We start from the raw sequence: 57,671 nt of genomic DNA on the forward strand, positions 1-57,671 counted from the left end.
TTTTTTTATGTGCGGATGTAGTTCAATGGTAGAACTTCAGCCTTCCAAGCTGACTACGTGAGTTCGATTCTCATCATCCGCTCCAAAAACATTTGATACGCCTTAACGGGCGTTTTTTTTATTATAGGAAATTTTATTTTCAAGCATCAAAGCACTAATATCTCAATATGAAAAGGAATCTAAAGAATGAAAAGAAAGATGACATTGCGTGAATATGGTATACTATGAGTAACAAAAAACATATATTTAATCATTAAATTCAACCTAAGCATCACCTTGTTTCCTTTGTATCAATCGAATCCCAGGGGATGCTTTTTTGTTCAAGTGGGAAACATCAATGAAGTGTCTGGCTTATTCAAATCGCTACTATAATAAAGAGTTATCAGAAGAGGTTGCGAAGTATAACCCTATGCTGCATACTGCTTATAAGCAACTCTATCTTACTTGTTTTTATGGTGTCAAAGAAACAGTCTCTTTACAGAAACAGTTAAAAACAAGATATGGTATGAATGATGATGACATGATTTCCCGAATTGATTGATGAAGGAAATCATTTTCTTACTCTATTCAATAACAGCGGGTGTTCAGCTCTTCTTTTGCGATTAAAATGAAGAGGAAAGCGACACGTCAATCATTTATAATAAACATACCTAAAGGGAGGAACTACTGATGGAAAAACCATTCAGAATTGAGAAAATGGATAGCTTTCAGGTGATTGGCTATAAAATTGAAACAACAAACCAAAAACAAGAAGGAAGACATGTAATTCCTGAGTTTTGGGAGAATTTTAGAAAGCAGCAGCTTGTTGACAGATTACTGCCTTTAATGAATTCCAAGCCTTATGGCATCATGGGTGTCAACGTATACAATGTTGATACAGACAGCCGCAGATTTGATTATTACATAGCAGCTGCCAGTACACACCCAGTGCCAGAATCAATGGTGGCATATACAATACCAGCCGCAACATGGGCCATATTTCCATGTACCCCTGAGACCATAGCCAAAACAGAGGTACAGGCAATCATGAAATGGCTGCCTAAATTCAAATATAAACCAATAAATTCAGGCTATATAACCGGCAGAATGAAAGCAGGTGCGCCGGATATCGAATATTATGGTGAAGATGATTACGCGGAGGTTTGGGTCGCAGTACGGGAATAAAATATTTTCCGTACTTTTTTTATTTTGATAGAAAAAATTAGGCATTTTCCCCTTTACCGCTTATATATAAGTGGTGATAGGATGAAAAAAGTAATACTTATACTCCTTGTTCTGCTGACGATTGGCCTAAATTATAACTGGCAGCCTATACAGATGGATGACTATGCGGCAGCACAGTTAATGGCCGAAATCAAAGGTGCAGTAGTACAGCCGGGCAGTTATGAAATCACTGAAAAGACAACGATTTCTGATTTGATAGAATTAGCTGGCGGGCCGCTTGAGGAGGCCGATCTATCTTCACTCAACGTCAACAAACAGGTGCTGCATCAGTCAGTAATTGTGATTCCTGTATATAAAGATGACAAGATTTCTTTAAACAGCGCCTCTCTTGAAGAATTAATGAGGTTGAAAGGAATTGGGGAAAACAAAGCGCGGCTGATTCTTGAATATCGTGAAGCCCATCAAGGTTTTAAAACCATTGAAGAGATTATGAATGTAAAGGGGATTGGGGAAAAGACATTTGAGAAAATGAAGGATCAACTGGCTTTATGAATGGCCGTTGGCTTTACCTTGCTTTATCTTTAATGATAATTGTATCAATACCGCATTGGCTTCTTTTTTATGGATTGCTTATTATCTGGCAGCTTAAATATCGGCGTCTGCCGATTACGGCACTCATCGTTTTACTCATTATCGGCTTTATCACTCATCAGCCTAAGCCGAACCTGCTTCCGCAGACAAAAAACGGAGTTGTTGAATCAATCCGTAATGGCTATTTAATAGTAGATTTTGATTCCGTCAAAGCTATTGTCTACACTGATGAGGTGCTGCCCAAGGGTACAATGATCTCGGTGAATGGTGAATTTCAAACATTGGATAATACCGCAAGTCTGTACGCTTTTAATTTTGACTCATGGTGTCGAGCCCGCGGCATCACGGCATCAATTAATGCGAAATCACTGAATATACTTAAACCATCATCATCAATTCAGCGTTTCTTTTTCCAGCGTCTGAACAATTTTGATGAGGAGCTTAGAAATTGGTGCTTTAAGGTATTTTATGGGGTGAGAGAACAAGATGCCTTCTATCTGATTTCCGCTTCAGCACTGCATTTATCCTTCATTATGCAGCTGATTGAAAAAATGACGAAAAGTAAAACGGCGGCAGCAGCATTCCTGATTTTCTATGGCATCTTTATCTATTTTTCTTTCGCAATCTGCCGCTTATTGATTTTTACTGCTGTCCGTCAAGTTTTTCCGGATTCCTCATCCAAAGATCGATTAGGAATTGCCATGATTTTGACTTTACTTCTATTTCCATATGCCGTCTATGAATTATCTTTTATTCTGCCCGTAAGTTTTACGCTGCTCTCTATTTTCAGCTGTCATAAGATATCCAAGCTGCTCTCATCATGGCTTGTTTTAATGCCGGTGCAGCTGCTTAGTTTTTATGAATTTAATCTGCTCTCACCGCTGTTTTTTTTATTTTACCGCGTCTGGTATTCCATCAATCTTCTGCTCACCCTTGTCTGCGTACTCTTTCCGACGCATTGGCTGCTGATCTTTTTACGCATGACAGATCAAGCGGTTCAGCAGCTTCAGCCTACGCTGTTCACACTTTGGGGTAAACCGTCGACATTGGCATTGCTCATTTATTTGATTTGTGTTATCGCATATATCAGCAAGGCGTCCATTAAACATGCGCAATGGCTTTTATGCGGCATGCTGGTGCTTAATTTTTCACCTTATCTTGAACCGTTTACAACTATCACATATATAAATGTCGGTCAGGGTGACAGTATTTTGATTACGCTCCCATTCCATGGCGGGGCTATGATGATTGACGCGGCAGGCAGCCTTTATACGAATATTCCTGAACGGAAAATCCTGCCGGTATTAAAGGCTAAGGGATATAAGACCATTGATCAGCTCATTCTAACTCATGCCGACAAGGATCATGCCGGCGGTTTGCAGGAGCTTGCTGATTTAGTTGTGATCAAACGGGTGATTACAGATAAGCAGGCGGTAATGGATTATAAAAACATCGAGTTTATTTCACTATTGGCAGAGAATGATTTTGGTAATGAAAATGACAACAGCATCGTACTGCTGAGCCGTATCGGCGCGCTTGATTACTTGTTTACAGGGGATGCGTCACAAGCTTTTGAGAATCAGCTGCTGAGTGTTTATCCTAACATTAAATGTGATGTTTTAAAGGTTGGGCATCATGGCAGCAATTCTTCATCATCAGCACTATTCCTGCAAACCTTAAGACCGCGGATCGCTGTCATATCAGCAGGCCGCAACAACCGCTACGGACATCCGCATGATGAAGTGCTTGCCCGTTTGGCAGATTATCAGATTAAATGCTTCAGAACGGATCTTCAGGGTGATATCGAAATAAAAAGTTTTCTAAATTTCAACTTTATCATAACAGGAAGCCGGGAATTTGGTATAATAAACAAGGTGATAAGATGAACTATCTGATTTATGGCGAAGACCGCGGACGGATTCAAAAAGAGATTCAGAAAATCGTAAAGGACAATATGTCAAATGATGTTAAGCCGGATACGATTACATACAATATGGCAACAACATCACTGGAAGAAATTCTGGCCGATGCTCAAACCATTCCTTTTTTTACTGAGCATAAAATCATTGTCGCTCAAAACTGCAGCTTTTTAAGTGCAGCCAATGAGGGCAGTCAAAATACTGAGAGCTTAGAGGCTTATCTCGAGCACCCAATGTTAACGACTACATTGATTTTAAGCGGTAATTTTGAAAAGGTCGATAAACGTAAAAAAATCGTGAAAACGATTCAGAAGACCTGCCGGGTAATCAGCTGTTCAACATTGGATGAGCAGGGGAAAAGAGCTCAGGTCATACAGACGCTGAAAGCCAGTCAGCTTAAGCTCAGTGATGAGGAACTGAATCATCTTGTCAGTCTGCTGCCCTGTGATTCGGCAATCATCGAAAATGAACTGGCTAAGCTGATCGCATATCCCGACACCCTAAACATGCGGGTCATCGATCTGTTAATTACCAGACAGATTGAGGATGATGTATTTGCGCTGGCTGACGCAATCATGAAGGGAAGGGAGAAACAAGTATTTAAGATCTGGAACGATCTGAATGCGTTGAATAAAGAACCCATATTTATGATATCCGTGCTGGCATCGCAGTTTCGCTTTTATTATCAAGTAAAAACCTTGCTGGTGAGCGGTCTGAATGAAAATGACATCACTCAGGAATTGAAGGCGCATCCGTATCGCGTCAAGCTAAGCGTAAAAGCGGTGGGTGCGGTGAGCTGTGATCAGCTGCTGAAAGTTTTGGCGATGCTGGCGGATACTGATCAGAAAATAAAGAGCGGTTTGCTTGATAAACAGTTAGGCTTTGAATTATTTCTCATACATTGTAAAGGAGTATTTGCGTGAAATCATTAAAAGAACTATATCGGATAGGGCCAGGACCTTCATCCTCACATACATTAGGACCGCAGCGGGCGGCAAAATTGTTTCAGGAAGCTTATCCGCAGGCAGTGTCTTATCTTGCTGAACTCTATGGTTCACTTTCATTTACCGGCAAAGGTCATTTGACGGACGCCATCATTATTAAAACCTTCTTACCAAAGAGCTGTGAAGTTTGCTTTATGCAGGAAACCGCGCCTGAACATGCCAACACGATGATTTTAAAAGCCTTAAATGAAACGGGCGCAGTCATTGGCGAGTGGACGGTTTATTCAGTAGGCGGCGGTGCAATTAAGGTTAAGGGCAGCGCTGATCTTGAACCCGAAGAAATTTATCCGCATCATTCCTTTGCGGAAATCATGGCATACTGCAAGCAGCGAAATATTCGTCTGGCACAATATACGGATGAATTTGAGGCATTGGATGATTTCATGAATGAAATATTGGATCAAATGCTGTCCACTGTGGCAACCGGCTGTATTACTACCGGTGTACTGCCCGGCCGTCTGCAGCTTGAACGAGTAGCCAGCGGTTTATACAGCAAAGCAAAGCAAGCGGCTGACCCATCACGTAAGCAGAAGCTTCTGATTATGGCCTATGCTTATGGTGCCAGTGAGCAAAATGCCGGCGGCGGTACAACAGTTACTGCACCGACCTTAGGTGCCAGCGGTGTGCTGCCAGCCGTAATTACTTATTATTATCGTGATTTAAAGATTGATCGCAAAAAAATTATAGACGGCCTGAAAATTGCCGGTATCATCGGCAATCTAATCAAAACCAACGCAACGATTTCCGGAGCCCAGGGCGGCTGTCAGGCAGAAATCGGCGCGGCCTGTGCGATGGCGGCGGCGTTAGTGGCCAGTCTTCATGATATGGATGATGATAAAATTGAATATGCGGCTGAAATTGGAATTGAACATTTCTTGGGCCTGACTTGTGATCCAGTCGGCGGTTATGTTATGATTCCATGCATTGAGCGAAACTCTGTAGCCGCCCTAAGAGCCATTGATGCGGCATTTATGGCTGAGGAATTAGGTTCACTGAAGGATCATCGTGTCAGCTTTGATATGGTTGTTAATACGATGAATTATACTGGCAGAAAGATTGCCATTGAATTAAAGGAAACCAGCCTCGGCGGTCTTGCGACCGTCGTGCCGCTGGCTGATTCAGCACCTAAAAAACACTGTGATTAAGCATTTACACGCTGATCACAGTGTTTTTTATTTGAATAAAAAAACTAGCTCATCTGAACTAGTTTAATTAAGCGATTTTATTGATTGCTGCAGCCAGACGAGCTTTTTGTCTGCTGGCATAATTCTTATGGTGAATTCCGCTAGAGATCGCTTTGTCTAATTTAGAACTTGCATGGTTGTATGCAGCAATGGCAGCCGCTTTATCGTTCGCATCAACAGCAGCAATTACATTTTTGATTGCAGTTTTCAGCTCTGATCTTTGAGCAGCATTAGCCATGTGTTTTTTATCATTAGTTAAGACACGCTTCTTTTGTGACTTGATATTTGGCATTCCGACACCTCCTAATTTTTTTCATTTGCCTTTAGATTATAACAAAAGTTATTATGAAATGCAATAAGACAAATAAAAAAAGACATACTATCGTAGAGGTGAATCGATTGAAAAAAGCAGATTACATGCCAAGAACGGATTTTGCCGATGAGGTAATTACCTCAATTGGTGAATTTGAGCATTACAACCGCATTGAAAAAAAGATGCCGAATATGAAAATGAATTGGGTGAAAGTATTTAATGACGAAAATGAATTTAAGAAGCATAAGGGAGACTATATCACTCTGGAATATAAACAGATGGATGATGCTCTTTTGCGTGACGGTATCAGTGAAGAAGTGGTGAATTGTCTCGATCAGTTAACCAGCGAAATCGTTGTAAATAAGGTACTGGTAGTTGGTTTGGGCAATAAAGAAATGATTTCGGATGCCATTGGGCCTAAGACCGCGGAACAGATTTTGGTAACCGCTCATCTGTTTGAAAATCATCAGGATGTCGGCGATGGTGTCAGCAACTGCGCGGCCATCGCCCCTAAGGTCATGGGACAGACCGGTCTTGAATCAGCCCGTATTGTAAAAGGTGTCGTTGACTTCTATCAGCCTGATTTATTGATTACCGTTGACGCGCTGGCGACCAATACACTTTCCAGAATCAACCGTGTCGTACAGATCAGCAATACCGGCATCGTGCCAGGCAGCGGCGTTGGCAATCATCGTCTGGCAATTAATCATGAAACCATGCAGGTGCCGGTTATCGCAATCGGTGTCGCGACAGTAACGACGATCGGTGCCATCGTCCATGATGTGCTTAATGAGGAATGTGAATTGAAGCATGACCAGCTGGACTGTATCGTAACGCCGAGAAGCATGGACATCGAATGCGATCAGATTGCCAGCATTTTGTCGAAAAGTATCAATTGTTTTATCCATCCGGATTACGAATCGATGTAACTCATAAATGACTGGGCCAATACATAGAATGACAAAGAGGAGGCCGGTCAATGAAAACATCGTTTCAAATCTTTATCAAGCTTTGCGCGCTGGTGCTTTTTTTTGCCTGCACACCGTTTTTGGAAGGGATAAAAACAACGGTAAATGAACAGACGCTGGCCAAACATTTGGTTTATACGAATTTGGATATTGAACCTGTAGATCTTCAGGATTCTTTAAATGTGATCAGTGTACCTAAAACGGAGGATGCTTTGAAAACCGAGAATGTTCCGATTGAAGAAACTGAACCGCCGCTGCCTGATGAAGTGCCGGCTGAACCAATCGAAGAGAAGGAAAATCCGCCGGTAATTGATACCATCCAGCCGCAGCCCATAAAAGATAAATCAATCTATATCTATAATACGCATCAGCAGGAGGCATACATCGGTGAGCTTACCGTCTATAATGCCGCACAGGTTTTGGCAGATAAGCTGCGGACCCTAGGCTATACGGTGATTGTAGAGGATGGCGATTTTGTGAAATACGGTCAGGAAAATGAGATGGATTACAATATGTCCTATCAGATATCACGTAAATTTATCACTGATGCGATTATGAATAACGGCGGCTTTGATTTGATAATCGATTTTCACCGTGATTCCGTGCCGAGAGAAAGCACATATATTACGGTCAATGGCATCGATTATGCGAAAATGATGTGTGTCATCGGTGGCCTTACTGATAACTCCTATGAAATAACCAAGACAGCTTCGACATTGTACGACAGCTGCAACGCTTTGGTCGGTGGTATAATGAAGAACACAATGACCCGAGAGGCTTATTACAATCAGGATATGAGTGACAAGATGCTTCTGATCGAGGTAGGCAGTGATAACAATACATTTGATGAAGTTAAAAATAGTGTTGATATCTTAGCTTTGGGCATTGCACAGATTCTGGGGTGATGCGATGAAACGCTTTTTAGCGGATGGTATGCTGATCTTTATTTTGGTTGGTATCGGTTCAACGCTGATGAAACAACAAGGTGAAGAACAGATTACAATGCAGTACAGAATTGAAGAATTTGAAAAATCAGTCGATGAGCAGCAAATCATTGAGCCGCAGGTTGAAGGTGCTTCGCTCAATAAAATCGAAATGAATAAAGCTGCCAAACTGGCTGAGGGTACAAGTGAGGTTATCGTACAGGTTGTCGATACGACGGTCAGTATGATTACGTCATTGTTTATCAGTGTGATAGAATGAACCTGGACACAGGTTCTTTTCTTTTACCAGCTATCCAGTTTACGCTAACCATTTTCTTGAAGGAAAAGCTGTGGTATAATTAAGCGCGAGGTGAGCAAGATGAGCGAACAAAGAATAATTTTTATGGGAACACCGGTATTCGCATGCGGGATTCTGCAGCGATTGATTGATGAAGGCTGCAATATTGTCGGTGTAGTATCCCAGCCTGATAAAAAAGTTGGCCGCAAGCAGGAACTGCAGCCGACGCCAATCAAGCAGCTGGCTGAAAAATATCGGATACCGGTACTGCAGCCGCAGCGTATCAAAGAGGAGTATGAGCCGATACTGGCATTAAAACCAGATATGATCATTACATGCGCCTATGGGCAAATCGTTCCGCAAATTGTTTTGGATGCGCCGGCATATGGCTGCATCAATGTTCATGCCTCCTTATTGCCGCGTCTGCGCGGCGGGGCGCCGATTCATAAGGCAATCATTTATGGGGAAGCTGAAACCGGCGTATCAATCATGAGGATGGTTAAAAAAATGGATGCCGGTCCAGTCTGTGCCGTCGCTTCGCTTAAAATCAGTGAGACGGATACAACCGGCACGCTGCATGACAAGCTGATGGCCTTAGGGGCTGATTGTCTGGCTGAAGTGTTGCCGAAGCTTTTTGCTGATGAAGCAAAATTTATCGAACAGGACGAGAGCCAAGCGACGTTTGCTTGGAATATTTCCAAGGAGGAAGAGCTGATTGATTTCAATCGGCCAGCCAAAGCGGTCTATAACCATCTGCGCGGATTAATTCCATCACCTGTGGGATATGCGCTGATCAATGGTAAAAAGATGAAGTTTCATCAAGTCTCTTTGAGTTTGGAAAAAAGTGATGCGGCGTGCGGAACTATTTTAGGTTTTGACGCTGATTCAATGAAAGTAGCTGTGGATGGCGGTATCATTCACATTCATCAGCTGCAGCTGGAAGGCAAGGCAAAAACCAGTGCCCGTGAATTTTATAACGGAGCTGGACGCAGTTATATCGGGAAGGAATTTAACAAATGAAATTAAAAGAAATAGTATTTGGGGCTTTTGGCATTGCAGCAATTTTTATTTTAACGGCATTTATCTCGCTGCCGGTAGCGAACTTAGGTTACATTAATATTGGCGATGCGATGATCATGCTGTTTGCATCTGTGTTAGAATCATCACCGCTGGCTTTTCTGATTTCCGGCATTGCCAGCTGTCTGTCGGATATTTATCTGGGTTTTCCTCAGTATGCGATCTTTACATTTATTATCAAAGGTTTGGAAGGTCTGCTGGTTTCCTTGCTGGCGCGCCGTTTTAAAAAGAAGCTGCCGGCTTTTGTCTGCGGAGCCATCATCGTTGTGGCAGGCTATGCGCTGACAGATGTCTTTTTAACAATGCAGTGGGCAAGTGCTTTTGCTTCCATCGGTATGAATTTTGTACAGGTGGCTGTTTCATGTACATTGGCGATGGCATTAAGCAAGCCTTTTGCGAAAATATCGGATAAATTTCTGCAGGTTATCCGCTGATTGCAGTAAGTTGTTTCGGTTTCCTTGCTGATTATTAAAATTAAGCTAAAATAAAATTAGTACCGGGAGGTTCCATGTTTAAAGTTAAATTTTTGGCTGAACAGAAGGCCAGTGTTTTGAAGCAGCTGCATATCGAAGAACAGTCTGATTATCAGATCGTACTCTGCGAGAAGGCTGATGACATTGAAGCTGATAAGATCAACCTTTGTTTTGCTTATGAGCATCTGGATCAGGTAACCAAGCTGATGGCTTTTAAAAATACACCGTTAAGCATTAAAGTGCCGTGCACAACAGAACGCGGCGAAGAAATGGTAGCTTTGCATATGATTGATTTTATCGAATCATTCGGCAATGAGATCAGTGCTTCCGTGAATCAGCGTGTGCTGCGGATCAGCAGTAAGCTTTATAAGCTTGAGGATGAGTGGCGTAAATACGGCTTTGTCAGGATCTCTAAATCACAGATTGTCAATGTAGGTAAAATTGCCGCGATCAAACGGGGCTTTAATGGTAAACTACTCCTTGTACTTGAAAATAATCAGCACCTTGAGGTCAATCGCAGTTTTGTGAAAGATTTTAAGGCATATATGGAAGGGAGGAAACCGTTATGAAATGGGTGATTGCTTTATGTTTGCTGCTGGCAGCCCTGGTTTTAGCGGTTGTTTCGATTCAGGAGGCATCCTTAAACAGTCAATTAGACGCAAGACAGCGTGAATTAGGCTATGCTTCAAAAAAACGCTCGTTTTACTTTGGCAAGCGTTACCTATCCTTGCTGCTTACTGCCGCGGCTTTCCTGGTGGTGCTGCCGATGAATCCCTCTTCGCCTGTTGATGAGCCGGAGTCCAGTCCCATCAGTGTCATGAGCCTTGATCCATCAGCACAAAAATCAAGAGCCCTCGATCAGGATGTTTCACCAGCCATTCAATTGCCGGCGGGCGTTCTGCTTGAAGAAAAGGCTGTTGATGTCACGGATCATCCAATGATCGGCATTTATCATGAGGGTGAATTGACTTATAGCGTTTATATTGTCGATAACGAACTGATCTTTCAGAATCAGGAAGGAAAGACATATGTGAATCAATTAAAATGACAAAAATTAAAAATATGTCATTTTTTTTAGCTCTTTTTTAGGAAAATCTGCGTGTATTTTTGATTTATACTTTTTATAAGCGCTGGATTCCTGTTAATTGTAAAATTAATTCGCTTATCAAAAAGCTTATGTTTGCTAATTATGAAACATTTGTTATAATAAAGAAGATTTTTAGATAGGAGTGGTTCGATGGACCAAAGCAAAATTAGAAATTTCTCAATTATTGCGCATATAGATCACGGCAAGTCAACGCTTGCGGATCGCATTTTAGAAATAACGGACACGATCATGCAGCGTGAAATGAAGGAACAGCTGCTGGATATGATGGATCTGGAACGTGAACGGGGAATCACGATTAAGTTAAATGCTGTTCAGCTGACATATCATGCACTGGATGGTGAGGATTATACATTTCATCTGATTGATACACCGGGGCATGTCGATTTTACCTATGAGGTATCACGTTCGCTGGCTGCCTGTGAAGGGGCTGTGCTGGTTGTAGATGCCGCGCAGGGAATTGAAGCGCAGACGCTGGCCAATGTCTATCTGGCACTGGATAACAATCTGGAAATTCTGCCGGTTATCAATAAAATTGATCTGCCGAGCGCCCAGCCGGAAGTGGTTATGGATGAAATTGAAAATGTCATCGGTCTTGAAGCCCATGACGCACCATGCATTTCCGCAAAAAGCGGTCTGAATGTCCGTGATGTGCTGGAACAGATCGTTAAGCGGGTGCCGGCGCCCTCCGGCAATCCGAATTCACGGCTGAAGGCCTTGGTTTTTGACTCGATTTATGACGCGTATCGCGGGGTTATCGCTTTTGTGCGGGTTAAAGAGGGTACCGTGAAAGTCGGCGATAAGATTCGTTTCATGGCAACCGGTGCTGAATATGAGGTGCTGGAGGTGGGTGTCCGCACACCGAAGGAAGTTAAGAAGGACTGCCTGTCATGCGGAGAAGTAGGCTGGATCGCCGCCAGTATTAAAACGGTTAAGGATGTGCGGGTCGGCGATACGATCACCCATGCGGATCAGCCGGCAATTGAACCGCTGGCGGGTTATCGTGAGATGAATCCGATGGTTTACTGCGGCTTGTATCCAATTGAAACTAACCGCTACAATGATCTTCGTGATGCACTGGAAAAGCTTCAGCTTAATGATGCTTCACTGCATTTTGAAGCTGAAACCTCGCAGGCGCTTGGTTTTGGTTTCCGCTGCGGCTTTTTAGGACTGCTGCATATGGATGTGATTCAGGAGCGGATTGAGCGTGAATATAATGTGGACATTATTGCGACCGCGCCTTCCGTTGTTTATCATGTCAATCTGACGAATAAGGAACAGATAACGATTGATAATCCTTCGATGATGTCGGATGTGCAGACGATTGAATCCATTGAAGAGCCTTATGTCAAGGCAACGATTATGTGTCCAAAGGAATATATTGGACCAATTATGGAGCTTTGTCAGAACAAACGCGGGACTTACCGAGATATGCAGTATCTTGATGAGACGCGGGTATCGATTATTTATGAACTGCCCTTAGGGGAAATAGTTTATGATTTCTTTGATAAGTTAAAATCATGTTCACGCGGTTATGCTTCCTTTGATTATGAGCTGATCGGCTATCAAATCAGTAAGCTGGCTAAGATGGATATCCTGTTAAACGGCGAATGTGTGGATGCCTTATCCAGTATCGTACACCGTGAATTTGCTTATGAACGCGGTAAATCACTTTGTGAACGCCTGCGTAAGCTGATTCCGCGCCAGCAGTTTGAAATTCCGATTCAGGCATCGCTGAATGGCAAGATCATTGCGCGTTCTAATATTTCCGCATTGCGTAAAAATGTTCTTGCGAAATGTTATGGCGGTGACGTATCACGTAAAAAGAAATTGCTTGAAAAACAAAAAGAAGGTAAAAAGCGTATGAAGCAGGTGGGCTCCGTTGAAGTGCCGCAGGAAGCATTCATGGCTATTTTGTCGGTTGATGATGAATAGTGTCTGAAAAGGCACTGTTTTTTCTAGTTTTGTCGCTTTTGACCAATTTTCACCCAAATATGATATGCTGATTAAGGGTGATGCTATGTCATTAGCACAGGAATTTACAGATGATGTATATTTAAGCTTTGAGGAACTTGAAGCACTTCTGAATTATCAAAATACACAGGCGGTATGGCATGAGATCCAAGCGTATCGAAAGCCCTTTGAATGGCAGCTGAAAACTTCAAATCAGTGTTTTACCTTAGTTTTAACACCGCAGCTTTGCGCGCAATGTTACGCGCTGGAACAACAGATACGGTTTTATCAGCTGCTGATGGGTCAGCGTGAATCCAGTGATTATATGCTTCAGGCAGCTCTAAATCCCGAAACTGAGCAAGCCTTTTATTTGAATCATCTGAAAGCTTATTTCAAAATGTTTAGCTGCGATCAGCTGACAGCGCTGACACAGATGCACGTATTTGCACAAATCATGGCAGTTCGCTGTTTTTGCCATGAGGATTGCTTGGCGGCTGCTGCTTTTTGTCTTCAGCGTTATTGCCTGCCATCAGCGGCTGATTTATTGGATCTGTCCTTGCTGGCTTGCAAAGACAGTACGGCAGAAATGATCAAGATGATTCATCAGGCGCATCAAAAGCTGAAAGTAAAGCTGCAGCTGGTAAAGCTGAAGCATTCACCTTTTATGAATGAGGGTGATGTGAAAGAGCTTTGCGCCCGCTATCCGTTTTTAAGTGATGCTCAGGTGCAGTTCTACTGTGCGCATCGTCAAGCGATGCACTATTATACCGTCAATGATTATGCTAAGTGGAATCAATGCAGCCATGAAACAGCACGAACCAGTCTCAATGAACTGGTTAAGCTTGGCTGGTATAAGAAACAGAAGGTAGGAAAGAAATTTGTTTATTTAATATGATATGAAAGGGGAATTATAAAATGAAAAATATTGGGTATGTAAGTCATGACAAGGAGCTCAGGTTGCTCATCGAACAGTTGGAAGAGAGGCTGCCTGAACTGCGTTTCTATGATATCGGCGCTGATTTAAGCATCGTTCATAAAGCCGACATCAGTCATGTTATATTTGATTTTGATAACTTCCGCTCATTAAGCGATTCACTGCTTTATAAGCAAATTGAAAAGCTGCAGGGGATGCGGCTTTTGATTATTGGCAATGAGCTTTCTGAATTGCTGTTTAATCATCCTAAAAGCGGTACGGTCATCGCCCATTTACTAAAACCTGTCAGTCCGGAAAGCTTATATGCGGCGGTTAAGTATTATCTGCTTGATCAGGAACCATCGTTAAATAAGGATGAAGTTAGTGAACGTCTCTTATTTGGCAGCCGCATGTACAGCTGTCTGCTTGGCTACTATTATTTAAATAAAGCTGTTGAATACTGCCGTGATAATAATGTTGACGACAGTGTGAGAATGGCTGTGATTTATGATTATATTGCAGTGAATTATGATACGACCAAAAGTAAGGTTGAAAAATCGATTCGCCGATTAATTTCACGCTTTGAAGGCGGCCGGCATCGGACTAATTCAGAATGGATTCTGTATTTTTATGGACAGCTGCAGTCAAATAGGGTGGAGCTTTAATCATGGTCAAGGCAATGTATGTGCATGTGCCTTTCTGCGATTCAATCTGTGCCTATTGTGATTTCGGCCGCTGTAAGATGCAGCCGCAGCTGGCGGATCGCTGGCTGACAGCAATAGAGAGAGAATTATTAAAGCGCCAGCTGCCAACCGCAATATCGACGCTTTATATCGGCGGCGGCACACCCAGCGCGCTTTCGGTTAAACAGCTGGATACTCTGCTCACTCTGCTTGATGATTATGCTCAGCAAACAGAGGAATACAGTGTTGAAGCAAATCCGGAGAATTTAAGTTTAGAGAAGCTGGCCGTAATGAAGGCACATGGGGTAAACCGCATCTCATTGGGGGTGCAGAGCTTTAATGACCAGCTGATAAAACGCATTGAACGTCATCATGATAAAAAACGAATCGATCAGGCTTTGGATCAGATTCATGAAGCGGGGATTCATAATATATCCATTGATCTGATGTATGGCCTGCCGGATCAGACGATAGCGATGCTAATGGAAGATTTAAACTTAGCGGCCAATGATGAGCGCATTAAGCATATCTCGATATATTCGCTGACGATTGAGGAACACTCCAAATTTGGCCGGCAAAAGATTGCGCCTTGTGATAATGAATTGGAAGGAACGATGTATGAGCTGATTGTTAAGACACTGCCTGAATACGGTTATCAGCATTATGAAATCAGCAATTTTGCGAAACCCGGTTATGAAAGCAAACACAACCAGATGTATTGGCGTTATGAGGATTATGCGGGGATTGGCTGCGGCGCCAGCGGCAAGGAGAACCATATTCGCTATGACCGGCCTTTTCAGCTGCTGAATTATCTGAATGATGAGGAAGTGTTTGAGCGGCTTGAATTGAGTAAGTCTGATGAAATGTTTGAATTTATCATGATGGGCCTGCGGATGAAGCAGGGGATATCACTGAGCCGCTTTGAGGCGCTGTTTCAGTGTTCACTAAGCGATGTCTACGCCTCGGCGATTCATCAAAATATTGCGCGCGGCTGGCTGCTGATAGAGGGTGATTCACTGCGGCCAAGTGAGGCGGGCATGACTTTTTTAAATGATGTTTTAATGGCTTTTATGGATTAAAGGCTTATAATAAGAGTGGAGATGATTATATGGAAAAACAATCCTTCAGTCTAGTTGGCTTTGCCTTTGCTTTATTATCCTTCGCGTTTAATCCCTTAGGCAGTGTTTCGATTTTAGCCATCGTATTTTCATCCATCGGTCTGAAAGAACGGCGGCATTTAGGCAGTCACGGCTTCTGTGTCGGCGGCTTATGCGGCGGAATCGTCAGCTTAGTTCTTAAAATTGTCGAAATCTTCCTATAAATGCTTGTTTTTTTATCTGGCCTGTGGTAGTATATTAAAGATTTGTTACTGTGCTATTCGCTTCCTCGGCGGTATGCTCGGTTACAAATGACTTAACAACAGGAGGAAATTTAAAATGATTTCAAAAGCAAAAAAACAAGAGATTATGAAGGAATACGCACGTTTTGAAGGAGATACAGGTTCTCCGGAAGTACAGGTTGCTGTTTTAACTTATAACATCAACACATTAACTGAACACATGAAGGTTCATAAGCATGACTTCCATTCTCAGCGTGGTTTAATGCAGATGGTTGGTCACCGCCGTAACCTGCTTGCTTACTTAAAGAGCAAGGATTTGAATCGTTACAAAGAACTGATCACTCGTTTAGGAATTCGTAAATAGTTGTTTATCAGGCTTTCTCGAATCGGGAAAGTCTTTTTTCTTATTACTGAAAATGTTTCCAAAATCAGTAAAGTATGCTATTATTATCAAGATAAAACAATGAGGTGAAAAAATGGCTAAGCAAACTTTTAGTTTGGACTTCTGTGGTCGGGTGATCACAGTAGAAACGGGAGAAATTGCCAAGCAGGCCGGTGGCAGCGTATTGGTGCGTTATGAGGATACAGCGGTATTATCATGTGCTACTGCGAGCAAGCAGGCTAAAGAGGGCATTGACTTTTTCCCATTAACAGTAACTTTTGAAGAAAAGTTATATTCTGCAGGTAAGATTCCTGGCGGCTTCTTACGCCGTGAAGGAAGACCGAGCGAACATGCGACATTGACGGCGCGTATGATTGACCGTCCGATTCGTCCGCTTTTTGCGGAGGGCTTCCGCAATGAGGTACAGGTAGTTAATACGGTACTGTCAGTTGATACTGACTGCACACCGGAAATGACTGGTATGTTTGGTGCTTCTTTAGCGCTGGGCTTATCTGATATTCCGTTTAACGGACCGATTGCGGGTGTTTATGTAGGGTATGTCGATGGTGAGTATATCATTAATCCATCAGTTGAAGAATTAAGCAGAAGCCGTATCACACTGGCGGTTGCCGGTACAAAGGATGCCATTAATATGGTTGAATCAAGTGCTACGGAAGTCAATGAAGAGGAAATGCTGGAAGCAATTCTTTTCGGACATGAAAATATCAAGAAATTGTGTGCGTTCCAGGAAGAGATTATCGCAGCCTGCGGTAAGCCGAAACGTGAGATTACACTTTATGAGATTCCTTCTGATTTAAATCAAGAGGTTCGTGATATGGTTCAGGATCGTCTTGTGGAAGCTGTACGCATCCATGAAAAATTGGAACGTTATGGCAAGATTGATGATCTGGAAGATGAGACAGTTGCTGTGTTTGAAGCCAGAGAGTATGAAGATGAAAAGAGTAAGCAGACGACATTGAAGTTTGTTCATGAAATCTGTCACAATATTGTAGTTGAAGAGGTGCGCCGCCTGATTACGGTTGACAAGGTTCGTCCTGACGGCCGTAAGATTGATGAAGTGCGTCCGCTGAATTCACAGGTGGATCTGCTGCCGCGCGTACACGGTTCAGCATTATTTACCCGCGGGGAAACACAGGTGCTCTCAGTTTGTACGCTGGGTGCTTTAAATGACAATCAGATCGTTGATGATTTGACAGACATTGAAAAGAAACGCTTTATGCACCATTACAACTTCCCGCCGTTCTGTGTTGGTGAAGTCGGCCGTATGGGCTCACCGGGCCGCCGAGAAATCGGCCATGGCGCTTTAGGTGAAAAGGCATTAGCTCAAGTATTGCCGAGTGAAGATGAATTCCCATATGCAATCCGTTTGGTTGCTGAGGTTTTGGAATCCAATGGTTCAAGCTCACAGGCTTCTATCTGTGCCGGTACCATGGCATTGATGGCTGCTGGTGTACCAATCAAAGCACCGGTTGCCGGTGTAGCGATGGGTCTTGTCAAGGAAGGCGAGCATTATACGATTTTAACTGATATTCAGGGTATGGAAGATCACTTCGGCGATATGGATTTCAAGGTTGCCGGTACTAAGAACGGCATCACTGCCCTGCAGATGGATATCAAAATTGACGGTATTACCCGTGAAATCCTTCAGGAAGCATTGGAACAGGCTAAGGCTGGCCGTGAAACAATCATGGCTAACATGATGGAAGCTATTTCTGAACCGCGTCCGGAAGTCGGCCGTTATGCTCCGAAGATTGAAAAAATTATGATTTCACCAGATAAGATCAAAGATGTTATCGGACCTGGCGGTAAGATGATCAATCAGATTATTGCGGATTGCGATGATGTGAAGATCGATATCGATGATGACGGAACAGTCTTGATTTATCATCATGATATTGAACCAATCAAGAAGGCAGTAGCGATGATTGAAGCAATTACCAGAGAAGCCAAAGTGAATGAAATCTATGAAGGAAAGGTTGTCAGAATTGAAAAATTCGGTGCCTTTGTGGAACTATTCCCAGGCTGTGACGGTCTTCTGCATGTTTCTAAGATCGCTCATGAACGTGTTGAAAAGGTAGAAGATGTATTAAAATTAGGTGACATTGTGAAGGTTAAAGTCATTGAAATCGATGAGAAGGGCCGCGTCAATGTATCACGCAAAGCATGCCTTGAAAAGCCAAAAGCTGAGAAGCGTGCTGAAACTACAGAATAATGACGAAAGCGACATTTAATTTGTCGCTTTTTTCTTTTGAAGAAGGAGCTATTTGTGATAGAATAATAAGGTGAGGTGAAAACATATGAATTGGAATACAGAAGCAAAAAAATATGAAGCTCAGTTTAAAAAAGATTTAAAGGAATTAGTTGCTATTCCTTCATTAAGAGATGAATCAACAGTGAAAGAAAATGCTCCTTTTGGCGAACAGTGCCGCAAAGCCCTGGATAAGATGATGGAAATCGGCCGTGAGGCAGGTTTTACAGTCAAGGATATTGACGGTTACGCATGTACAATTGAATATGGTGAAGGGGAGGAAAGCGTAGGTATTCTTGCCCATTTAGATATCGTGCCGATCGGTGAAGATTGGACGCATGATCCGCTTGGCTGTGAAGAGGTTGACGGCATCATGTATGGCCGCGGTACCTTGGATGATAAAGGGCCGGCAGTAGCAGGTCTGACCGCTATGCGGATGCTGAAGGATAATAATGTAAAGCTGAATAAGAAGATCATGCTGATCTGCGGCTGTGATGAAGAAAGCGGTATGCAGTGCATGGATTATTATTGCAAGCATGCGGAAGTACCGACGATGTCTTTTACACCGGATGCGGAATTCCCGGTAATCTATGGTGAAAAAGGTCTTTTACAGATCGCGTTAATAGGTCATGCGGAAACACCGATTTTGTCAATGCACTGCGGTGAACGTCCAAATGTCGTGATTGGCAAGGCAAGTGCTTTGGTGAAGGATTTCAGAGAAGAATATGTCGATTTATTTGATTTTTATCTGCGAAGCAATAACCTGCAGGGCAGTGTTGAATATACTGAAGCAGGGTGTGTGCTGAAAATTGATGGTGTCTTTGCTCATGCTTCACTGCCATGGCGCGGTACAAATGCCGCCCTGCATTTGATTAATTTTATTGGTACAACGTATGAGAATGAATTTTTAACCAATACTTATCGAATGCTGTCCGATTGGCGCGGCAGCGGTGTCAGCATTGCTAAGGAAGGCGCTTATATGGGCTTCTTAACAGCCAATGTCGGCATTATTGATCTTGAAAATGATGAGTTTAATATTGTGATTGATATGCGTTATCCTAACGATACAGACAGTGAAACAATCATCAAGGGATATCAGGAAACGTTTAAGACTTATGACTATCCGGCAGAGATCGTGGTGCGCTCTGACAGCAAGCCATTGTTCCTAGACCCTAATTCAGAGATGATTCAAAAATTGATGGCGGTTTATCGTGAATACAGCGGTGATACATTTACACCAGCAATGACGATGGGCGGCGGCACTTATGCCCGTAAGCTGCCGAATTGCGTTGCTTTCGGCCCGGAATATCCGATTGCCCGTCATCAAAGTGAACATGTCATCGGCGGCCCGCATCAGGCGGATGAGGGAATTGTTATTGATGATATGCTGTGTGCAGTTGCAATTTATGCAGGAGCACTTGAAAAACTGGGACAGTAGTCATGAGAATGCGGAAGTTGAAATGGGCGGAGCCTTTTTTGGCCACCCAGTCTGTCATCGTTAGAAATTGTGATGAAATGGCTGGTCAGTGGCGCCGTCTGCTGAATCAAGAGGAACTGCATGTGGAGATTGGTTCAGGCAAGGGTGATTATTGGATCAAAATGTCAGAACTGTATCCCAATGCCGGCTGGATCGGTATCGAAAAGAATGTTAATGTCGCGGCGATCGCTTTGAAAAAGGTTGAAAACTGCGAACATTTAAACCGCCGGTTTATCGTCGATGACGCGCAGGCTATTGATTCATGGTTTGCGAAGGATGAGGTGGATGTCATCCATCTGAATTTTTCGGACCCATGGCCTAAAAAAAGAGCCAGCAAGCACCGTTTATCGCATGCTTCATTTTTGAAGCGGTATGAACAGATCTTAAAACCTGAGGGTAAATTGATCATGAAAACGGATAATGTGAAGCTGTTCGAATTTTCAATATTGGAATTTCAGAATAATGGCTGGCTGCTTGATGAATTCAGTGTCGATTATCGGCGTGATGAGCATCCTGAGGATGTGATTACTGAATATGAGCACCGGTTCATGGAACTGAATCAGCCAATTTATCGCGCGGTATGGCATAAAGCTTAGAAGGGAGGGTTTTGATGAAGAAAGTAGTGTTGCTCATGCTTTCGTTATTTCTGCTTGGCGGCTGTGCCTCAGAAGCAGATCTGTCAAATCAGGTACTGACCTTATTGCAGGAAAAATCAATGCTTGAACCTTTTAATGATACGAATATGTCGAAGAAGTATTTCAGTTATTATTTACCCCGGGATGTCGGCCGCGGCACTGGCAATTCGCTGAGCGGTGTTTATCTTAAGGACGGTTATAAATTTGTAATGAATCTGGATGCTTCTCAGATTATTATTGATGAATATTATACAGAAGCGCCGGCAGAGCCTGTTTCAGAGGTGCAGATGGAAACTTCGCCGGCAGGGATGGTCTATCAGGGCAGCTACATAAATACTGCCGAAGAAACTAAGAATTATACGCTGCGGCTAGAAAAATTGACAGACGGCTATTACTATATTGATCTTGCGGCCAGTGAGCTTCGCTTTTACAGCATTGTTCCTTATACAGAGATCAAGTCACTGCTGAATTGTATGTTAACGATCATGCAGTCAGTAAAAGTAGAGCGGCAGCTGATCCTGAATGATTTTTCACTGAAAAGTGCAACGGCTCAGCAGCAGCAAAATCTGGATTATCTTAATGAAGAAGTGCCGGTAGACGGTTATATCAAAGATTTAGTTGAAAAATAGGAGGATTTGATTAATGAAAGACTATATGAAGCAGCTGACATCGATGGAGATGTTTGAGGCAGCATGGAATTCTGATCAGGTGAGTGTGTTTGTATTCTCCGCCGATTGGTGTCCTGACTGTATGTTTATTAAGCCATTTATGCCGAAATTGGTAGAGAAATACAAGCATTATGAGTTTATTTATGTGGATCGTGACGCGTGGCTGCCAATTTGTCAGCGTCTGAATATTTTAGGTATTCCTTCTTTTGTAGCGGTTAAAAACGGACAGGAATTGAATCGTTTTGTCAGCAAGCTGAGAAAAAGTGAAGCTGAAATTGATTACTTTCTTGGAGGTCTGCAATGAGCTGTTCAGCAAGATTGTTTATCAACCGCAAGGCCTTCAGCGGCGTCGGCATGATCGTTTTGAAAGATGCTGCACCGGCGGCTTCTGAAACTATCGGTGAGGTATGTGCAATCTACGATCTTAAACATGAAATTATCGGCTATAATCTCATCAGCCCTTATTTTGAAAATTTGAATGACGGCTATCAGCCATGGAATGATGAGACTTTGGCATTTGTTAATGAAAAGCTGATCAAAGCTGGTTTTGCGGCCATTGAAATCGATCCCACGCCAAGGCTTGTGGTTGGCTATGTGAAAACGTGTGAAACGCATCCGGATTCTGACCATCTGCATGTCTGTCAGGTGGATGTTGGTCAGGAATGCGTGCAGATTGTCTGCGGAGCGGCCAATATAGCGGCTAATCAAAAGGTTGTAGCGGCGCTGCCGGGGGCTGTATTGCCAGATGGCAGGCTGATTGAAGCTTCAGCGCTGCGCGGTGTTGATTCTGCTGGCATGCTTTGTTCAGAATGGGAGCTGCGTCTGATTGATGAACCCAAGCGCGGTATCTTGATTCTTGATGATCAGGCAGAGATTGGTTCACCATTTTTTGGGAGGTAGAGAAGATGTTTAAAAAAATCCTTTCATTTTTATTTGAAGAAGATGATGAAGTCGTCGTTGATGACGATTTAGAAAAGGTTGATTTCAGCCGCGTTCAAAACGAGGAATTTTCATCTATTGTCAACAGTGAGAAACGGGTCGATCAGCTGCGCCCGCAGCCGCGTCCGCAAACACAGCCACTCAGCCGGCCAATTGAAGTGGAAAGTGAACCAGTTACACGGACACAGACCATTGATATTAAGCTGGAGCCTGAAAAAAAAGAACCGGTGCGCCCGCAGCGTGAGGTGCAAAAAACGGTGAAGAAGGAGTTTGAATTTTCACCTGTAATCTCACCGATGTTTGGTTCCAGCGAAGTGAAAAAGCCAAAACGTCCGGCGCCCATCGTGGAAACAGGCCCTGCTAAGAAGCGCAATGCTTTAGGTACCGTTATTTCTCCGATGTATGGGCAGAGTGAATTGGATCGTTTCGAAAGTGAAGCGCAGATTGAGCTGCAGGAAAAAGAAAAGCGTCAGGAAAGCGCGCCGATCATTGAAGAAGTTGAAGAAGGCTTGTCACTGGATGATCTGATTGTCAATGAAAGTGAAAACAGTCTTGATGACTGTGTGCAGTTTTCATTATTTGGCGATGAGACGCCGTTAAGTAATATCGAGTTAGAAAATGCCGATAAAAAAGAAGAAAAAGAAGCTTAGGGAGATGAAAGCATGGTTCACTTTATAGGTATTAAAGGTTCAGGAATGGCATCCCTGGCATGTATTCTAAATGATTTAGGTGAAACAGTAACCGGATCCGATATTGAAAAATATATCTTTACTCAACAGCCGTTAGAGGCGAGAAAGATTAAAATCACACCCTTTGACGCGGATAATATTCAGCCGGGGATGAATGTCATTATCGGCAATGCGTTTGATGAAAGTAATTGTGAAGTTGCTAAGGCACTGCATACCGAGGGTGTCAAAAGCTATTATTATCATGAATATTTGGGTCAGCTGGTTGAACGTTATACGACCATCAGCGTAGCGGGTACACATGGCAAAACGACGACGACCGGTATGCTTTCACACATGATGTCAGCGTTAAATAAAACCGGCTATCTGATTGGTGACGGTACTGGTGAAATGCCGAAAGACAGTCATTATTTCGCCTTGGAATCGTGTGAATACCAGCGGCATTTTATGGCTTATCATCCTGATTATGCGATTATTACCAATATTGATTTGGATCATATCGATTATTATAAAGATTTAGAAGATTATAAGAGCGCTTTTGAGGCTTTTGCCAATCAGGTAAAGAAGGCTGTGGTAGTCTGCGGCGATGATGAGAATATTCGATCATTGTCAATTAAGACACCGATCCTGACTTATGGCTTTAATGATTGTGACGATGTTCAGGCTGTGAATTTCCAAGAGGATGAACGCGGCATGCGCTTTGATTTATATTATCATCATAAGTTCTTCCATCATTTTGAATTGCCTTATGTAGGCAGACATTTGCTTTTGAACTCATTGGCAGTGATCGCCATCGCGCTTCTTGAGGGAGCTGACGGTGATTTGATTCAATCTCAGATGAGCAGCTTCGGCGGTGTGAAGCGCAGGTTTAATATCGAAGAAAACGGGCAGTATGTTTATGTTGATGACTACGCGCATCATCCAACAGCGATTAAAGCAACGATTGAAGCGGCCCGCGTTCGCTTTCCCGGCAAAAAGATCATTGCCATCTTTAAACCGGATCGTTATTCACGCATTTATGCCTTTATGGATGATTTTGCGAAAAGCTTAAGCAGTGCTGATGAAGTAGTTCTTTGTCCGTTCCCGGAAAATGCCAAGCATGAAGAGGGCATTGATATCACGATTGAGGATCTTCAGAAGCTGATTCCAAATGCCGAGGTAATGGTTGAGAATGAAGCAAACGCGAAGCGTTTAGCGGCTTATGGCGAAGCCGTGTATCTTTTTATGAGTTCAAAAGATATCTATAAATTTAAAAATATTGTAAAGAGTTTTCATTAATCTTGAAATAGGTTTCAAAGTGTTGTACACTTAATATGAGGTGTTACTATGACTACAGATCAGTTTATTGAATTTTTTAGTGAATTGTGTTCAAAGCTTTTGCCGATCATCGGGGTAATTGTTTTGATCTATGTGATTCTTCTGCTGAGAAAAATCATACAATTCTTTGTGAGCATGCAGAAGACAATGATTACTGTTGATTCAACGGTAAGTGTTGTCGAGGAACAGATCAGAAAGCTGGATGCACCGCTGAATACGGTCACCGAATTTTCTCAGACCTTGGATAATCTGCATGAAATGAGTCAGAATGCTGTTAAATCCGCATTGCTGGCATTGATATCAAATCTGAATGTAATTCGTGACTGGCTGTTGAATCATGGCGGGGTTGACGAATCAGAAAATACGGCTGCAGAACCAGCACCAGCTGCTGAAGAAAGTCAGGACTAAAGGAGGTCAAACTTATGGAAGAGCCTAATGCAAAGCTGAATAATGAAGAAGTTGCTGAAGAAGCAAAGGAAATTGAAAAGGAAGTAAAGTATAAAATCATCACTTTGCAGGATGAAGAAGAAAAAGGAAATACAAATCCATTTATTGATCAGGTAATTAAGGAATTGGAACGAATTTCTGAAGAATTCAAAAAATGGTGCAGAGAAAATGATGATCCTGAAAAACGGGCTGAGGTAAAGGCTAAGATTCAGCTTGAAATCGACCGCCTAATCAGTTTTTCAAAGGAAAAGGTAGATTCATTAAAAGAGAATGAAGATTTGATGCATAAGCTTGAGACCGGTAAGGAAACGGTAAAGAAAACAGCTGAAACTGTAATTTCTGCCATTGATACCAGTGTTCAGGATATTCTGAATAATCCGGCGGTGGCATCTACTATTGATACGGTTTCCGATAAAATCGTTGAAGTAATACAGGATGAGCATGTACAGGATGGTATTGATAAGGTACGCCGTTCAACGCTGAAGGTTGCAGAAAGTGCGCTGGAAGGCTTGAAAAAGGTATTAAAGGCGGATGAGCTTAAAGAGAAGGATGAAGCCAAAGCTGCACAATGCTGCCTTGAAACATCTGAAAAAGCTGATGAAGAAGAACAAGGTTAGGTGAAGATATGAAAAGAATTACTATTTATGATGTTGCGAAGGAAGCCGATGTATCGCTGGCTACCGTATCAAGGGTTATCAACGGCAGTGAAGTAGTCCGTGAGGATACTCGTGTTAAGGTACAGGAAGCGATTGAAAAGCTGGGCTACAAACCAAATGCGATTGCTCAGGGGCTGGCTTTGCAGAAAACAACGACGATTGCGCTGATCGTTCCGGAGGCGAGTTTCTTCTATACCGGACAGATTATCAATGGTCTGATCGATGTTGCTAAAATTTATAAATACAACATCGTTTTACATACGGCTACTGAGGGTATCATTGAAATGAATGATATCATTGAAACAATTATTAAGTCACGGGTTGACGGCGTAGTGATTTTTAATGACAAATTGTCTAAAAATGAACTGAATACGCTGACACGGTATCAAGTACCAATCGTTGTCATCGGCAATAAAATGTCTGATGATACCATTGGCTCTGTCTATGTTGACTACTCTAAGCTGGTTTATGATTTTACTACGAAGTATCTCAATAAAGGCATTACCGATATTGCCTTAGTTGAAGACCGTAAGAATCCGGCGATGATCAAGCAGTTGTTTGACGGCATTTCCCGTGCTTTTGCGGATGCCGGCAAGAGCTTTGACAACTACATTGAAATTCCTAAGGACTATCGTTCATCTTATTTATTCCTGCAGGAGTATTTTAAGAGCCATAAACATGAATTAGTTATTACATATCGTGATTCACAGGCAATGGCGGTGCTGAATACGGCTGCTGAAAATAATATCCGTATTCCTGAGGATATGGAAGTTGTCTGCATCCTTGACAGCAAGTACAATGCGATGGCAAGACCGCAGATCTCCGGCTTTAAGATTCCGGATTATGATTTAGGTGCCGTAGCGATGCGTGTGATGACAAAAATGCTTCATGATGAAGATGAGGTTATTGATAAGGAAATTGAATTGAGTTATATTTATTCACCGCGTAAATCTACGAAATAAGTTGACAAATCGTTTTGAATCAATATACTGTTTAATATAAGCGTTGAAAAGAAAAGAGCTATTGGTATTATGCAAAGAGATGTGATGGTTGGTGAGAATCACAGATAAGCTGATAGAAATACACCTTGGAGCTGTCTATTGCAAAGATAGACCGGTTGATTCCGTTATCTGATTGAGGGCATGTGTTTTTCACATGAACTAAGGTGGTACCACGCTAAGCGTCCTTGGATTAGGGCGCTTTTTTTATTTGATGGAGGAAAAGGAAAATGAAATTATTTGAAGAATTAAAATGGCGGGGGTTGATTGAAAGTGTCACTTCGCCGGAGCTTGAAGAAAAAATCAATAATGGCGGCATGACGTTTTATATTGGTACTGACCCTACGGCAGACAGTCTGCATATCGGACATTTTTCTTCGATGTTAACAGCTAAACGATTAGCAGATCATGGGCATCATCCAATTATTCTGGTTGGCGGCGGTACTGGCCTGATTGGTGATCCGCGTTCGACTTCGGAGCGTGATGTTATTTCTAAGGATGTGCTGAATAAGAATTTTGAAGCTTTAAGCAAGCAAATTACGACGATTTTTGATTGTGAGTTAGTAAATAACTATGACTGGTATAAAGATTTGAACTTTATTGATTACCTGCGAGATTACGGCAAGCTGTTTAATGTGAATTATATGTTAAGCAAGGAAACCGTAAAAAGCCGTCTGGAATCAGGTATTTCATATACTGAATTCTCCTATATGATTCTTCAGTCGATTGACTTCCTGCATCTTTATGAAACCAAAAACTGTGTCATGCAGATCGGCGGTCAGGATCAATGGGGCAATATCACTTCAGGATTAGAATTGATCCGCAAAAAACATGGTACGAATACTGAATGCTATGGCTTTACGATGCCGCTGATTACCAAGGCAGATGGTACGAAGTTTGGTAAGAGTGAAAGCGGTTCTGTCTGGCTGGATAAGAATAAGACTTCTTCCTATGAGATGTATCAATTTTTAGTAAATTCTGAAGATGAAAAGGTTATCGACTACTTGAAAAAGCTGACCTTTATGGGTAAGGAAGAGATTGAGGCTTATGAGGAGAAGGTAAAAACTGAACCGCATCTGCGTGAGGCTCAAAAGGCACTGGCTCAGTCAGTTGTGACCTTCCTCCATGGTGAAGAAGAATATCAGAAAGCATTAAAAATTACGAATGTATTATTCAAAGGCAATATCCGCGAGCTTGATGAAAGTGAATTAAAAGATGCTTTCCATGGCTTTGAAAAACGTGAAGTTGCGAATACACTGCCTTTGGTTGACGCACTTGTTGAGGGCGGTATTGCCAGCAGCAAGCGTGAAGCCCGCGAATGGATCAAACAAGGTTCAATTCAGGTAAACGGTGATAAGGTTACCGATCTTGAAGCGGTGCTGACACCAGAAAACGCATTGCTGGCGAATCTGACTTTAATTAAAAAGGGTAAACGCAATTATTATTTGCTTGAACATAAATAATTAGAAAACTCGACCTGCCTTGCGTATATAGAGGTAGGAGGGAACTAATTATGAATACAATAGGTTTACCTGCATATGCGATCGTTTCAGCGACGGCTTATGTAATTTATCGGTATTTAAATGCAAAAAAAGGCAAATAGCCTTTTTTTCATTTTGCATCTTCAAGCATCTGCCAGTAATAAAAGTATGTGGTAAGCTAGGCAGGTAAAAAGAGAGACATTAAAATATAGCAGGAACTGTTATCTTTGATGGTATGATTCCTGAAGGTTTGCAGGAAATCATTTACTTGCGTACTGAGAGGTACGGATTTCTCGTGCACAATGGAAAAGTTATGCTATAATATTGAAAGAAATGTTAGAGGGTTTGGCAATGATAAAAAAAACAGTTTCTGAAATCCGGCAGATGTTAGGATTAAAGAATGAAAATACGATGGTTGATGAGGTTGCTGTCAAGGGAGTCTGTATTGATTCAAGGCAGGTTGAAGCTGGGAATTTATTTATTCCGCTTGTTGGTGAGCGGGTGAATGGTCACGCCTATGCAGACATGGCTTTAGCCAATGGTGCAGCTGCCATGCTTTGGAATGTGAATGAGCCCAATCCGCCTAAGGATGCGGCAGTAATCTTGGTTGAAGATACAGCAGCAGCGCTTTGGCGGCTGGCGGGTGCGTATCGGCTGCTTTGTCATTATAAGACGGTGGGAATTACGGGCAGTAATGGCAAGACCTCCACGAAGGATATGGTAGCCGGCGTGTTGTCTGAGCGTTATCGGGTCATGAAAACACAGGGAAACCACAACAATGAGATTGGTGTACCGCTGACACTGCTTTCCTTTGATGAGGATATCGATGTGGCGGTTGTGGAAATGGGAATGGAAAATCGCCATGAAATTGAAGCCTTATGTGAAATTGTGAAACCGGATATTGGTATTATTACTAATGTTGGTGTAGCGCATCTTGAGAATTTAGGCAGCATGGCGAATATTGCCAAAGCTAAATGCGAATTGATTGAAGGGTTACATAACGGTAGTGCTTTCTTTTATAATGGCGATGATCCTTATCTCGGTCAGGAAATTCCATCTCATGATCTGCGTCAGCTAAGGGTGCAAACCTTTGGCGAGGGTGAGCATAATGACTGCAGGCTTACATCGTTTTCTCAGCATCATGAAGGCATCACATTTACGCTTTCATTAACTGATCAAACATTCAGCTGTAATATTCTTGGCCGTCATCAGGCGATGAATGGCTGCGCGGCTTATTTGGCAGGTCATGAATTGGGAATGAGCGATGATGAAATACAGCGCGGTTTTCAGCGTGTGGAAACAACCAGTATGCGCAACGAATTAAGCTCAGTGGGGAAATGGCTGGTGCTGAATGATGCGTATAAGTCCAATCCGCAGAGTGCTTTGGCTGCTTTGGCTACCTTCGATCAGATAAAGGGCGGCAACCGTATAGCGGTGCTTGGCGATATGCTTGATTTAGGGGAGACGAGTCCTATGCTTCATGAGCAGCTAGGCCGTGACTGTGCGAAATTTAAGCTGGATAAGGTTTTCTGCCTGGGCCCGTTGGCTGAATATATTGCCAAGGGTGCGAAAGCGGCTGGTATCAGCGATGTCCGGCATTTTATTGAACGTGATGAACTGCTTGCTGCCTTACTTGCGGAAACAGATCATGAAGCAACCGTATTATTTAAAGGCTCACGGGGAATGAAGCTCGATGAGATATTCGATCAGATAAAGGAAAAGGTTAAATAAATGGAAAAAATTAAATTGGCTGTCATTTTTGGCGGTAAATCAAGTGAATATAGTGTATCTTTACATTCAGCAGAGAGTCTTTTGGCACATTGTGACCAGAATAAATATGAGCTGATCCTGATCGGTATTACCGAAGCAGGCAAATGGCTCCATTATCCTAAGCTGGATTTTGAGGCTGTCGCTCACGATACATGGCATTTGGATGCTGACTGCCGCGAGGTTGTGCTGAGTCCAAGCAGCTCAAGAGGCTTGCTTGAAATTGATGAAACAGGTTTTAAAAAGCTGCCCGTAGATGTGATTTTTCCATGTCTGCATGGGCCAAACGGTGAGGATGGAACGATTCAGGGACTTTTTGAACTGGCGTCAATTCCTTATGTGGGCTGCGGGCCATTAGCTTCTGCTTGTGGAATGGATAAGGAGTTTACTCATATTCTATGTGAGAATGCCGGCATTGCTTGTGCCCCTTATCTTTGTGTTTATAAGGATAACGCGTTGGATCTGAAAGCTATCTATAATCAGGCGTTCAATAAACTTGGTCTGCCGATGTTTATTAAACCGGCGAATGCGGGTTCATCCTATGGTATTTCTAAAATAAACAGTGAGGAAGAATTTATCAAGGGTATGGAATTTGCTTTTAACTATGACTGCAAGGTATTAGTTGAAGCGGCGATTGACGGTTTTGAAATCGGCTGTGCGGTTTTGGGCAATCATGAACTGATTGTTGGTGAATGCGATGAAATCGATACGAAGAATTCATTCTTTGATTTTGCGGCTAAATACGCCCTGGAAAACACTCAGATTCATTGTCCGGCGCGCATCTCAAAAGCGCTGAGTGATGAAGCGAAACAGATAGCGAAAAAGGCATACCGCACATTAAACTGCAGCGGCATGTGCCGTGTCGATATGTTTATCAACAGCCGGCAAAAGATTATTTTCAATGAAGTGAATACCATTCCGGGCTTTACCGCTACCAGCCGTTATCCGTCTATGATGAAGGCTGCCGGTATTGGGTTTGGTGAATTGATTGATCGTCTTGTACAGCTCGCATTAGAAAAATAAAAAGAATGGAGGGATAGCATGCTGCAATCTAAATCAAGAGCATGGCTGCAGGTTGATGGCGATGCAGTCCGGCATAATCTGAAGGAAATTAAAAACCTGATCCCTGAGACAACGGAAATCATGGCTGTGGTGAAAGCTAATTGTTATGGTCACGGCGACCGGCAGTTATCGATGCTGATGCAGCAGGAGGGAATTAAAACCTTCGCGGTAAGCAGCGTTGATGAGGCATTAAATCTGCGGGAGGCAGGGATTAGCGGCGAAATTTTAATTCTGGGGTATACGCCTAAGGAGCATTTTCACTATCTGCATGAAAAACAGCTGCTGCAGAATTTCTTATCTCTTGATTACGCGTCTCAATTAGATGAATACGCGTCTTTGCATCATGTTGTGATCCGCGGTCACATCAAAATCGATACGGGTATGGCACGCTTAGGTATCCGTTGTCTTGATGATGATTATAATATTCAAGAGGTTTTTGAAATTTACAAGCTACAGCATTTATCGGTGGAGGGCTTGTTTTCTCATTTCAGTGTAGCGGACAGCTTAGATATTGAAGATGATCGCGCTTATACGATTCATCAGCGCGAGCTTTTTGATCAAGTTATCGCTGATGTTTTACAGGCTGGATTAAATCCAGGAAAGCTGCATCTGCAAAACAGCTATGGGGTGCTGAACTATCCCGAACTTTGTTACGATTATGTCAGACCTGGCATCCTTATGCTTGGTTTTACCAGCGATGATTCGATCTCGATTAATACATCGCCTGAATTTATCCCAGCCATGTCCTTGTATGCGGAAGTATCTCGTGTACGCTTAGTGAAAAAGGGCTGCAGTGTTGGTTATGGCCGGCATTATAAGGCAAAGGAGGATCGCTTGATAGCAACCGTATCCATCGGTTATGCGGATGGTATTCCTAGAGCCGCCAGCAATCAGGGCATGCAGGTGCTGCTTCATTCTCAGCGTGCTGAGATTGTCGGCAATATCTGTATGGATCAGCTGATGATTGATGTAACAGGCATCGAGCATGTTAAGAGCGGTGATATCGTTACTTTAATCGGACAGGATGGCAATGAGCGTGTCACCATTGATGAATGGAGCCGCTGTGTTCATACCATCAATAATGATTTGGTATGTCAGATTTCGGCTAGAGTACCGCGGTTTTATGAGCATTTTTAAAGTGTATAAGAATGATTTAGGAGCAGGGGATGCTTAACGATAACTTATATATTGCAAGCCTATATATCCAATGAAATCACATTGGAATATGGATGGAGTTAAATTATCAAAGAAATAAGGATTTGTGTGCTTCTGCTCTGCATTTAGGAAACATTACTTTTTAGCTAAGATAGAATCTTTAGATTACTGGTATGAATTGATCATTATGAATTAAGCACTCTGCGGAGTGTTTTTCTTTGTCAAATTCTGTTAGTGAGTCTAAATTTGTGGTAGAATAATATGGAAGTTTGTTTTATGTGCAGGAGGTATTATTTATGAAAAAATGTTTATTGATTGATGGCAATGCGATGCTCTTTCGAGCATATTACGCAACCCTATATGGCCGTATGATGACTACATCTAACGGTATTCCTACCAATGCTGTCTATGGCTTTATCACAATGATAAACAAGGCGCTGGATTTAATTAAGCCGGATCATTTGCTGGTAGCTTTTGACAGCGGCAAGCCAACCTTTCGCCATGAGACATTTAAAGAGTATAAGGGAACCCGCAGGCAGCTGGATCAGGAGCTGATCGTACAATTTCCTATTGCCAGAGAATATCTGGAAGCTAAGGGCATTCCATGGTATGAATGTGAGGGCATTGAGGCTGATGACATCATCGGCAGCGCCGCTAAAACCTATCCTGATTATCAGACGGTAATCTTGACATCAGATCGTGATTTGCTGCAGCTGATTGATGAGACAACCAATGTGCTGCTGATGAAAAAAGGCATTACGGAAATGGAATTGGTCGATGTACAGGGATTAAAGGATAACTTTCATGTCACACCTTCTCAAATCATTGAATTAAAGGGTCTGATGGGTGATACAGCGGATAACATCCCTGGTGTTCCAGGCGTCGGTGAAAAAACAGCGCTGAAGCTTTTGGATCAATATGAAACGGTTCATAATCTGTATGAGCATATTGATGAGATTAAGGGCAAGCTGAAAGAAAAGTTAGAAATGAATAAGGATAAAGCTGAGCTTTCTTTATTTTTAGCTACCATCGTTACCGACGCGAAGCTGCCTTTTGATTTGGAATCCTGTGTTTTTCATGAAGATGTGGAAAGAAGCAACAGTTTCTATAAAAAATATGAAATGCTCTCATTTGTCAAACAGGTTGAGGATAAGACCGTCTATGCGGATACAGAGATAAAAAAGGTAGAACAAATCAGTGAATCACTGCTTAAAAACGGTGTGCTGTTATATCCAGACTGCAACAATGAAGCCTATGAGGATGCTGAATTCTTTGGTTTGGCATGGGTTAATGAGGGCGGCTGTGAATATATTGAAATTGATGATTTGCGCAGGGATGCGCGTGCTCAGGCATTCTTAGCCAGTCAGGATAGCAAGGCGGGCTTTGATGTCAAGCATCTGATGCATTTGTTTGAACATGTGCAGATTCCGGTTAATGGCTTAGATTTTGATTGCTGGATCGCGGCTTTTCTAAGTGACGGCACGATTACCAGCTATGATGCGTTTGCTGAAAAATTCAAGATTGACCGCAAGCTTACAAGTGATGATGTTTACGGCAAAAAAGGCCGTCCGCAGCTGAGTGATGAATTATCACGTATCGAATATGTTAAGATTCAGGCGCATGGCTGTTATGCGGCGATTGAACAGCTGAAGAAGGAATTAGCTGAAAAGGAACTAAACAGCTTGTTTTATGATATCGAGATGCCGGTTACAAAGGTTTTATTTGAAATGGAAAACAACGGCATCTGCACCGATCTGAATGTGTTGAATGAAATCGCCGAAAATACGAATCAGAAAGTATTGGCTTTGACCAAACAAATCTATGAGGCTGCCGGCCATGAATTTAATATCAATTCACCAAAGCAGCTGGCTGTTGTTTTATTTGATGAGCTGGGACTAAAAGCTGGCAAAAAGCGTTCGACGGCAGTCGATGTATTGGAAAAACTGATGAATGCGCATCCGATCATTCCGCTGCTGATGGAGCATCGTAAATTCCAGAAGGTTTACAGCACTTATGCGATTGGTCTTGCCAAGCATGTAAAGGCTGACGGAAAGATACATACATTGTTTAACCAATGTCTGACTACCACTGGTCGATTATCATCTTCTGAACCGAATCTGCAGAATATTTCAGTGCGCGATGAAGAAGGCAAGGAAATCCGCAAGGCTTTTGTAGCCAGTCCAAACCATGTGCTGCTGTCAGCGGACTACTCTCAGATTGAATTGCGCATGCTGGCGCATATGGCGGATGTGAAGGAAATGATCAATGCCTTCAACAGTGGTATTGATATTCATACACAAACGGCCATGTCAGTGTTTGGTGTTGCTCATGATGATGTTACAAGCAATATGCGCCGTCAGGCTAAGGCGGTTAATTTTGGGATTGTTTACGGGATCAGTGAGTTTGGCTTAAGCGAACAGCTTGGCATCAGCCGCAATGAGGCAAAGGATTTCATTGAACGTTATTTTGCATCGTATCCGGAAATCAAGCAGTTTATGGATGAGACCGTCGCTTTCTGTGAAGCCAATGGTTATGTGAAGACACTGTTTAACCGCCGCCGTGAAATTAATGAAATTCATGATAAAAACTACATGGTTCGTGAGTTTGGCAAGCGGGCGGCAATGAATGCCCCGATACAGGGATCCAGCGCCGATTTGATCAAGGTGGCGATGGTTAATGTATACAATGCAATGGTGAAGCAGCAGTGCAAATCAAAAATAATTCTTCAGATTCACGATGAATTGATCTTTGATGTTTGTGAGGATGAAATTGAATTGATGAAGACTTTAGTTAAGAATGCTATGGAACAGGCAATGGCCTTGAAAGTACCTTTGATTGCGGACGCAAATATCGGCAAATCATGGTATGATGCCAAATAGGTAAGCGTATGCCTGAGCTACCTGAAGTAGAAACCGTCAGAGCGACGCTTGAAGTACAGCTGGGACATCCCAAAATCGTCGGAGTTGATGTCTATTGGGAGAATATTCTGCCGCAGGGCAGTGATTTTTTCAAACAGAAGATTATCGGTCAGTCGATTCAGGCGTATAAACGCCGCGGCAAGTATTTGATGTTTGTTCTTGATGAGGATATGCTGATTGCCCATCTGCGCATGGAAGGTAAATTTTATATTTATGATCAGCCAACGATGCGTAATAAGCATACTCATGTGGTATTTCATTTGGATGATGGCCGTGAGCTGCATTATAATGATACCCGCAAGTTTGGCCGCATGGAGATTTATCCGCTGGCTGAAGATGAGAATTATCCAATGCTTAAAAATACCGGTCTGGATGCATTTGATGAACGGCTTGACGCATTGGCATTATATAAAAAGTGGCATCCTAAAAAAATGCCGCTGAAAGCGATGCTGCTGGATCAAACCTTTTTGGCAGGTATCGGCAATATCTATGCTGATGAAATCTGTTTTGCCTGTGGTTTGCATCCGAAAACCCCAGTCAGTCATTGTTCAAAGAAGGATTTTGAAAATATTTTATTTCATACCCGCAGGATTTTAGCCGGGGCGGTTAAGGCAGGCGGCACAACGATTCGCTCTTATACCTCATCATTAGGGGTTACCGGCTTGTTTCAGCTGAAACTGAAGGTACATGCCAGAGAAAATCAGCCGTGTTTGATCTGCCAGACACCCATTAAAAAAATTAAAGTGATAGGAAGGGGGACTTGTCTGTGTCCAAAATGCCAGAAAAGAAAGTAATCGCCATTACCGGTATTATCGGCAGCGGCAAGTCAACACTTTCTAAAGCGCTGCGCGAACGCGGCTATTTGGTAATTGATTGTGATCAGGGATCGCGGCTGTGCTGTGATAAAGGCACCTTGGGTTACCAGCAGATGATTGATGCATTCTCAGCGTGTATTTTGGATGCGGCTGGTAATATTGACCGCCAAAAACTCGCATCTCTTGTGTTCGCCGATCCAGACAAAAGGAAACTGCTGGAAGCCATTCAGCATCCGCTGATTTTGGCATGGGTTAAGGAGCAGTGTGCAGCCAGCACGGACGCTCTGATTTTTGTGGAAGTACCGCTGTTGTTTGAAAGCGGCTGGGAAAAATATTTCGATGAAAGCTGGGTCGTTGTTGCTGATGAAGCGGTTGTCATAAAACGTTTGAAACAAAACCGCGGTATGGATGATGAAGCGATTAAAGCGCGTTTAAAGACGCAGATGAAGAGTGAAATGAAGATAAAAAAAGCTGATCATGTCATTGTGAATAATGCTTCTCTTGAAGAATTACAGTCACAGATTGACAGTTTGCTGCATGGAGTGGATAAGCGCGATGGTAAAAGATGAACAGTTAAAAATAGAACGGATTGAAAGCATCAGCGATGAAGAGAGAGCATCGCTTTTCGTGCTTTACGGGCCTTTGATCGGTTCCCGTGCGCTTCACCTTTACAGCCTGCTGGAAGCCTTATGCACGATGAATCAGAATACTTGTTCAACAATTCTGCTTTGTCAAAGTCTCCAGCTATCACCTGCGGAACTGACTAAAAGCCGCAAAATCCTTGAACAGTTTATGCTGATTAAAACCTATGCCGGCGCCGATCATATGCTGATTCAGCTCAAGGTGCCTAAAAAGGGCTTAGATTTTTTGCGGCATGATGTGTTTGGCCGTTTATACTTAAAACAGCAAGGCCGTCAGATGTATGAGATGATGCAGGTAAGCTTTGCGAAGGGACAGATCGCTGAGGGATATGAAGAAATCAGCGAACCGTTTCGGATGGCCGATTGGTTTGAATGGGAAGAAGAAGAGGAAAAGAAATTCCATGAGGTTAAGCCTGAAAAGAAAAACACGATGCGAATTACTTTTAATACCGAATTATTCTTAACCCAATGTTCAAAGCTGGCTTTTCCGGCAGCCGCGAGAACGAAGGAAAATATAGAAACTATTGAGCAGCTTGGCTCTTATTATGGTGTGAATGAAGAAGAAATGATCAAGCTGGTGGCCCGCAGCATTAATTTGAAAACCCAAACGCTGAGTGTCAGCCGGCTGAAAAATGCAATTACAAAGAAATATCAGGTGGTTGAAGCCGATGCTAATCCATATCGTTTGCCGGTAATTAAATTCCTGCAGATGAAGCAAAATGGCGTACCGGTTACTAACACCGATAAGCGTTTGCTTGCTTATCTTGAAGATGAGTTAAAGCTGCCTAAGGAAGTCGTCAATGTGCTTGTCGAATATGTGCTGAATACGCTGAATCAAAATCTCAGCAAGGCTTATGTCGAAAAGATTGCCGGATCATGGGTGAGGTTGAATATTGATACGATGGAAAAAGCGCTGGATCAGGTTCAGAAAATTAAAGAACCAAAACCGAAACGCAAGCCATCGGCTAAACTTAAAACAACAGAGAAACAGCTGCCGGATTGGTATACCGGCAATCAGCAAGAGGAAGATGAAGAATTAAAGCCTGAGGATATTGAAAAGCTGAAGGCTGAATTAGCGAAAATGCGGGGTGAGTAAATGGAGAAGATTGAGGTGCATTTTGAACTGAATGAAGAGCAGCGGCGGTTAAAGGAAGAACGTCTGCGCTTACTGAAGGCCGATCCGGAAGTGAAGCGCTGGCTGCATCAATACCAGCTCGATGAAAGCTTTCTTGAAAAGCATACGACTAAAATTCACGAATGGCTGATGAGTCTGAAAAAATGTCAGTCATGTTCAGGGCTTGATAAATGTGTTCAGCCAAGTCAAGGCCAATTGCTGAATTTGGTTTATGACGGTCTGCTTAATTATCAGCTGACAGATTGCCGCTATCAGCGTGTACGCCGTGATGAATTGACGCATGTTAAAAATTATATTCTTCACCACCTCAGTGATGATCTGCTGAAAGTGGCGGTTGAAAACATTGATTTAAGCAATGAGAAGCCGGCTTATGTGAGTGCGGTTTCGGAAGTGGTCAGGAATCTTAAAGAGCCAGTCAAGGGCTTGTATTTGCATGGCGCGCCGGGTGTAGGCAAGACTTATCTGGGAGCATGTATTACCAATTACTTTGCGAAGCATAATAAGAAAGTAGCCTTTGTCAATGTACCGGAGCTGATCATGGCGTTGAAATTAAACATGAGTGAAAATAGTATTATGGAGAATATGATTCGTTCATTAAAAAGGGCAGATGTTGTTTTATTTGATGATATCGGCGGTGAAAGTGTAACGGCATGGAGCCGTGATGAAATCCTGCTGCCGATTCTGAATGAACGGATGGAAAAGCATCGTTTAACTTACTTTACGAGTAATTATACGATTAAAGAACTGGAAGGGCATTTCGCAATGGATAGCCGCGGCAACAGCGATCCGATTAAGGCAAATCGGCTGATTGAAAGAATTAAAGCACTTACATTTGAAAAAAATGTAAAAGGTTGTAACAGACGTACTTAAAATACTAGTCAAAAGTTTGTAAAAATGCTATCATAATAGGGCATGAACGGAGGAATCAGATATGGTGAAACGTATAGGTATTCTCACTTCCGGAGGTGACGCTCCAGGAATGAATGCAGCCATCCGTGCTGTAACCCGTGTCGCTTTGAAGAGCGGCGTTGAAGTCTATGGCATCTACGATGGTTATCGTGGTTTAGTTGAAGGCTATATTGAACCACTGACAAGAAATGATGTTGGTGATATTATTGACCGCGGCGGAACGATCTTAGGATCGGCACGTTTGCCTGAATTTAAAGATCCTGCGGTGCAGGAGAAGGGCATCATGCAGTTAAGAAAGCGTGAAATTGACGCGCTTGTCGTGATTGGCGGCGACGGCTCCTATCGGGGGGCGCTCGCATTGACAAATCAGGGCATCAACTGTATCGGCTTGCCGGGTACTATCGATAATGATATCACATGTACAGATTCAACAATCGGATTTGATACTGCTCTGTCAACAGTAGTAGAGGCCGTAGATAAATTAAGAGATACTTCAAGCTCTCATCACCGCTGTTCGGTGGTAGAGGTTATGGGCAACCACTGCGGAGATCTGGCTTTATGGTCAGGAATCGCCTGCGGTGCAGAAATCGTAATCACTGCTCAGACCGGTTTTGAGGAAACTGAGGTTCTCGAACGCCTTAAAGAATTTGATGTTGTGAAGAAGAAACGTCATGCAATTGTTGTAATCAGCGAGAAAATTACCGATGTTGACGCATTTGCGAAAAAGGTAAGTCTCAATACTGGCTTTTCGGGCCGTGCTACGGTATTAGGTCACGTGCAGCGCGGTGGTTCACCGACGCCGATCGACCGTGTATTGGCATCGCGGATGGGTGAAAAAGCTGTGGATCTGCTGCTGGCTGGTATCGGCGGACAATGTGTGGGTATCAAGGATAACCAGATTATTGCCGTACCGATTGAAGAAGCTTTGGATATGCCGCGCGCTTCCAGGAAGCGATTGCAGGATTTGTTTGATCGTTTAGTTTAAGGTTTAAAAACAAGGAGATATTAAAAAAATGGAAAGAAAGACTAAAATTATTTGCACCATTGGTCCAGCTACTGAAAGTGAAGAAATGTTAGTTAAAATGGCTGAAGCCGGAATGAACGTTTGCCGTTTAAACTTTTCTCATGAAACACATGATGCACATCTTGAGAGAATTGAGAGAATCAGAAAAGTAGCCAAGGAATCCGGTAAGAAGTTTGCAATTCTGCTGGATACTAAGGGACCTGAAATTCGCTGCGGCGTTTTCAAAAACGGTCAGGAAACATATGCGAAAGGTGATATCGTTACTTTGGTTCGTGAAGAAATCGAAGGAACTAAAGAACGCTTTCACATTCAATGTCCGGAAATGTTTGACGATGTTTCAGTTGGCGGTACAATTTTGATCGACGACGGTAAAGTGCGTCTGACAATTCTTGAAAAACGTGACGGTGAGCTTGACTGCCGTATTGAAAATCCGGGTGTGATCAAGAACCGTAAGGGATGCAACGTGCCTAATGTTAAATTAAGTATGCCATTCATTTCACCAAAAGATGAAAGCGATATTCGTTTTGCGGCAAGAAATCATTTAGATTACATTGCAGCGTCTTTTACTAGAAGAAAAGAAGATGTGCTGGCAATCCGCCGTATTCTTGAAGAAGAAGGCGATAATCATATTCAGATCATCGCAAAGATTGAAAACCAGGAAGGTTATGACAATCTTGATGAAATCCTGAACGTTGTTGACGGCATCATGGTTGCCCGCGGTGACTTAGGTGTTGACGTATCTGTTGAATTAGTACCAATTTATCAAAAGCAAATGATCAAACGTGCTAACGCGTTTGGTAAACCGGTTATCACAGCAACTCATATGCTTGAATCAATGCAGGCAAATCCAAGACCGACACGTGCTGAAGCAAGCGACGTTGCCAATGCGGTTTTAGATGGTACTGACGGCATCATGCTTTCAGGTGAATCAGCAGTCGGTGCTTATCCGATTGAAGCGGTTCAGACAATGGATAAGATTTCTAAAGCAATGGAAACTATTCTGCCTTACCGTGAACGTCTTGATAAAGCAATCGCTACTTCAAGAAAAACAAAGGAAGATGCTATCGGTATGTCAGCGGCTGACACTGCGATGTCTTTAGATGTTGCCGGTATTATCTGCTTCACTTCAAGCGGTAATTCAGCAAGAAGAATCGCTAAATTCCGTCCAAAGGCACCAATCATCGCTGTATGCTTTGATGAAGAGGTTGAACGTTCATTGGCTGTTAACTGGGGCGTATCCACATACCTCAGCAAGACCGTGAATACTCAGCTGAATGAATGTGAATTAGCAAGAGAAATTGCCAAAGAACACGGCATTGCTGTGGGTGAGACAATTATCTTGGTTGCTGGATATCCAACTGGTTCTGGCGCAACCAACACAATGAAGATTATTGATGTTAAATAAAGAATGTGACTGAGGCTGAGAAGCCTCGGTTTTCTTTTGACAGAATTTATAAAGTTCACAAATAAAATTGTTCATTTTATAGAGAATAAACAATAATCAACATTATTTTATGTTCTTTATTGATAGTTTAAAGTCTGCGGGCTATGATTTCACTTCACTCTTTGATATAATAAAATCATCAACAAGGAGGGTATTTTATGAAAGTAATCGTAGTAGAAAATTATGCAGAAGTAAGTGCTGAAGCATTCAAAGTAATGCATGAATTAGTGGCGTCTAAACCCAATGCGGTATTAGGTTTGGCAACTGGCTCAAGCCCGATCGGCTTATATGAAAATATGATCAAAGACCATAAGGAAAACGGTACAAGCTATGCTGAATGTCAAAGCTTTAATCTTGATGAATATGTAGGTATCGACCGTAATCATGAACAGTCTTATTATACATTTATGCATGAAAATCTGTTTAACGGCATCGATATTAAAGAAGAAAATGTACATCTGCCATATGGCAATACAAAAGAAGACTGTGAAGCTTATGAACGTTCAATGGATAATGTAACTGTTGATATTCAAGTATTAGGTATCGGCAGCAATGGTCATATCGGTTTCAATGAACCAGGTACTTCTTTTGATGAAGAAACACATATCGTTACTTTAAAGGAAGGCACACGTAAGGATAATGCGCGTTTCTTCGAAAACGACATCAATAAGGTTCCTACTCATGCGATCACGATGGGTATCGCTACCATCATGAAAGCTAAAAAGATTCTTTTAGTTGCTACCGGCGCTAATAAAGCGGATGCTGTCAGTGCAATGGTTGATGGTCCGGTAAGTGTTGACTGCCCGGCATCTGTTCTGCAGAATCATCCGGATGTAGTGGTTATCGTTGACAAAGCGGCAGCCAGCAAGTTAAAATAAGGAAGACGAAACAGTCGCAAGGCTGTTTTTCTTTTGGAGGGTAGTTATGGCCATAAAAATGATTGTTATGGATATGGATGGTACGCTTTACCGCAATGATAAATCGATTGATCCATCTACCATTGAAATACTGAAGCAATGTCAGCAGCAGGGAATCGTGCTTGTTTTGGCATCCGGCAGAAACTGCAGCGATCTGCTGAAGGTAACGGATATCTTGGATATGCGTGAAACCGGCTATATCGTAGGCATTAATGGTCTTGAAATCATGTGCTTAAAGGATGGCAGTCATGAGGTTGAGGGACAGCTTGACAGCAAGGATGCGAGCTATGTTTTCAAGCTTGCTCATCGTTATGATTTAAAGGGTATCGCTTTTACCTTTGAACGCTTTTATTTTTATGTAAAACCTTATCATCGCTGGTGGAATCGCATACTGTCATTCTTTGAAGGTAAACTGAAGGAAATCGGCTTTGAAGGTGAAATGGTGAATAACTGCTATTTGAAGCATCCGGATGATTTGATTGAACCAGCGATTAATAAGCTGATTCTTCAGGATGATAAAATTGTTCAGTTAAAGCCGAAGCTGATGAGTGCGTTGGCTGACTATGATGTGATGATTGTTGGCCCGCGCTGGCTCGAAATCATGAAAAAAGGCATCAGCAAGGGAAAAGGTGTTTTGAAAGTAGCCCAGCGGCTGGGTATCAGCCATGATGAAATCATGTGCTTTGGTGATGCGGAGAATGATCTTTCTATGATTGAATGTGTTAAATATGGCATCGCGATGGGGAATGCAATGGAGAATGTTAAGGCGGCGGCTTATTATGTGACCGATACTAATATGCAGCAGGGAATCACTAAGGCGATTGAGCATTTTAAGGATGAGCTTTATGAGCGATAGCATGGTAACGCAAAGCGGTGAAAGAGTCACTCCGCTGGCTTGTGATGAAAAGCAAATTCATATTGAGGATATTGCCCATGCCCTGTCACAGCTGTGCCGGGCGAATGGACATACGAAATATTTTTATTCAGTAGGTCAGCACTGCATTAATTGTGCTTTGGAAGCTAAGGCGCGCGGCTTTGGCAAGCAGCTGCAGCTGACAGCCCTGCTGCATGATGCCTCTGAGGCCTATATGGCGGATCTGATACGGCCAATCAAACAGCAGATGCCAAAGTATTGTGAGGCTGAGGATCAGCTGCTGGCAGTCATTTTGAAGAAGTATGGCCTTGATCCTGAATTGCCGGCTTCCATTAAAATGATTGATGATGCAATGCTGGCTGCGGAATTTAAGGATTTGGTAGGACCTGAATTGATTGAGTATCAAGCTGAGCTGATTACTGAACCTGACTTAAAGGAAAAAACTTGTTCAGAAATCAAACAGACTTATTTGAAGCTGTTTCAAGAATTGACGCAATAAGCGTCTTTTTTTTGTTGTTTTTGTTTATGTGTTGTATACTAAGGGTAAAGAGGGGTGGTTTGATGAAGAAACTTAGCTTATGTGTACTTGCGCTTTTGCTTTGCGCCTGTCAGCCCGCAATGCCTAATGAATTGCCGAATGAGGGAGACAGCGGCGATGTCAGTACCGAAACGGATTTAAAGCCAGTCATCATCATGCCGGAAATCGAATCTTTTACAAAGGATCTTGGGGTTATGAAGCTGAATGGTGATGCTGTTTCTAATAATCAAAAGGCGGCAGTCATTGAATGGCTGAAATCTTTAGAATTAACGCCGACTCATGATTATGACGAGCAGTTGATAATCAGTGAAAATGATGTTTCAACAAGTTCAGACAAAACATTAAAAACGCTTATTGATGTAGAATATGGTGATCAAGGATTTGCTGTCTACGATGCCTTTTTGTCATCAAACATTTATTTTCTAAAATTTAAAGGTTCTGTGAATATCTATCCGGTAGATTATTTTAAGCTGCGGGAGCATCCTGCATTTATTCGTGATAAGAGCTTGGATATTTCATCACTAGGCACAGCCTATCAGCCAGATTTCACTATTCCAGCTGATGCAAGAGTCTCTAAGCAGTTCTTAGCAGAAAATCGCTCAGAGATAACCATTGATCTGCCTTACTTATCATTAGGAATATGGGAAAGTGTTTCCTTTAGTAAGGAGCAGGCAGAGCGAAATATCCAGCAGCTGATGCTTGCTTTCTATGCGGATCAGCAGGGCTTCTTCGAGAAGATGCAATATGTATTCACCCTTGTTGAACCTATTGCTGTGGGACGCTATGCTATGGATGACATCGATGAAATCGTCATTGACGGCCAGCTCATAAAACTGGAAACACCGATTCCTGATTACAGTGAATTCTATAAGGGCGAAGCTGTCCGGCAAAAATATGAAGAATTATATGGCGTGCCGTTAGGAATGATTGAGAATGATAACAGTCCATGGCTCGGCTACACCTATGAGGCTGAATATGATTTGTTCACTTATCATGAGTATCGTGACGGAGCTGTCGGCGGTTACACGTATGATACACCCTATGCCTATGATGTTAAGCTTTCAGGTAATGAAATGATCCTTCAGGTAGCATCTATCAACACAAGCTTTGATTATGACAAAGAAACTGTTCATTGTTATAAAAATTCAGGCTTGCCAATCGCTGACCGCCATTTCTCAGCGGCAGCTAAAGCTGATGGTATTCTAAGTATTAAGGAATTAATTAATGAGCAGGGTGATTATTTCGATAAGTTTGAAATCCATGGCAAGCTCAATTCATGGGGAAGCTATTCATTAAGTAAGGTTGAAGATAAAACATTAATTACAATGCCTGAAAAGGATGTTATTTTCTATAATAACTTTGAGCGTATTGATCATAATACTATCTTCATGCCTTTGTTTGACTGTAATTTAGCCCGCAGTGCGAACACTACGATGCTTTATGATATGAATCGTGATTTAAAGACCTGCAACCGCTATACATTTTATGAGGATGAACGCTATGCGGTTGTTTACACAGCGACTAAGAATAAGGATGAATTACTGGTTTATCTTTTGGATAAGCAAAATAAAACCTTTAATCAGCCAATGAGTCAAAGTGAAGCTGACTTCTATTATCAGCAGTTAAAGGACGCAAATCCTCATTTAAAACCAGATACCGAAATGATTCTTTATGAAGAAAACGGTCAGTCTCTGCTTTATTTAAAGGGAACGGATACGACTCTTGATATGGTGATTAAGCTAAAGAAAAGCATAAATTAACCTAAAAGATTAATTTATGCTTTAACTAGATCCGCTGTTTCTGCATGAATGAGCTGAATCAGTTCATGCGGGTTCATTTCAATCTGAAAACCGATTTTACCGCCGCTGAATATGATTGTATCTAATGTTTGACAGCTTTCATGCAGGACAGTTTTATACAGCTTTTTCATACCGATAGGCGAACAGCCGCCGCGGATATAGCCGCTGACTTTGTTGATTTCACTGACCGGAATCATATCGACGCTCTTTTCATTAACCGCTTTTGCACATTTCTTTAAATCTAGTTCATGTTCAACAGGAATGACAAATACAAAATAATTTTTGCTGCTGCCGCGCGTAAGCAGGGTTTTAAATACTTTTTGCGGAGCCTGTGAGCATTTCTTAGCGACTGATACGCCATCAATAGCACCATCATCAGCATCATAGGTATATGTCTGATAACTGATTTTGGCTTTATCGAGAATCCGCATCGCATTTGTTTTTTCTAATTTCATAAAATCACCGCTGATATTATAATCCTAAATTACAAAAAGTGAAAGAAAAAGGTTGAACTTTAGGTTTTTGTCCATTATAATAATGAAGTATTTCCATTAGGGGAGTAGTCTGCGCTGTGAGCGTCATTAAATCAACATCATGTTTCATTGCTGAAACTGGTTTAATTATAAAAGACAAGACCTATGTTACGCTATGTAGCATAGGCTTTTTTTTGGGAGGAAGCATCATGCTGGATTTTTTGTTATTAATTGTAGGTTTTGCATTTTTAGTAAAGGGCGCTGATTTCTTTGTGGATGGGGCCAGCTCAATCGCTGATCATTTAAAGGTACCGGCGATTGTTATCGGGTTAACCATTGTAGCCTTTGGCACCAGTGCTCCGGAAGCAGCGGTCAGTATTACTGCTGGTATATCAGGTTCCAATGCGATTGCGGTAGGCAATGTTGTCGGCTCTAATATTTTCAATCTTTTGATTGTACTCGGCGCGTCGGCAGCTTTAAAAACCGTAAAGGTACAAAAGCGAATCATTGACTTTGATTTGCCGGTCATGATTGTCGGCGGCTTGCTGCTTTGTCTGTTTTGTTATACCGGCAATGTAGTCAGCCGTATTGAGGGGGCAATTTTGTTCGTATTGATCCTTGCTTATGTTGGCTATACGGTAATTACTTCATTAAAAAGCCGTCACAGTATTGAAGTGAATGAGCCTAAATTCAATGTACCGATGAGTGTAGCAGTATCAATTATCGGTTTAGCACTGATTATTTTTGGCGGTCAATGGGTGGTTGATTCAGCAACCAGTATCGCCCGCAGCTTTGGCTTGAGTGAGACGCTGATCGGTTTAACAATCATTTCCGTGGGTACCTCACTGCCTGAGCTTGTTACCTCGGTGGTAGCTGCCCGCAAAGGACAAAGTGATATTGCCTTAGGTAATGTTATCGGCTCTAATATTTTTAATATCCTGTTTATTATTGGTTTGTCATCAATGGTGAATCCAATTGAAATCGCACCGGTTATCTTTACCGATTTGATCTTTATGATGGTGATTTTCATTCAGACGCTGGTAATATCAATGAAACAGAAATGCTTTAATAAAAAGGCGGGGATTACGATGCTGGTACTCTTCGCAATTTATCTAACTTATATCATTATCAGAAATTAGCCGCAAGGCTTTTTTTCTTTTTGTGACATAAATCGTGTCAGGTTTAAAGGTATACTACCCCTGAGGTGATAAAATGAAAAGTTTTATTGATTATTTATGTTTGATCAAGAGGTATAATAAGGATGCCTTTGAACAAGATCCGATGTATCGCTGTAAAATTATCAATCAGTATTTATTTCGTTATATTAATGAATGTAAAAGACAGGGTTATATGCCGGAAGATGCCGCGATTTATCAGCGGGAAAAGGAAGCCTATGAGCAAAAGATCCGTCATTTGCGTTTTTAAATCCTTTGTGTGATTAAGTTTACTTGCCGCTGATGCATTGATATGCTATCCTTAATCTAAGGACAAGGGTATACATATGAAAAATATTCTCATTCATGGTTTAGGTCAAAACAGTGAAAGCTGGCAGGCTGTCCGGCAGTATTTAAATGGAACGGGCATAGACGCTGATTGTCCTGATTTATTTAAGTCATATCCGCAGGCCATAACGTATGATGCGCTGGCAAAGGCTTTTGCTGAAGACTGCCAAGGGTATAATGAAAAGGTGAGTTTATGCGGGCTTTCACTGGGTGGGATTTTAGCGCTTGATTATGTCAAAGCATATCCGGAAAAGGTAAATTCAGTTATTTTAATTGGTACACCTTATGAAATACCTAAACGGCTGTTTAAGCTGCAAGGATTCATATTTAAACTAATGCCTGAATCAACGTTTAGAAAAATGGGATCTAATAAACATGACTTTATCAGTCTGGTTAATTCAATGGGCAGCTTGGATATAAGAAAAGATTTAAACAAGATTAGCTGTCCTGTGTTGATCTTATGCGGTGAGAAAGATTCAGCAAACCGTAAGAGTGCGCTTAAACTGCATGAGCAGATTAAAGACAGTCAATTCAAATTAATTCAAAATGCTGGTCATGAAGTAAATACAGATAATCCTGAAGAACTGGCAAAAGCAATAATTCCTTTCTGGAAGTAAATTGATTCTTCAGTCTTCCTGTTATCCGCATGCTGCTGCTTTTTAAATTTATTCTGAATTAAATGAAAGGAGGGAATCAATGCCTGAATTATTGAAAGACAGATATTATAATTTTAATTCAATTCATGAATTAGCCTTCCGTATTAAGGTGATATATCCTTCCTTTCGGGATAGTGATTTTATAAGTGATATTATGGATGAAACATGGGAGGCGCTTTCACTAAAAGGCCGTATGCGCCATATTACGATAAATCTTGGAAAATATTTGCCCTCTGAGTATGAACAGGCATTGGCCGTCCTTGATCAGGTGATTGCGAGTTATCCAGCCCATCATAATGATCTTGCATTCATTTACTTCCCGGATTTTGTAGAAGTTTATGGACAGGCTGAGTGTAATTGGGATCTGTCAATGGCTGCCTTAGAGAGATATACTCAATGTTCAACTGCTGAATTTGCTGTGCGGGAGTTTATTATAAAGCATGAGGAACGCATGATGGCACAAATGTCCATATGGGCAAAACACAGCAATGAGCACGTTCGGCGGCTTGCCAGTGAGGGATGCCGGCCTGCACTGCCGTGGGGACAAGCATTGGCTAGGTTTAAAAAAGATCCAACCTTAGTGCTTGCTGTTTTAGGGCAATTAAAAGCTGATCCTTCACTCTATGTTCGTAAAAGTGTGGCCAATAATCTGAATGACATATCCAAAACACATCCTGAGCTTGTTGTGCAAATAGCAAGCGAATGGTATGGCCAAAATGAGTATACGGACTGGATCGTAAAACATGGCTGCCGGACACTTTTAAAAAGGGGTGACAAAAGGGTGCTTGCTATTTTTGGTGTTGCCGATGCAAGGCATATCACTGTTAGCGATTTTTCCATGCGAGCCAAATCTGTTTCCATTGGCGAGGAGATTACATTTTCTTTTAAAGTCAAGGCGAAAAAAGCAGCCAAGGTACGGCTGGAATATGGTATTCATTATGTGAAAGCGAACGGTACGCGAAATCTTAAAATATTTAAAATAGCTGAAACTTCATTTGCGGCAAAGCAAGAAAAGACGTATATAAAAAAACATTCTTTCGCAGATTTGAGTACAAGAAAACATTACCCTGGAATGCATTCGCTAACACTTATTGTTAATGGCACAGAGCAAGGTAAACTGAATTTTGAAGTAGCGGCTGCTGATTTGTTTTTGAAGTTAAATAATTTAAAATAAAGCTAAGGAGGCGTAATTTAATTATGATCATAGAAAACATGAAAGGGGACATGTCTGCACTTGCGGATAAACCCATTATCATCACCGGCGGCGGTGGCGGAATTGCATTGGAAGCCGGGCTTGCTCTGGCTTATATGGGAGCAAAAGTAATTATTGGTGAGGTGGATGAGGAAAAGGGAAGAAAGGCAGAAAGCTTGATTGCGGCCAAGTTCCCTGGTCGTGTTCAATTTATTCCTCTTGATCTTGAGAAGCCTGAGGCTATACAAGCCTTTTGTGAGAAAGTAACGGCAGAATATGGAACTCCCTATGCCATCATCAATAATGCCGCGATAACCCCTTTTGATTCCATTGAACGGCTTCCGCTTTCAGACTGGGACAGAAGCTATCATGTCCATTTGCGCGGGCCGCTGCAAATGATACAATTTTTCCTGCCTAAAATGTTGGAGAAAAATCAGGGTGTTCTTGTATTCACTCCATCCTCCGGTGCAGTAGCCTATATGGGAGGCTATGAGGTGTTTAAGACATCGCAGGTCGAATTGGCAAATACATTGGCGGCAGAACTGGAAGATACCGGACTGTCGGTTTATAGTATTGGCCCTGGCCTTGTGAAGACGCAGACAGCTATGCAGGGAATTGAGAAAGTAGCGCCTCTTATGGGGATTTCCACCGAGGACTTCTATCATATGAATCGCGAAAACATTGTTTCCGCTCAGGAGGCTGGAACCGCATTCGCCGTGTCATTGCTCTTTGCGAAAAAATATCATGGTCAAGAGATTGGCGGTATACAGGCGCTGATAGACGCAGGAATTCATAAAAATAATGATGAAAAAATATCGGCATCATTGAGCGAAGAAGGACAAACGCTGCTGATCGCAATCGTCAAAACATTTGATGAACAGAATGAGGGTTGGAAAAAAAGAAATATATTTGAAAAGCAATGGATGCTGCGTGATTTCAAAAAATATGCGGGCCATTCTGCCGATGAGATGGCAGCCGCATTACATCAATATCAGATTGCCTATAACAAAAAAGACGTTGAGAAGCTGAATGGATTGTCTGCACTGTTAACAAATCTTTCTAATTATTATCGGCATCAGCTGGAAATGATGCAGGGCTACATCAAAGACTCAGAGAAAAGGCAGGAATACGACACCTATATTAAAGGGTGGCTCAAGGACATTGAAACAATGAAGGGTATGCTGTAACTGTCATGCTGAATTGGCGATGCTGAGACGCTGTTTCGTATTATCGATATTTTTAGGGATGAGATTGATAAGTAACACTAGGTGAAAAAGTGAATAATTTAAAATTACACCAAATCTAAAAAATGAAACAAAAAAGCCCTTAAATGGGCTTTAGTTTTTATATGGTGCCGACTAGAGGAATCGAACCTCCGACCTACTCATTACGAATGAGTTGCTCTACCGACTGAGCTAAGTCGGCGTACTTGAAATTACGCCCTTATATTATAGCGCGATTTTGTTAATTTTCAAGTATATTTTTTAAAAAGCTGAATCACATCAAAAAGTCTTTATTTTTCACTCTTAATGATACGCACTAGGGTAATCAGGTTTATAATCACTGCCAGCAACCCTAATAGTTTCGTCAGCATACCAAGCAGGGAGGTTCCGCTCGTAAAGATTGCCAGCAGGGCAACTACATTGGTTATATTGATGACTAATTTGCGTTGTTTGTTTGACATGGACTCAGCTCCTTTCTATTTTATAGCTTTGAGTATTAAAGTCTACCATAACTCTGGTACCATCTGCGAACAGCGTTTCTTGCTGTTTCCAATCGTTATTAATAAAATGATGAGATACCATTTCTTCTTTTGCAACCTTTTCCTGAAGCTCAAGCACCTGTTTGCAGCGCTGCCAAGCGGTTGCTAAATCTTTTGGCTGATCGGTATCAAACACACCATCGGTATTCGGATAAGCGCCCTCTTTTTCAAGATAAGCACCGCCGCCGTTCAGCAGTGCATAAAGCATATAATCTTCCTGATCTGGGTGCTGATCCATCGGCCATGGCAAAAGCATACAGTCATGATAGACTAGATTAAACAGGGGAACCGGATAGCCATTGCGCGGTGTATCTGGTGCTTTCAGCATGAAGTCATAAGGGCCATAATGCGCAAATACTAATTCACGCATTGCCCAATCGCCGCATTCCTCGGAGCTAGGCAAGATTTTCATACTATTCAGCATTGAAAAGCATTCCCTGCGATATTCAAAGCATTCCTTGCGGTTCATCATATGTTCTGGATTGAAACACTCATCACCTTCATTGCAGGTAAATACGTCCAGATAGCTGGCTTCAAGGTGAATGCCGTGTTTTAATAATTCAGTGAAATTGCGTTTTACATACATGGCTGCCTGAGAAGCGCATAAGAGGCTCTGACGGCCGCCTGCCCAGCGGGCCATATCAAAGATCGAGCCATCCTCATTCATGCAGGCATTCGCAGGATCAAAGCTCTTCGCGTTAAAATAATAATCGCGATATTGATCATGAAGACCCAGCATATAATTATATGTCTGCATCGTATCAGAAAGCTTTTTTAATCCATCCCAGCCGCCGGCCTGAATGCAAGGAGGCAGAATATCGGGATGCTGATTGTCATAACCGGGTTCAGCCCAGCCATCAAGATGCAGATAAAGCTTTTTAATGCCCATTTCATGATATTGTTTTATTTCTTCTGTTCTGGTATCAAAAGATGTCAGATGATCGTTATGTTCAGGGTTATCAGAATCATAAAACAGTGAATCTGGCTCAATATGTGATTTGATTCCTTTATGCACAAAGGCAGAACCAATTAATTGATCAACGAGCGGATTGCGGGCAGCTTTTTCACGAAGACTTGTAAATAGACCGCTTTCCTTTACATGCTGACGATAAAGCTTGCATAAATCATTATAGTCACAGTTGGCCCGTAAAGAATAACGCATCCGGCGGCGGTATCGCATTTTGCCTAAAGTTGGAAGCCAGCGAATGCTGATGCTGGTATAAGGTCCATTCGCAGGATGATCAATCTGATAGGCGGCATCGGCAGGATCTAAACATTCCGCAAGATAACCAGCCTGTTGATTTACCTGTGCAAACCAAGGCATATAAGCCGCGCTGCTGCCTAACTGACCATCAAAATGCAATTGATTCACAGCATGCGGCCAATTGTTAGGAATCAGCGTTCCCTGCATCTGATTAATTAATGTATAGCTTTCAGCATTCCCATCATCAAAACGAATCGGCATCGGCCAATAAACAGCACTTGGTTTAAGCTTATCTTCAATTAACGGCAGCCATTCAAAATAAATATCCTGAGTGCTTTCTTCAACCCAAACAAGGACTTCACATGCGTCTTCACCGTCATTAAACCCCTTATAAATGGTTTTAAACCCTGAACCTAAACCATTATTAAATTCAGTCGTTGTAATTTCCTGTGCCTTGCTGAACCAAAACTTTTGCTCATTGCACAGATAATAACCATCATTCATCATTTCAAACCAAAGAACATTGTCATTGTATAAACGAATTGTTTGATCTGCTTTTATTTTTATCTTCATAAGTACCTCTATCTTGTTAAACAGCTCTATTTTATCATAGCTAATTCACACATGAAAGTTGAAATGTTCATGAATTAAGTTATAATGGTTCTGAGGTACACATATGATAAAATGGATCGTTATGGATATGGATGGCACATTGCTGAATGATGAAAACAGAATCGATGAGCAAACCAGACAAATATTAATTAAACAAGAAGAAAAAGGTGTGCGTCTGCTGCTTGCCAGCGGCCGCAATTACCGCAAGCTGATGGATTATGCCATTCAGCTGAAAATGGATGTTTATCACGGAATGCTGATAGAAGCCAATGGTTTGGCGGTTTATGACTGCATGACACATGCAAGGCAGAAGAAAGCAGAATTGAATAAGCAGGATATCGAACGGGTCTTCAAGCTTGCCCAGACATATGATTTAGAACTGATCGCTTCTTTGGATGATGGCTTATATGATTACTTTTCTGAAAATATCCGTCAATCTAAAATAGCTTATCGCATTGAAAACAACTTTCCTGAGGACTTTCCTTTGACCGGCGGTCATCGTGATTGGATCAGTGATAATCGGGGCGGCTATCCCAATCAGTTTTTTGCTGAGCGGCTTGAAGCTTTTCCGGATGCCTGCAACAAACTGTGCCTGACCCATTTTCCAACCCGGATCAGTGAAGTTTTTGAGGCCTTAAAAAAAGCCTTGAATGATGAATATGAAATTGTGCGGACATCACCAAGATGGGTTGAAATATCGCCCAAGGGAATCAGCAAGGGAAATGCACTGACAGCGTTAATGAGTGCCAATCAAATCAAAAAGGATGAAGTTTTAGTATTTGGTGACGGGGAAAATGACTGTTCAATGTTTGCCAGTGCCGGTATTGCCATTGCGATGGGCAATGCGATGGATATAGTCAAACAGGCAGCCAATGGTGTTACCTTAGATAACAATCATAATGGAATTGCCTATGCCATCGAAAATTTAGAGCAAATTACGAGTAAGCATGAATAATAGATGGTATAATACAAACAACAAACAGGAGGTATTTACTTATGAAAATTACAAACACAGCAGAATTCGATGCAATCAAAGACAATGGCGTAGTATTAGTTGATTTCTATGCAGACTGGTGCGGCCCATGCAAAATGATTTCTCCAATTCTTGAAGAATTAGCTAAAGAATATGAAGGAAAGGTTACAATCGTAAAGGTCAATGTTGATGAAAATGGCGATATTGCCGGCCGTTACGGTGTAATGTCAATCCCTAATCTGGTATTATTTAAAAATGGCGATGTAGTCAAACAAGTAGTTGGCTTCCAGCCTAAGAATCAGCTTCAGGCATTATTAAATTCTGCTATCTAACATCCAATTGAGGATGTTTTTTTTATTTTCCAATAATTTAAAATTGTTCTGTTTTAAAACAATTATCGAAAATCTGTTATTTTGTGTAAGAAATTTTTAAGATTAATGTGACAGAAATGGCATTTTCCCTTCATTAAATTATGATATAATGGGTTTGCATATAGAGTAAAAAAGGAGAGAAAGCCAATGTCTTTGATAGAGGTAAGGGATCTCCGTAAAGTTTACCATGTAGATACGGAGCGAATTGTTGCTTTAAACCGTATCAATCTCAAAATTGAAAAGGGAGAAATATGTTGTGTGCTGGGAACTTCTGGTTCCGGTAAATCAACACTGTTGAATATTATGGCAGGTCTGGAAAAACCGTCATTAGGAAGTGTTTTTATTGACGGCGTTGATATTTGCCAGTTAAGTGAGAAAAAACTGGCTGCTTTCCGGCAGAAAAATATCGGCTTTGTATTTCAGTCATACAATCTGATGTCAACACAAACAGCGATTGAAAATGTCGCAATGCCCTTGATGTTTAGAGGCATGAGTAAAAAGAAACGGAATCACTATGCGATAGAGATGCTGAAAGCGGTAAAACTGGATGGACGTATGGGGCATAAGCCTTCACAGATGTCCGGCGGTCAGCAGCAGCGTGTAGGTATAGCCAGAGCATTCGTTGCCCGGCCTAAAATTGTTTATGCGGATGAACCAACAGGAAATCTGGATAGTCATACAACCATAGAGGTTATGGAAATCATGATTGATATGGCAAGGCGATATAAGGAAACCTTGATTATTGTTACCCATGATCAGGAAATTGCGTCTTATGCAGATCGAATTATTTATTTACTTGATGGAAATATAAAATCAGATAAACCTAATGAATCGATTATGAAGACTAAAAGAGAGAAAGATTCTGAAACTGCAAAACAGGTTAAGGATCAGAAAAAGAATGAAGAGGGAAAAAGCAATGAGGAAAAATAAAATTCTATTAAAGAGTGCTGCGGCGATGCTGTCATTGATGATGATGGGCAGCATGATGCCGGGGATGAATGTGAAGGCGGCTATGTCTGAGGATGATGCTAAAAAATATTGTGAAGACAGAGGGTTGGCTTTTGGTTCATTTGATCAAGATACAGGGGCTGTTATATGTGTAAAAAGAGAAACAGTAGAAGTGCCTTCTGATCCTGAGCCCGACACGCCAATTTACGGCAACATTTTTAAATTATATCCGGGTTATGACACACCGACGATCAATGCCGGCGAATCCAAGGTGATTGAATTTCCGATTGTCTACGCAACTAAAAAGACAGCAACCAGTTATGAACAGGCACAAATTACCTTGCCGGATGGCTTGTATTTCTACGAAGCTAATGACATTCAGTCATTTGATGTGAAAACTCAAAAGGATGACAAACGTTTTGAGGGCAAGGTCGCTATCTTAAAGGCCAGCATTTCAGCAAGCTCCGATGCGAAGAGCGGTACGGTGACAGTGCCGATTAAAATTACTTATAAATATTCTGGCAATTCTAATCCGATAACTGAAACAGTTAATGCCTATATCAAAATCAACGGCACTGACAGCAATCCTGCTAATCGTTTGAAAATCACCAATTACAGTTTTGACCGTCAGAATATCAAAGCCGGCGAAGCCTTTAATTTAACTGTAGAATTAAATAATCCATCAAACGGCGCGGTTAAGAATGTCAATGTAAATATCGGCAATTTAACCACGGAAACGATTATGATGAACAATGCAATCGATACGATGTATCTGCCTGAATTACCTGCTAATTCAACAAAGACATTAACCTTCCCGATGATTGCCAGCAAGAATATCGATAAGAATTCTCAAATGCTGGAATTATCTGTGACAGCGGATGGCATTGATTCACCGCTTACATCAAAGATTTTCGCTTTTATTTCTAAATCAGCCGATGGCTCTGAAGCGGCTCTCAACGGTAAACCTAAAATTGTTATTGACAGCTATGACTATGGCGGTACAGCGGTAACTGGCGGTCAGCCTTTTGATTTATCGATGGTATTCAGAAATACAAGCAGCAATATTACGATTGAGAATTTAAAAATGACAATTCAAAGTGTTGCTGATGAGAAAACCGGCGGTGCGTTTACACCGACTAGCTCCAGTAACTCATTCTTTGTGAAGAGTATTGCGCCAAATGGTTCAATTGGACAAAGTATCAATTTAATGCCAAAGGCAGATGCTGACCCTAAATCTTATGGCTTGGAAATTCGTTTTGAATTTGAATATGTCATTAAGGGTGAACTGCAGGAAGGCAGCTCCACAGAACAGATTTCTATTCCATTAAAGCAATCCGATCGCTTTGAAGTAGGTGAAGTCGATATGTGGGGGCCGATATATGTCGGTATGGAAAGTCAGATCAATGTTTCTTATGTAAATAAGGGTAAATCTACAATTAATAACCTTGAGATTTCTGTTGAGGGAGAAAATATGACCGCGATGGAATCAAGATCCTATGTAGGAAATGTTGAATCAGGCAACTCTGATTATTACTCTGTAAATATCACTGCTAATCAGGAAGGTCCGGTTAAGGGTAAGATTAAATTCTCTTATGAGGATGCGAACGGACAGACAGTAGTTGTTGAAAAGGAATTCAGCAGTGACGCGATTTCGATGAATTTTGAACCTGATCCAGGCATGGATATTCCTGAACCAACGCAGCCGGAAGGGATGCCGATGTGGGGCAAAATCTTGATTGGCGTAGTTGTTGTTGGCGGTATCGCGGCAGTGGCTTATGTAGTGATTAAAAAGAAAAAGGCTAAGTCTAAATTGCAAGAAGCTGAATCTTATGATGATTTCCCAGAAGATGGTGAATAATTATGAGTATTAAGGATAAGATTATCATGTGTTTTTCTAACCTTTATAAAAGAAAGGTTAGAACGCTGCTGACAACCGTGGGTGTTGTTGTCGGAACATGTGCAATCATTATCACCGTTTCATTGGGCGTAGGCATGCAGCAGGCTCAGGAAGAAGCATTGTCACAAATGGGTGATTTAACAATCATCAATGTGAATTCATATGGCATTTCACCGGATATAGATCCGCTGGATGATGCCATGCTGGAAAAGTTTCGCGAGCTGGATCATGTAGTAGCTTTAACTCCTGCTTATCAATTGAGCAATTGGGGATCAATCAGTATTACCAGCGGTAAATATATGTATGACAGTATGATTTACGGTGTTTCACTGAATGATCTTGAGGCTTTAGGTTATAAGCTTACAGAGGGTTCGTGGCCTGGTGAAGAGGGTGTAAAGGAAAATACGGTTTATTTCAGTTCTTCGGCGGTTTATGATTTCTATAATACGAAAAAACGTTCTAATAACCGAGTTTATGAAGGATCAGGCAAAGATCCTTTCGTTGATCCAAACAAGGATAAAATGAAGTTTGTCGTAAGTTCACAGAAAGAAAATAAAAAGCCTAAAGAATTTGATTTAGTTTATGGCGGTACGATGGAACAGGATTGGAGTAAGAGTCCGTCCAGCGGCTGGGGTGTCTTTGTGAGTGTCGATTATTTGAAAAAGTTAGAGAATGAATATAACAAATTAAATAATATTACTGTTAACAAGGATGCAAAAAAGAGCTATGACAGTGTGACGGTTAAAGTCGATGATATGAACAATGTCGCGGCGGTGGAAGAGGTTATTCAGGGAATGGGCTATACAACCAATTCCATGGAAACGATTCGTAAGCCGATGCAGGAGAAGGCTCAGAAAGATCAGCTGATGCTTGGTTCATTGGGTGCTATTTCATTGTTGGTTGCGGCTTTAGGTATCATGAATACAATGATGATGTCAATTTATGAACGTACACGTGAAATTGGTGTTATGAAGGTACTGGGCTGCTTTATCAGTGATATCCGTACAGTGTTCTTAATGGAAGCCGGAACGATAGGTTTCTTGGGCGGTGTGCTTGGCGTTGGTGTCAGCTATGGCGTTTCCTATCTGATTAATACGTTTGGCGGCGGCGGCAGTCAGGACATCTATGGTGCCCTGCAGGGCGGCATCGGTTCTACATCAGTGATTCCTTGGTGGCTGGTGGTGGGAGCATTGCTGTTCTCAACACTGGTAGGACTGTTGT

The 57,671-nt window shown here is 42.0% G+C and carries 59 protein-coding genes, 2 tRNA genes and 1 other annotated feature (1 of these 62 running past the window's edge); of the genes, 56 read left to right on the forward strand and 5 right to left on the reverse strand.

Annotated elements, in window-relative coordinates; all coding sequences use genetic code 11:
* Positions 1-11 precede the first annotated feature (11 nt).
* From DAHG_RS07080 to DAHG_RS07110, 7 genes are all read left to right on the forward strand, one after another.
* Positions 12-85, forward strand: a tRNA-Gly gene (locus DAHG_RS07080).
* A 231-nt stretch (positions 86-316) separates the two neighbouring features.
* Positions 317-541 carry a hypothetical protein gene (locus tag DAHG_RS07085; RefSeq protein WP_146211916.1) on the forward strand — a complete coding sequence of 75 codons (225 nt, stop codon included), beginning with the start codon at positions 317-319 and terminating at the stop codon, positions 539-541.
* 128 nt (positions 542-669) lie between these two features.
* Positions 670-1,164, forward strand: a complete 495-nt coding sequence (locus tag DAHG_RS07090; RefSeq protein ID WP_022937646.1) for a GyrI-like domain-containing protein — start codon at positions 670-672, stop codon at positions 1,162-1,164.
* Between the two features lie 81 nt (positions 1,165-1,245).
* Entirely contained in the window at positions 1,246-1,716 is a 471-nt protein-coding gene (locus tag DAHG_RS07095) for a ComEA family DNA-binding protein (protein WP_022937647.1), read from the forward strand.
* Entirely contained in the window at positions 1,713-3,641 is a 1,929-nt protein-coding gene (locus DAHG_RS07100; RefSeq protein ID WP_022937648.1) for a ComEC/Rec2 family competence protein, read from the forward strand. Before DAHG_RS07095 ends, DAHG_RS07100 begins: the two co-directional genes overlap by 4 nt.
* The gene (holA, locus tag DAHG_RS07105) at positions 3,638-4,597 is read left to right on the forward strand and encodes a DNA polymerase III subunit delta (RefSeq protein WP_022937649.1); all 960 of its coding nucleotides are present in this window, start codon (positions 3,638-3,640) and stop codon (positions 4,595-4,597) included. The genes DAHG_RS07100 and holA overlap by 4 nt, the downstream gene beginning before the upstream one ends.
* A complete protein-coding gene (locus tag DAHG_RS07110) occupies positions 4,594-5,823 on the forward strand; it encodes an L-serine ammonia-lyase, iron-sulfur-dependent, subunit alpha (protein WP_022937650.1) in 1,230 nt (409 codons plus the stop codon). Before holA ends, DAHG_RS07110 begins: the two co-directional genes overlap by 4 nt.
* A gap of 67 nt (positions 5,824-5,890) precedes the next feature.
* Here the strand turns inward: DAHG_RS07110 and rpsT are convergent, their stop codons facing one another.
* Complete coding sequence (rpsT, locus tag DAHG_RS07115) at positions 5,891-6,154, reverse strand: 30S ribosomal protein S20 (RefSeq protein WP_022937651.1); 264 nt, start codon at positions 6,152-6,154, stop codon at positions 5,891-5,893.
* 107 nt (positions 6,155-6,261) lie between these two features.
* Here rpsT and gpr point away from each other — a divergent pair, with 107 nt between their 5' ends.
* The 39 genes from gpr to DAHG_RS07315 all read left to right on the forward strand — a co-directional run bounded on the left by gpr (position 6,262) and on the right by DAHG_RS07315 (position 44,821).
* Positions 6,262-7,104: a GPR endopeptidase gene (gene gpr / locus DAHG_RS07120; RefSeq protein ID WP_022937652.1), complete on the forward strand. Its 843-nt coding sequence runs from the start codon at positions 6,262-6,264 to the stop codon at positions 7,102-7,104.
* A 50-nt stretch (positions 7,105-7,154) separates the two neighbouring features.
* Positions 7,155-8,048 (forward strand): stage II sporulation protein P, encoded by an 894-nt coding sequence (gene spoIIP / locus DAHG_RS07125; protein ID WP_022937653.1) that lies wholly within the window; start codon positions 7,155-7,157, stop codon positions 8,046-8,048.
* A gap of 4 nt (positions 8,049-8,052) precedes the next feature.
* Positions 8,053-8,346, forward strand: a complete 294-nt coding sequence (locus DAHG_RS07130; RefSeq protein WP_022937654.1) for a hypothetical protein — start codon at positions 8,053-8,055, stop codon at positions 8,344-8,346.
* Between the two features lie 99 nt (positions 8,347-8,445).
* Positions 8,446-9,384: a methionyl-tRNA formyltransferase gene (gene fmt / locus DAHG_RS07135; RefSeq protein WP_022937655.1), complete on the forward strand. Its 939-nt coding sequence runs from the start codon at positions 8,446-8,448 to the stop codon at positions 9,382-9,384.
* The gene (locus DAHG_RS19015) at positions 9,381-9,875 is read left to right on the forward strand and encodes an ECF transporter S component (protein WP_022937656.1); all 495 of its coding nucleotides are present in this window, start codon (positions 9,381-9,383) and stop codon (positions 9,873-9,875) included. The genes fmt and DAHG_RS19015 overlap by 4 nt, the downstream gene beginning before the upstream one ends.
* 74 nt (positions 9,876-9,949) lie before the next feature.
* Positions 9,950-10,483: a LytTR family DNA-binding domain-containing protein gene (locus DAHG_RS20490; protein WP_022937657.1), complete on the forward strand. Its 534-nt coding sequence runs from the start codon at positions 9,950-9,952 to the stop codon at positions 10,481-10,483.
* Positions 10,480-10,962, forward strand: a complete 483-nt coding sequence (locus tag DAHG_RS07150) for a hypothetical protein (protein ID WP_022937658.1) — start codon at positions 10,480-10,482, stop codon at positions 10,960-10,962. The genes DAHG_RS20490 and DAHG_RS07150 overlap by 4 nt, the downstream gene beginning before the upstream one ends.
* 189 nt (positions 10,963-11,151) lie before the next feature.
* On the forward strand, positions 11,152-12,954 hold the full coding sequence (lepA, locus tag DAHG_RS07155) for a translation elongation factor 4 (RefSeq protein ID WP_022937659.1): 1,803 nt from the start codon (positions 11,152-11,154) through the stop codon (positions 12,952-12,954).
* Positions 12,955-13,039: 85 nt separating this feature from the next.
* Positions 13,040-13,867 carry a hypothetical protein gene (locus tag DAHG_RS07160; RefSeq protein WP_022937660.1) on the forward strand — a complete coding sequence of 276 codons (828 nt, stop codon included), beginning with the start codon at positions 13,040-13,042 and terminating at the stop codon, positions 13,865-13,867.
* Positions 13,868-13,887: 20 nt separating this feature from the next.
* Complete coding sequence (locus tag DAHG_RS07165; RefSeq protein WP_022937661.1) at positions 13,888-14,550, forward strand: sporulation initiation factor Spo0A C-terminal domain-containing protein; 663 nt, start codon at positions 13,888-13,890, stop codon at positions 14,548-14,550.
* A 2-nt stretch (positions 14,551-14,552) separates the two neighbouring features.
* Positions 14,553-15,647, forward strand: a complete 1,095-nt coding sequence (hemW, locus tag DAHG_RS07170; protein ID WP_022937662.1) for a radical SAM family heme chaperone HemW — start codon at positions 14,553-14,555, stop codon at positions 15,645-15,647.
* Positions 15,648-15,676: 29 nt separating this feature from the next.
* Positions 15,677-15,889: a hypothetical protein gene (locus tag DAHG_RS19025; RefSeq protein WP_022937663.1), complete on the forward strand. Its 213-nt coding sequence runs from the start codon at positions 15,677-15,679 to the stop codon at positions 15,887-15,889.
* Positions 15,890-16,004: 115 nt separating this feature from the next.
* Entirely contained in the window at positions 16,005-16,271 is a 267-nt protein-coding gene (gene rpsO, locus DAHG_RS07180; protein ID WP_022937664.1) for a 30S ribosomal protein S15, read from the forward strand.
* Between the two features lie 112 nt (positions 16,272-16,383).
* Positions 16,384-18,522 carry a polyribonucleotide nucleotidyltransferase gene (gene pnp / locus DAHG_RS07185; protein ID WP_022937665.1) on the forward strand — a complete coding sequence of 713 codons (2,139 nt, stop codon included), beginning with the start codon at positions 16,384-16,386 and terminating at the stop codon, positions 18,520-18,522.
* Positions 18,523-18,607: 85 nt separating this feature from the next.
* A complete protein-coding gene (locus DAHG_RS07190) occupies positions 18,608-19,996 on the forward strand; it encodes a Sapep family Mn(2+)-dependent dipeptidase (RefSeq protein WP_022937666.1) in 1,389 nt (462 codons plus the stop codon).
* 8 nt (positions 19,997-20,004) lie between these two features.
* Complete coding sequence (gene trmB, locus DAHG_RS07195) at positions 20,005-20,631, forward strand: tRNA (guanosine(46)-N7)-methyltransferase TrmB (RefSeq protein ID WP_022937667.1); 627 nt, start codon at positions 20,005-20,007, stop codon at positions 20,629-20,631.
* Positions 20,632-20,645: 14 nt separating this feature from the next.
* Entirely contained in the window at positions 20,646-21,299 is a 654-nt protein-coding gene (locus DAHG_RS07200) for a hypothetical protein (protein WP_022937668.1), read from the forward strand.
* Positions 21,300-21,312: 13 nt separating this feature from the next.
* The gene (locus DAHG_RS07205) at positions 21,313-21,642 is read left to right on the forward strand and encodes a thioredoxin family protein (protein WP_022937669.1); all 330 of its coding nucleotides are present in this window, start codon (positions 21,313-21,315) and stop codon (positions 21,640-21,642) included.
* The gene (ytpR, locus tag DAHG_RS07210; RefSeq protein WP_022937670.1) at positions 21,639-22,238 is read left to right on the forward strand and encodes a YtpR family tRNA-binding protein; all 600 of its coding nucleotides are present in this window, start codon (positions 21,639-21,641) and stop codon (positions 22,236-22,238) included. The genes DAHG_RS07205 and ytpR overlap by 4 nt, the downstream gene beginning before the upstream one ends.
* A 5-nt stretch (positions 22,239-22,243) precedes the next feature.
* Positions 22,244-22,927 carry a hypothetical protein gene (locus tag DAHG_RS07215; protein ID WP_022937671.1) on the forward strand — a complete coding sequence of 228 codons (684 nt, stop codon included), beginning with the start codon at positions 22,244-22,246 and terminating at the stop codon, positions 22,925-22,927.
* A gap of 12 nt (positions 22,928-22,939) precedes the next feature.
* Positions 22,940-24,241, forward strand: coding sequence for a UDP-N-acetylmuramate--L-alanine ligase (murC, locus tag DAHG_RS07220; protein ID WP_022937672.1), 1,302 nt, complete (start codon positions 22,940-22,942; stop codon positions 24,239-24,241).
* 48 nt (positions 24,242-24,289) lie between these two features.
* The gene (locus DAHG_RS07225; RefSeq protein ID WP_022937673.1) at positions 24,290-24,688 is read left to right on the forward strand and encodes a hypothetical protein; all 399 of its coding nucleotides are present in this window, start codon (positions 24,290-24,292) and stop codon (positions 24,686-24,688) included.
* A 14-nt stretch (positions 24,689-24,702) separates the two neighbouring features.
* The gene (locus DAHG_RS07230) at positions 24,703-25,344 is read left to right on the forward strand and encodes a hypothetical protein (RefSeq protein ID WP_022937674.1); all 642 of its coding nucleotides are present in this window, start codon (positions 24,703-24,705) and stop codon (positions 25,342-25,344) included.
* Positions 25,345-25,352: 8 nt separating this feature from the next.
* A complete protein-coding gene (locus DAHG_RS07235) occupies positions 25,353-26,345 on the forward strand; it encodes a LacI family DNA-binding transcriptional regulator (protein WP_022937675.1) in 993 nt (330 codons plus the stop codon).
* Between the two features lie 34 nt (positions 26,346-26,379).
* Positions 26,380-26,574: a binding site (T-box leader), on the forward strand.
* Between the two features lie 37 nt (positions 26,575-26,611).
* Positions 26,612-27,844, forward strand: a complete 1,233-nt coding sequence (gene tyrS, locus DAHG_RS07240; protein ID WP_022937676.1) for a tyrosine--tRNA ligase — start codon at positions 26,612-26,614, stop codon at positions 27,842-27,844.
* Positions 27,845-28,213: 369 nt separating this feature from the next.
* Positions 28,214-29,593, forward strand: a complete 1,380-nt coding sequence (locus tag DAHG_RS07250) for a UDP-N-acetylmuramoyl-tripeptide--D-alanyl-D-alanine ligase (protein ID WP_022937678.1) — start codon at positions 28,214-28,216, stop codon at positions 29,591-29,593.
* Positions 29,594-30,652, forward strand: a complete 1,059-nt coding sequence (locus DAHG_RS07255; RefSeq protein ID WP_022937679.1) for a D-alanine--D-alanine ligase family protein — start codon at positions 29,594-29,596, stop codon at positions 30,650-30,652.
* Between the two features lie 18 nt (positions 30,653-30,670).
* Positions 30,671-31,828: an alanine racemase gene (gene alr / locus DAHG_RS07260; RefSeq protein ID WP_022937680.1), complete on the forward strand. Its 1,158-nt coding sequence runs from the start codon at positions 30,671-30,673 to the stop codon at positions 31,826-31,828.
* Between the two features lie 314 nt (positions 31,829-32,142).
* The gene (gene polA, locus DAHG_RS07265) at positions 32,143-34,725 is read left to right on the forward strand and encodes a DNA polymerase I (protein WP_022937681.1); all 2,583 of its coding nucleotides are present in this window, start codon (positions 32,143-32,145) and stop codon (positions 34,723-34,725) included.
* Positions 34,726-34,733: 8 nt separating this feature from the next.
* Complete coding sequence (gene mutM, locus DAHG_RS07270; protein WP_022937682.1) at positions 34,734-35,558, forward strand: bifunctional DNA-formamidopyrimidine glycosylase/DNA-(apurinic or apyrimidinic site) lyase; 825 nt, start codon at positions 34,734-34,736, stop codon at positions 35,556-35,558.
* Positions 35,540-36,148 (forward strand): dephospho-CoA kinase, encoded by a 609-nt coding sequence (gene coaE, locus DAHG_RS07275; RefSeq protein ID WP_026880867.1) that lies wholly within the window; start codon positions 35,540-35,542, stop codon positions 36,146-36,148. The genes mutM and coaE overlap by 19 nt, the downstream gene beginning before the upstream one ends.
* Positions 36,135-37,316, forward strand: coding sequence for a DnaD domain protein (locus DAHG_RS07280; protein WP_022937684.1), 1,182 nt, complete (start codon positions 36,135-36,137; stop codon positions 37,314-37,316). Before coaE ends, DAHG_RS07280 begins: the two co-directional genes overlap by 14 nt.
* Positions 37,317-38,225, forward strand: coding sequence for an ATP-binding protein (locus DAHG_RS07285; RefSeq protein WP_022937685.1), 909 nt, complete (start codon positions 37,317-37,319; stop codon positions 38,223-38,225).
* 61 nt (positions 38,226-38,286) lie between these two features.
* Positions 38,287-39,249, forward strand: a complete 963-nt coding sequence (pfkA, locus tag DAHG_RS07290; RefSeq protein ID WP_022937686.1) for a 6-phosphofructokinase — start codon at positions 38,287-38,289, stop codon at positions 39,247-39,249.
* Between the two features lie 28 nt (positions 39,250-39,277).
* Complete coding sequence (gene pyk / locus DAHG_RS07295; protein WP_022937687.1) at positions 39,278-40,693, forward strand: pyruvate kinase; 1,416 nt, start codon at positions 39,278-39,280, stop codon at positions 40,691-40,693.
* Positions 40,694-40,890: 197 nt separating this feature from the next.
* Complete coding sequence (gene nagB / locus DAHG_RS07300; protein ID WP_022937688.1) at positions 40,891-41,610, forward strand: glucosamine-6-phosphate deaminase; 720 nt, start codon at positions 40,891-40,893, stop codon at positions 41,608-41,610.
* Positions 41,611-41,656: 46 nt separating this feature from the next.
* Positions 41,657-42,505, forward strand: a complete 849-nt coding sequence (locus tag DAHG_RS20495) for a Cof-type HAD-IIB family hydrolase (RefSeq protein ID WP_022937689.1) — start codon at positions 41,657-41,659, stop codon at positions 42,503-42,505.
* The gene (locus tag DAHG_RS07310) at positions 42,495-43,022 is read left to right on the forward strand and encodes an HD domain-containing protein (protein ID WP_022937690.1); all 528 of its coding nucleotides are present in this window, start codon (positions 42,495-42,497) and stop codon (positions 43,020-43,022) included. Before DAHG_RS20495 ends, DAHG_RS07310 begins: the two co-directional genes overlap by 11 nt.
* Positions 43,023-43,084: 62 nt before the next feature.
* Positions 43,085-44,821, forward strand: a complete 1,737-nt coding sequence (locus tag DAHG_RS07315; RefSeq protein WP_022937691.1) for a hypothetical protein — start codon at positions 43,085-43,087, stop codon at positions 44,819-44,821.
* Positions 44,822-44,835: 14 nt separating this feature from the next.
* Here DAHG_RS07315 and ybaK read toward each other — a convergent pair whose 3' ends face one another.
* On the reverse strand, positions 44,836-45,315 hold the full coding sequence (gene ybaK / locus DAHG_RS07320) for a Cys-tRNA(Pro) deacylase (protein WP_022937692.1): 480 nt from the start codon (positions 45,313-45,315) through the stop codon (positions 44,836-44,838).
* Positions 45,316-45,542: 227 nt separating this feature from the next.
* On the opposite strand from ybaK, the gene DAHG_RS07325 reads away from it, so the two are divergent.
* The 5 genes from DAHG_RS07325 to DAHG_RS07345 all read left to right on the forward strand — a co-directional run bounded on the left by DAHG_RS07325 (position 45,543) and on the right by DAHG_RS07345 (position 49,870).
* On the forward strand, positions 45,543-46,472 hold the full coding sequence (locus DAHG_RS07325) for a calcium/sodium antiporter (protein WP_022937693.1): 930 nt from the start codon (positions 45,543-45,545) through the stop codon (positions 46,470-46,472).
* A gap of 73 nt (positions 46,473-46,545) precedes the next feature.
* On the forward strand, positions 46,546-46,758 hold the full coding sequence (locus DAHG_RS07330; protein WP_022937694.1) for a hypothetical protein: 213 nt from the start codon (positions 46,546-46,548) through the stop codon (positions 46,756-46,758).
* Between the two features lie 76 nt (positions 46,759-46,834).
* Positions 46,835-47,452, forward strand: a complete 618-nt coding sequence (locus DAHG_RS07335) for an alpha/beta fold hydrolase (RefSeq protein ID WP_022937695.1) — start codon at positions 46,835-46,837, stop codon at positions 47,450-47,452.
* Positions 47,453-47,645: 193 nt separating this feature from the next.
* Positions 47,646-48,665 carry a DNA alkylation repair protein gene (locus DAHG_RS07340; RefSeq protein WP_235696032.1) on the forward strand — a complete coding sequence of 340 codons (1,020 nt, stop codon included), beginning with the start codon at positions 47,646-47,648 and terminating at the stop codon, positions 48,663-48,665.
* 23 nt (positions 48,666-48,688) lie between these two features.
* A complete protein-coding gene (locus DAHG_RS07345; protein WP_022937697.1) occupies positions 48,689-49,870 on the forward strand; it encodes an SDR family NAD(P)-dependent oxidoreductase in 1,182 nt (393 codons plus the stop codon).
* Between the two features lie 162 nt (positions 49,871-50,032).
* Here the strand turns inward: DAHG_RS07345 and DAHG_RS07350 are convergent.
* From DAHG_RS07350 to DAHG_RS19035, 3 genes are all read right to left on the reverse strand, one after another.
* Positions 50,033-50,108: transfer RNA gene (locus DAHG_RS07350), tRNA-Thr, on the reverse strand.
* Between the two features lie 88 nt (positions 50,109-50,196).
* Positions 50,197-50,367, reverse strand: coding sequence for a hypothetical protein (locus DAHG_RS21120; RefSeq protein ID WP_022937698.1), 171 nt, complete (start codon positions 50,365-50,367; stop codon positions 50,197-50,199).
* 4 nt (positions 50,368-50,371) lie between these two features.
* Positions 50,372-52,222: a DUF5696 domain-containing protein gene (locus tag DAHG_RS19035; RefSeq protein ID WP_022937699.1), complete on the reverse strand. Its 1,851-nt coding sequence runs from the start codon at positions 52,220-52,222 to the stop codon at positions 50,372-50,374.
* A 103-nt stretch (positions 52,223-52,325) separates the two neighbouring features.
* Between DAHG_RS19035 and DAHG_RS07365 the strand changes: the two genes are divergently transcribed.
* The 5 genes from DAHG_RS07365 to DAHG_RS07385 all read left to right on the forward strand — a co-directional run.
* Positions 52,326-53,216, forward strand: a complete 891-nt coding sequence (locus DAHG_RS07365) for a Cof-type HAD-IIB family hydrolase (protein WP_022937700.1) — start codon at positions 52,326-52,328, stop codon at positions 53,214-53,216.
* A gap of 41 nt (positions 53,217-53,257) precedes the next feature.
* Positions 53,258-53,566, forward strand: coding sequence for a thioredoxin (gene trxA, locus DAHG_RS07370; RefSeq protein WP_022937701.1), 309 nt, complete (start codon positions 53,258-53,260; stop codon positions 53,564-53,566).
* A 186-nt stretch (positions 53,567-53,752) separates the two neighbouring features.
* The gene (locus DAHG_RS19040) at positions 53,753-54,535 is read left to right on the forward strand and encodes an ABC transporter ATP-binding protein (RefSeq protein ID WP_022937702.1); all 783 of its coding nucleotides are present in this window, start codon (positions 53,753-53,755) and stop codon (positions 54,533-54,535) included.
* The gene (locus DAHG_RS07380) at positions 54,522-56,411 is read left to right on the forward strand and encodes a COG1361 S-layer family protein (protein WP_022937703.1); all 1,890 of its coding nucleotides are present in this window, start codon (positions 54,522-54,524) and stop codon (positions 56,409-56,411) included. Before DAHG_RS19040 ends, DAHG_RS07380 begins: the two co-directional genes overlap by 14 nt.
* Before the next feature lie 2 nt (positions 56,412-56,413).
* Positions 56,414-57,671, forward strand: partial view of an ABC transporter permease gene (locus tag DAHG_RS07385; RefSeq protein ID WP_022937704.1) — the 5' portion only. It continues 65 nt past the right edge of the window; 1,258 of the gene's 1,323 nt are visible here — the first part of the coding sequence; the start codon lies at positions 56,414-56,416; its stop codon lies off the right edge, out of view.

Origin of the sequence: Dielma fastidiosa, assembly GCF_000313565.1 — a bacterium.
In the GTDB taxonomy this organism is placed as follows: Bacteria; Bacillota_I; Bacilli_A; order Erysipelotrichales; family Erysipelotrichaceae; genus Dielma; species Dielma fastidiosa.

Coding starts and splice junctions, on each gene's coding strand:
- DAHG_RS07090 (WP_022937646.1), top strand. CDS start 670: ATGGAAAAACCATTCAGAATTGAGAAAATGGATAGCTTTCAGGTGATT.
- DAHG_RS07095 (WP_022937647.1), top strand. CDS start 1,246: ATGAAAAAAGTAATACTTATACTCCTTGTTCTGCTGACGATTGGCCTA.
- DAHG_RS07100 (WP_022937648.1), top strand. CDS start 1,713: ATGAATGGCCGTTGGCTTTACCTTGCTTTATCTTTAATGATAATTGTA.
- holA (WP_022937649.1), top strand. CDS start 3,638: ATGAACTATCTGATTTATGGCGAAGACCGCGGACGGATTCAAAAAGAG.
- rpsT (WP_022937651.1), bottom strand. CDS start 6,154: ATGCCAAATATCAAGTCACAAAAGAAGCGTGTCTTAACTAATGATAAA.
- spoIIP (WP_022937653.1), top strand. CDS start 7,155: ATGAAAACATCGTTTCAAATCTTTATCAAGCTTTGCGCGCTGGTGCTT.
- DAHG_RS07130 (WP_022937654.1), top strand. CDS start 8,053: ATGAAACGCTTTTTAGCGGATGGTATGCTGATCTTTATTTTGGTTGGT.
- fmt (WP_022937655.1), top strand. CDS start 8,446: ATGAGCGAACAAAGAATAATTTTTATGGGAACACCGGTATTCGCATGC.
- DAHG_RS19015 (WP_022937656.1), top strand. CDS start 9,381: ATGAAATTAAAAGAAATAGTATTTGGGGCTTTTGGCATTGCAGCAATT.
- DAHG_RS20490 (WP_022937657.1), top strand. CDS start 9,950: ATGTTTAAAGTTAAATTTTTGGCTGAACAGAAGGCCAGTGTTTTGAAG.
- DAHG_RS07150 (WP_022937658.1), top strand. CDS start 10,480: ATGAAATGGGTGATTGCTTTATGTTTGCTGCTGGCAGCCCTGGTTTTA.
- lepA (WP_022937659.1), top strand. CDS start 11,152: ATGGACCAAAGCAAAATTAGAAATTTCTCAATTATTGCGCATATAGAT.
- DAHG_RS07160 (WP_022937660.1), top strand. CDS start 13,040: ATGTCATTAGCACAGGAATTTACAGATGATGTATATTTAAGCTTTGAG.
- DAHG_RS07165 (WP_022937661.1), top strand. CDS start 13,888: ATGAAAAATATTGGGTATGTAAGTCATGACAAGGAGCTCAGGTTGCTC.
- hemW (WP_022937662.1), top strand. CDS start 14,553: ATGGTCAAGGCAATGTATGTGCATGTGCCTTTCTGCGATTCAATCTGT.
- DAHG_RS19025 (WP_022937663.1), top strand. CDS start 15,677: ATGGAAAAACAATCCTTCAGTCTAGTTGGCTTTGCCTTTGCTTTATTA.
- rpsO (WP_022937664.1), top strand. CDS start 16,005: ATGATTTCAAAAGCAAAAAAACAAGAGATTATGAAGGAATACGCACGT.
- pnp (WP_022937665.1), top strand. CDS start 16,384: ATGGCTAAGCAAACTTTTAGTTTGGACTTCTGTGGTCGGGTGATCACA.
- DAHG_RS07190 (WP_022937666.1), top strand. CDS start 18,608: ATGAATTGGAATACAGAAGCAAAAAAATATGAAGCTCAGTTTAAAAAA.
- trmB (WP_022937667.1), top strand. CDS start 20,005: ATGCGGAAGTTGAAATGGGCGGAGCCTTTTTTGGCCACCCAGTCTGTC.
- DAHG_RS07200 (WP_022937668.1), top strand. CDS start 20,646: ATGAAGAAAGTAGTGTTGCTCATGCTTTCGTTATTTCTGCTTGGCGGC.
- DAHG_RS07205 (WP_022937669.1), top strand. CDS start 21,313: ATGAAAGACTATATGAAGCAGCTGACATCGATGGAGATGTTTGAGGCA.
- ytpR (WP_022937670.1), top strand. CDS start 21,639: ATGAGCTGTTCAGCAAGATTGTTTATCAACCGCAAGGCCTTCAGCGGC.
- DAHG_RS07215 (WP_022937671.1), top strand. CDS start 22,244: ATGTTTAAAAAAATCCTTTCATTTTTATTTGAAGAAGATGATGAAGTC.
- murC (WP_022937672.1), top strand. CDS start 22,940: ATGGTTCACTTTATAGGTATTAAAGGTTCAGGAATGGCATCCCTGGCA.
- DAHG_RS07225 (WP_022937673.1), top strand. CDS start 24,290: ATGACTACAGATCAGTTTATTGAATTTTTTAGTGAATTGTGTTCAAAG.
- DAHG_RS07230 (WP_022937674.1), top strand. CDS start 24,703: ATGGAAGAGCCTAATGCAAAGCTGAATAATGAAGAAGTTGCTGAAGAA.
- DAHG_RS07235 (WP_022937675.1), top strand. CDS start 25,353: ATGAAAAGAATTACTATTTATGATGTTGCGAAGGAAGCCGATGTATCG.
- tyrS (WP_022937676.1), top strand. CDS start 26,612: ATGAAATTATTTGAAGAATTAAAATGGCGGGGGTTGATTGAAAGTGTC.
- DAHG_RS07250 (WP_022937678.1), top strand. CDS start 28,214: ATGATAAAAAAAACAGTTTCTGAAATCCGGCAGATGTTAGGATTAAAG.
- DAHG_RS07255 (WP_022937679.1), top strand. CDS start 29,594: ATGGAAAAAATTAAATTGGCTGTCATTTTTGGCGGTAAATCAAGTGAA.
- alr (WP_022937680.1), top strand. CDS start 30,671: ATGCTGCAATCTAAATCAAGAGCATGGCTGCAGGTTGATGGCGATGCA.
- polA (WP_022937681.1), top strand. CDS start 32,143: ATGAAAAAATGTTTATTGATTGATGGCAATGCGATGCTCTTTCGAGCA.
- mutM (WP_022937682.1), top strand. CDS start 34,734: ATGCCTGAGCTACCTGAAGTAGAAACCGTCAGAGCGACGCTTGAAGTA.
- coaE (WP_026880867.1), top strand. CDS start 35,540: ATGCCAGAAAAGAAAGTAATCGCCATTACCGGTATTATCGGCAGCGGC.
- DAHG_RS07280 (WP_022937684.1), top strand. CDS start 36,135: ATGGTAAAAGATGAACAGTTAAAAATAGAACGGATTGAAAGCATCAGC.
- DAHG_RS07285 (WP_022937685.1), top strand. CDS start 37,317: ATGGAGAAGATTGAGGTGCATTTTGAACTGAATGAAGAGCAGCGGCGG.
- pfkA (WP_022937686.1), top strand. CDS start 38,287: ATGGTGAAACGTATAGGTATTCTCACTTCCGGAGGTGACGCTCCAGGA.
- pyk (WP_022937687.1), top strand. CDS start 39,278: ATGGAAAGAAAGACTAAAATTATTTGCACCATTGGTCCAGCTACTGAA.
- nagB (WP_022937688.1), top strand. CDS start 40,891: ATGAAAGTAATCGTAGTAGAAAATTATGCAGAAGTAAGTGCTGAAGCA.
- DAHG_RS20495 (WP_022937689.1), top strand. CDS start 41,657: ATGGCCATAAAAATGATTGTTATGGATATGGATGGTACGCTTTACCGC.
- DAHG_RS07310 (WP_022937690.1), top strand. CDS start 42,495: ATGAGCGATAGCATGGTAACGCAAAGCGGTGAAAGAGTCACTCCGCTG.
- DAHG_RS07315 (WP_022937691.1), top strand. CDS start 43,085: ATGAAGAAACTTAGCTTATGTGTACTTGCGCTTTTGCTTTGCGCCTGT.
- ybaK (WP_022937692.1), bottom strand. CDS start 45,315: ATGAAATTAGAAAAAACAAATGCGATGCGGATTCTCGATAAAGCCAAA.
- DAHG_RS07325 (WP_022937693.1), top strand. CDS start 45,543: ATGCTGGATTTTTTGTTATTAATTGTAGGTTTTGCATTTTTAGTAAAG.
- DAHG_RS07330 (WP_022937694.1), top strand. CDS start 46,546: ATGAAAAGTTTTATTGATTATTTATGTTTGATCAAGAGGTATAATAAG.
- DAHG_RS07335 (WP_022937695.1), top strand. CDS start 46,835: ATGAAAAATATTCTCATTCATGGTTTAGGTCAAAACAGTGAAAGCTGG.
- DAHG_RS07340 (WP_235696032.1), top strand. CDS start 47,646: ATGGATGAAACATGGGAGGCGCTTTCACTAAAAGGCCGTATGCGCCAT.
- DAHG_RS07345 (WP_022937697.1), top strand. CDS start 48,689: ATGATCATAGAAAACATGAAAGGGGACATGTCTGCACTTGCGGATAAA.
- DAHG_RS21120 (WP_022937698.1), bottom strand. CDS start 50,367: ATGTCAAACAAACAACGCAAATTAGTCATCAATATAACCAATGTAGTT.
- DAHG_RS19035 (WP_022937699.1), bottom strand. CDS start 52,222: ATGAAGATAAAAATAAAAGCAGATCAAACAATTCGTTTATACAATGAC.
- DAHG_RS07365 (WP_022937700.1), top strand. CDS start 52,326: ATGATAAAATGGATCGTTATGGATATGGATGGCACATTGCTGAATGAT.
- trxA (WP_022937701.1), top strand. CDS start 53,258: ATGAAAATTACAAACACAGCAGAATTCGATGCAATCAAAGACAATGGC.
- DAHG_RS19040 (WP_022937702.1), top strand. CDS start 53,753: ATGTCTTTGATAGAGGTAAGGGATCTCCGTAAAGTTTACCATGTAGAT.
- DAHG_RS07380 (WP_022937703.1), top strand. CDS start 54,522: ATGAGGAAAAATAAAATTCTATTAAAGAGTGCTGCGGCGATGCTGTCA.